Origin of the sequence: Burkholderia sp. Bp8992, from assembly GCF_003853705.1 — a bacterium.
Classification (GTDB): domain Bacteria; phylum Pseudomonadota; class Gammaproteobacteria; order Burkholderiales; family Burkholderiaceae; genus Burkholderia.
Window position 1 is genome coordinate 1 of sequence record NZ_QTQI01000002.1, and the last position, 55,859, is coordinate 55,859.

Here is a 55,859-nt window from a genome sequence, read left to right on the forward strand (position 1 = left end):
CGCGCGCGGCAGTCGACGCCGGCTACGTGCCGAACGACTACCAGGTCGGCCAGACCGGCAAGATCGTCGCACCGCAGTTGTACATCGCAGTCGGTATTTCGGGCGCGATCCAGCATCTGGCCGGCATGAAGGATTCGAAGATGATCGTCGCGATCAACAAGGATCCGGAGGCACCGATTTTCAGCGTGGCCGACTACGGCGTGGTCGGTGACCTGTTCGCGCTCGTGCCGGAAGTCGTCGCGGCGCTTTGACGATGCCGCTGTTCGAATTCAACGGGATGCGGCCGCGCGTCGACCCGTCCGCGTATGTCGACCCGACCGCGGTCGTGATCGGCGACGTGACGATCGGTGCGCGCTGCTACATCGGTCCGCATGCGAGCCTGCGCGGCGACTTCGGTGCGATCGTCGTGGAGGACGGCAGCAACGTGCAGGACGGCTGCGTGCTGCATGTCGGGATCGGCGAGACATGCCGGCTCGGCGTGAACAGCCACGTCGGCCACGGCGCGATCGTGCATGGCGCGACGCTCGAACCCGACACGATGATCGGGATGAACGCGGTCGTGATGGACGGCGCGACGATCGGGGCGACGACGATCGTCGCCGCGTGCGCGTTCGTGAAGGCCGGTTACGACGTGCCGGGCGGCGTGCTGCTCGCGGGGGTGCCGGGGCGCGTCGTGCGGCGGCTGAGCGACGCGGAGATCGAAGCGAAGGCGAGCGGCACGCGGATCTATCAACAACTGGCGGCGGACTGCCTGAGGACGATCAGGCCGATCGGCGGGTGAGCGGGGCGCACATCTTTCGCGCGTGCCGGTCAATCGGGACGATACCCGATCAATTGCGTGACACATCGCCCTTGGCTTAAGATCGGCAGGAGTTCACCACACGCGTCCAGCACCAATGAAAAAGAGCATGAGCCTGCGGGTCGCCGTCATCGCCTCGGCCGTTGCGGCATACAGCATCTACATGCACATCGACCAACTGATCAGCGGCTGCATGTGGGTCAGGGGCCGTCAGCGCTGCAGTTTCGAAAACAGCGCGAATTTCGAGGGCTGGATGAATCTCGACCTGCTGCTCACGTGTTGCTGGATCGCCACCGCGGTGGTCGGATGGATGACGTTCGCGCAGTCGGGGAAGAAGCCGGGCTAGAGGCGTGGCGCACGATTTCCCCTGAACGATCCCGAAGCAGCCGGCGTTCGCGTCAATCCTGTCAATCCGTGACAACGCGTATTCGCCGCTCGATGGCGATTCCGTTGCGGATTCAAGCGAGCCGGAAAACCACGCACAAACTTGCTGCCCGCAGGCGAGATCACGGTGGTTCCGACCGGAATGCGTTGTAGCGCGCGTACGGCGCGAGGGGAGGCTCCCATGCAATTTCCGACCGGATCGGTGGTCGCGCTCAGTTCGGCGGCCGCGACGATGTTTTCGCTGGGCATGCTGTTTCTCGGCTACTGGGGGCTGCACGAACCGCTGCCCTGGCGGTTCGGCGACTACGTCGTGATCGTGCCCGCGCTCGCGGGCTTCGCGTGCCTCGCCAGCGTGCCGTTTCTCGCGACGTCGCCGATGAAAACGCCCGACGACGAGTCGCGGATGTTCGTCGCGCGGCGCGTGTTTTTGTGCGGTGCGAGTGCGGTGTGGTGCGCGATCGTCGCGTCGTTGTTCGTTTGAGATCGGGGCGGCGAGACGGTGGCCGGAGCCGCGTTGCGGGCGCGTGCCGACACGCGTCGTGCGCAGCCGGTACGCAGGGTTTTCACACCGCCATTCCTGCTTTGATTTCCCCATTGCGTGCACTAGATTCGAAGCGTTTGCATGTCACCGAGCGCGAGGTGGAGCCATGACGCCGTGGGAGATTCAGGGTACCGAAATGATCAGCTGCAATTGCTCATACGGTTGCCCGTGCCAGTTCAATGCGTTGCCGACCAACGGCAATTGCGAAGCGATGGGGGCGATATCGATCGACAGCGGCCACTACGGCGACGTGGTGCTCGATGGTGTGAGGATCGCGGTCGTGTTCCAGTGGCCGGGTGCCGTTCACGAAGGCCGGGGCAAGTGCCAGCCGATCGTCGACGAACGTGCCAGCCCCGAGCAGCGCGATGCCGTGCTGAAGATCATGACCGGTCAGGATACCGATCCATTCGCGACGATGTTCTCGGTGTACGCGTCGACGCTCGAGCACGCGTTCGATCCGATCTTCACGACGATCGATTTCGACGTCGATGTCGATGCGCGGCGCGGCCGGATTCACGTCGACGGCGTGTTCGACGCAACCGGCGAACCGATCCGCAACCCGGTGACGGGCGCCGAGCATCGCGCGCGGATCGACCTGCCGCACGGTTTCGAATACGAGGTGGCGGAAATCGGCTCGGGCTCGGGGCGCTCGCAAGGCAACATCGTGTTGAATCTCGACGGCACCTATGCGCAGTTCGCGCGGCTGCACATGAACAACCACGGATTGATCCGGCATCGCGTCGCGGCATGACCCCGTTCGACACCTGGCTCGGCCGCGAGCGCGTCATCACGCTGCTCGCGATGGCCGCGCTCGCCGGCGTGTGCTGGTTCTACCTGTGGACCGGTGCGGGGACCGGCATGTCGGCACTGGACATGACGACGTTCGCGCTCTTTCCGCACCGTCTCGCGGACGACACGGGCAGCATGGATCCATCGCTGCCGACCGTGATCGCGATGTGGTGGGTCATGATGATCGCGATGATGACGCCCGGCGCGGCGCCGCTCGTGATGCTGTACCGGCGCGTGCTGCGGCATCGCGGCGGCCCTTCCGGCTCGGCGTTCACGTCGGTGTCGCTGCTGGCCGGCTACCTGACGGCCTGGCTCGCGTTCTCGATCGGCGCCGCGCTGCTGCAGGCGATGCTGCAGCCGGCCGGATTGATCTCCTCGATGATGCTGTGGTCGAAGAGCGCGGTCCTTTCCGCTGTCGTCCTGGCGCTCGCCGGGCTCTATCAATTCTCGCCGCTGAAGCGCGCGTGCCTGCGGCAATGCCGTGCGCCGGCGGCGTTCCTGGTTGCGCACTGGCGTCCGGGTATCGCTGGCAGTTTCCTGCTCGGCGCGCGTCACGGCGCGTACTGCGTGGGCTGCTGCTGGCTACTGATGGCGCTGCTGTTCGTCGGCGGCGTGATGAACGTCGTGTGGATTGCCGCGTTGTCGCTCCTCGTGTTCGCGGAAAAAGTCCTGCCCGGCGGCGAACGCATCAGCCGCGCGCTGGGCATCGTGCTGATCGCGTGGGCCGGTGCGACGTTGATCGTGTGACGGGCGCCGCCGCCCGGCAGCGGAAACTTGCGGGGCCCGTCGGGAGACTTTCGATGAAAACCTGGTTTCATGCCGTCGCCGCTTGGTGCGCGATGGCTGTCGTCGCGATGCCGGTGTTCGCGGGCGGCGACATGTCCGGCATGCAAATGGGCGACACGACGACGTCGGCGCCGGATGCGAAGTTGACCGATGCCGAGGTCAGGGCGGTCGATGCCGGGCGCGGGCGGGTGACGCTGAAGCACGGTGCGCTCGACAACGTCGGGATGCCGCCGATGACGATGGCGTTCAAGGTCGGCGACGTGGCGATGATCCCGTCGCTGCATGCGGGCGACAAGGTCCGGGTTCGGGTTGAACGCGTCAATGGCACGCTCACGATCGTGAAGCTCGTCAAGCGGCCGTGACGGGTGACGCTATTCGTCGTGATCGACGAACACCTTGTTGGCGCCCGCCTTGTACAGCCGCTTGCCGAGTTTCGGGTAGTCGCACACGTCGTGCTCCGGCCGATCGCCGGCGACGATATAGACGAGCGGCAGGTCGCCGGTATTGAGCATCGTATGCGCGGGGCCGCCGCGCGGGAATCCCATGAAGTCTCCCGGGCCGACCGGACAGGTCTGGCCGCCGATGGTTGCCTCGCCGAATCCGGACAGCACGTAGACGCATTCCTCGCCGTACAGGTGCCGGTGATATTCGGTCGATTCGTGACCCGGCATCAACGTCATCAGATGGAAGCCCAGTTGCGTCAGCCCGGTGGCGTCACCCAGTGACCGCTTCAGGCGGACGGCATTCGCGTTCAGCGGATGGACGGAATGCTCGGGTTCCATCGCCGCGATATCGGCGGCGCTCAGGATGGCTCGCGGGTTGTTCATCGTCTGTCTGGTCCGGGGATCGGGGCGCCGGCGGCACGGATTGCAGGCTTTCGGGCAGGTATCGACGATAGCATCGTTTGGGGGCGCTCGAAGGAGGCGGCGACGCAGCGCGCGGTCGTTTGACATGTAGTGCTACGTAACACCGGATTCGTGTTACGCATGTGTTATCGGAACGTAAGGTGCGCGTGCGCCGAAAGATCGGGCGACGGCGCCGTGCGTGGTGCGTGCCACGGGCGTCGGGACGGGGGATCCGCTGAGATTGCGGGACCACCAGCGGTTCTGATCGCGATGGCACGGTAGATGCTTGCCGGAAGCCCGGAGTTGAATAGCAGACGGGGACTTCCATGCACAAACATTTCATCAACGCGAATGTCGCGCTCGCCGCCGTTGCTGCGGCGTGTGCGCTGGCGGCATGCGGCGGCGGGGACATCACGGCGCCGACGCTGTCGGGCAACAACATCGGGGCGAGCACGAGCGGGGCCAGTGGCACGAGCGGCAGCAGCGGCACGAGCGGTAGCAGCGGCACAAGCAGCAGCGGCACGAGCAGCAGCGGTTCGAGCAGCGGCAACACCAGCGGCTTCGGGACCAGCGGCACGCCGGGCACGAACGGCATCATCAGCTCCGTCGGCGGCGTCGTCATGGCCGCGGGCACGACGATCGACGGCGTGACGCCTCCCGTCGGCAAGGACGTGACGGCCGGACTCGGCAACACGGTCAACGGCGCCGGCACGATCATTCGCGATACCGCCAATGCGGTGAGCAACGGGATCGGCCGGATCGGCATCGCATCGAATCCGGTCGGCACGACCGTTGCCGGCCTCGGCTCGCTCGTCGGCTCGGCGAGCAGCCCGGTCACGGGCCTGAGCCAGACCGCGACGGCGCTCGGCACCGGGCCGCTCGCACCGCTGGCGCCGATCACGGCGCCCATCGGCGGCCTGCTCGATACGGTGGCCGGCGGTCTCCAGGGCGCCGGCGCGACACTCGGTTCGACGCTGTCGTCGGGCCCGGTGCAACAGGCGACGCAGGCGATCAGCACCGCGATCACGCCGCTCGTCACCACCACCGGCCAGCTCACGCAGCAGGTCGGCACGGCAACGGGCCTCGGACAGCCGGTTGCCGGCCTGCTCGGACAGGTCGGCGCGGCGATCACCTCGGCGGGCGGCAAGGTGGCGTCGGCGTCGTCGCAGCCGATCGTCGGCGCCGTCGGCCAGGTCGTGTCAGCGGTCGGCAACACGGTGACCAATGCGGGCGGCCTCGTGAGTCCGAAAGGCGCGAACGGCGGCGCGCCGATTCCCGGTCTGGTGATCAGCGTCGCCGGCGGCATGCCGGCGATGGTGATAAACGGCCCCGGGGCCGGTACGGGCGGCGGTGCGGCGTCGGGCGGCACGGGCAATCCGCTCGCGCCCGTCACGTCGCTGGTGGGTGGCCTGCTCGGCGGTGTGACGGGCGGAGTCGCCGGCAAGTAGCCGGAGCGCGTCGGTCATCTTGGAAAAGGGGGATGGCCGGCCGCTGGCTTGAGATCGGCCGGTCGCCGCCGCTCACGACTTTCGCGGCGCGGCCGGGCCGACAGCGGCGATCAGCGCGTCAGCCGCGATTGCCGTCGAGCTTCGACGGCGGTCGCGCCAGCCCGCGCACCGGCACGGGCGTCGACATCACGATCGACGTGCGCGTTTCGCCGTACAGGTTGATACGCTCGATCAACTGTTCGAGATGGGTCATGCTGGTCGCGACGAACCGCATCACGTACGAATCCGCGCCCGTCACGTGTCGGCACTCGACGACTTCGGGAATCGCTTCCAGCAGCTTGAGGAATTTGGCCTTGGCCGGCTGCGGCACCGTGATGCCGATCAGCGCGCTCACCGGGTAGCCGGCCGCGGCCGGATTGATCCGGGCCGTATAGCCCTCGATGACGCCGGACGCCTCGAGGCGCTTCACGCGCTCCGTCACCGCCGGCACCGACAGGTGAACCTGGCGCGCGAGTTCCGTATAGCTGATGCGGGCGTTGGCCTGCAACAGCGCCAGTACCTTCCAGTCCAGATCATCCATCGCGGCGGTATTTTTTAAGGTGGAGTCTCCATTTTTCCTTAAAAACTGCATTCAGCGGTGACCGGATTTTCCCTACGATGCCTGTTCAATTCGTTGCATGTCGCAAGGAGCAGGCGATGCTGTTCATCAAGTCCGTCGTGATGGGGCTGTCGATCGCGGTGCCGGTCGGCCCGATCGGCATGCTGTGCATTCAGCGCAGCCTGAGCCGCGGTTTTCAGGCAGGGTTCGCGACGGGCATCGGTGCCGCGTGCGCCGATGCGATCTACGGCCTGCTCGGCGCGCTGGGTATCGCGGGCATCGTCACCGCATTCCCGATGCTGACCGTCGCCCTCAAGATCGCCGGCGGCGCGTTCCTCGTGTGGCTTGCGTGGTCCATCGCGCGCCAGCCGCCGGCCGTGTCGGCGCCGCAGCGCGACCTGCCGCGCACGACCATCCTGCGCGACTTCCTGACGACGTTCGGCCTGACGCTGTCGAACCCGATGACGATCCTGTCGTTCGTCGGGATTTTCGCGGCCCTCGGCCCGCTGTCGGGTTCACACGAAGGGGCGATGCGGCCGGCGGTCGAATGGATGGTCGCCGGCGTGTTCGTCGGTTCGGCAACCTGGTGGCTGTGCCTGAGCGGCGCGACGGCCGCGCTGCGCACGAGGATGTCGTTCGCGTTCATGCACCGGTTGTCGCGCGTGTCGGCCGCCGTCATCGCGGCATTCGGCGTGATCCAGCTGGCCGCGGGCGTGCGCGGCCTTGTCTAGTACCCCGACGCTGGCGCCAAGGCGCCGGCCCGTCAGAACGTATAACTGACCTTCCCGAACGCAGTCCGCCCGAGCGTGTTGTAGCCGTACGCGGTCATGTATTGCCGGTCGAACAGGTTCGACAGCGTGGCCGACACCGTCAGGTGCGAATTGATCCGGTACGACGCGCGCAGGTTCACGGTCAGGTACGACGGCAGGTACGTCGCGTTGACCGGATCGTCGAACGTCGTACCGCCGTAGTTCAGCGCCGCCCCCGTGCTGAGCGCGTGCAGGTGCAGTTCGTCCCACGTGTGGTCCACGTTCAGGCTGACCGTCTGGCGCGGCCGGCGGTTCAGCCAGCTGTCATGGGTCTCGTCCTGCGGATTCAGTATGCCGATCGCGACGCTCACCGGCGTGTAGCGGCCGATCGTCCCCTTGTACGACAGGTCGATTCCGCGGATATGCGCGCGGCCGATGTTCATCGGCGAATACGTCGCCGGGTTGTAGGCGATCAGGTTGCTGACGCGCGTGTCGTAGATCGCCGCGGAAAACGTGCCGTACGACGTGTTCGCGTCGAGCGCGGCCTCGACCGACGTGCTGCGTTCCGGGCTGAGGTTCGGATTGCCGTAGCCGGGGTAGTACAGGTCGTTGAAACTCGGCAGGCGGAAGGCATTGCCGTACGACACGCGAGCCGTGTAGACCGGCGTGATCGCCCACGACAGCGCGGCATTGCCGGTGTTCACGCCTTGTCCGGCGATGATCTCGCGACGCCCCGCGAGGAACAGCGTCACGCTGCCGAGCGTGGCCGACTGGTGCAGCGAGAACGCGGAGTCGTTGCGCGTCGGAATGCCGCCGGGTGCATCGACCGGCAGGAACGCCTGTTCGCGCGTGAAATCGTACGCGAGCTTGCTCTCGCCCGACAGCGGCAGGCCGAACAGGTGGAATCCGCGCGCCTGATGGGTCAGCGACGTCGACGTGCTGATGCGCTGCGAATCGATCTGGCCGGTCGGGATGGCCGGATCGCTCGCATAGAGGAACTGGCGATCGTTCGCATAACCGAACGACTGGTCGAACTGCGTATCGGGCGTGATGTCGAGATGGAACGCGAGCCCGGTCGTCAGCTGGTGATCGAGCTCGCGGTTCGCATAGCCGCTGTTGTCGAAGGACAGGTCGGAGCGGTGATAGAGCGCGAACGTCGAGATCGACCAGTTGTCGCGCGCGTAGCCGAGGCGCGCATCGAGATCCTGCGCGTGATACGGATTGCGGCCGTCCTCGTGATACGGCAGGACGGGCCGCGTCGAATCGATGCCGGCCGTGTTGTACGCGTGCAGGCCGAGCGAGTAGGTGAGCCCGCCGAGCGCGGCGAGCGGGCCGGTCGACGGCACCGTGCCCGACGTGCGCAGCTGCGTGTCGAAGGTCTTGTTCGACCCGCCGCCGAACGACACGATGGTCTGGTTCGGCTGGTTCGACGAGCGGCGCGTGAACAGCTGCACGACACCGCCCATCGCGTTGGCGCCGAACGACGCGGCGGCCGGCCCCGAAATCACCTCGACCCGTTCGAACGCATCCGTCGGCAGGTCGGCCCACGGCGCGATGCCGGTGGTCGGCGAGCCGATCCGGATGCCGTCGATGAACACGGCGACCTGGCTCGCCGACGAGCCCCGGATGCTGACCGATGCGGACGAGCCGGGGCCGCCGGTTTGCGACACGGTCACGCCGGGCAGCGTCGCGAGTGCCTGCGTGATGCTCGGGTCGCTCGGCGACAGCCGGTCGAGATCGGTTCGCGTGAGGACCTGGGTCGACGCATAGCGTCCGTCGAACGATTCGGGCAGGCGACGCGTGTCGGTCACGCTGATCGTCGGCAGGTCGGCGCTTTCCGCTGGCTGGGCGGATTGGGGGAGCGCGGTGTCGCCGGCGGCATGGGCGATCGGAGCAAGCAGCGCGGTGGCGGCGGACGTGGCGAGCAGGTAGCGAATGTTCATGAGACAGCGGGAGAAAGCGTGTTGCGCGTACGGCGATCGTGAGCGGACGGCGGGCAGGTTGCGCACAGCGACGGCGTGTCGGTGCGACGCTTCCGGCACGGAAGCGGATTCGGGAACGAAGGACATCTGACGGATCCTGAGGTCGGGACGTCCATGCAACGGGCGACCGCCAACGGCGGCGCCTGGCGCATCGGGACACCCCGCCCGGTGCGGCTGCTGGACCTCGGGTCGATGGCAGGTCTCCTGGCTCGCGGGTCGTCATCCGTGCAGGCCTTCCCGGTTTCCCAGTGGCATGCAGAGGCACGGATTCGCCGCTCACAGTTGCGGGGGCAGCCGCAGATTCGAGGCATTGCCCCTCCTGCGTTCCCTTTTGATCCCATCCCTGGGAACCATCAGCGCGCAAGGGTAATGGCGTGCGCTCGGGCGCGTCAATTGCCGCGCCGTGCGGGGATGCGAAAAAACGTCATTACCCGGCCATCGCTTTCCGAATCCTTTCCGTCATGCGTCGATGCCGTGTTTATCGTCTGATGAATGGGGCGCGCGCGAACGCGCGCCGGAACGCCGCCTCGCCGACGAAGCCGCGCGTCGCCAGTTTTCCGCTCGAACAGGCGGCCCGCGCACTCGATCTCGTTCAAACGGGCGAGGCGAAAACCAGGCTCGTGCCGCATGTTGCGGATATCGCGGGCCGAACAACACGCATCGAAACGACTGGAGACATCATGACCGACACCCCAGCCCCGATCCTGGCCGGCAAGTGCACGTTCGCGCTGTGCAGCCTGCCGGCGCGCGAGCGCACGGGCCTCGTCACGCACAGCCTGCATTTCCCGCTCGCGCAGCCACGCGCGGCGCGCTCGCTCGACGGCCGCACGCCGCTGCCGCCGCCGGTGATTCCCGCATACGCGCATTCTCTCCTCGACCCCACAGGACTCTGACTGACATGACGAATTCGATTCGCTTCGACGGCGGCACCGCCGTGATCACCGGCGCGGCCAGCGGCATCGGCAGCGGGCTGGCACGCCATGCGGCCGCGCTCGGCATGCGCGTCGTGCTGGCCGATCTCGATCCGGCGAAGCTCGATGCGTTCGCCGCGACGCTCGATACCGACGTGCTGTGCGTGCCGACCGACGTCAGCCGGCCGGAAGCCGTCGACGCGCTGGCCGAAGCCGCGTGGCGGCGTTTCGGCGGCGTCGACCTGCTGTTCAACAACGCGGGCGTGATGGCGACGGGCTTCAGCTGGGAAATCACGCCGGAACGCTTCGAGCGCAGCTTCGCGATCAACGTGCACGGCGTGCTGAACGGAGTCCGCAGCTTCGTGCCGCGGATGCTCGAGCGCAATATGCCGGCGCGGGTCGTGAACACCGCATCGGTCGGCGGCTTCCTGCCGAGCCCGCTGATGTCGCCGTATTCTGCGACGAAGTTCGCGGTGGTCGCACTGACCGAGTCGCTATATGGAGAACTGAAGATGCTCGGCGCGCCGGTCGGCGTATCGCTGCTCGCGCCGGGGCCCGTGCAGTCGGGCATCTTCAACGATCCGTTCGGCGCCGCGCACGACCGGCCCGAGGTGCGCGGTTTCGTCGACACGATGCGCGCGATGCTGAACGCACACGGGCTCACGCCCGACGCGTTTGCCGAACGGGTGTTCGACGGCATCCGCGCAGGGCGCTACTGGCTGATTCCGCAACCGGAGACGATCGACGGCGCGCTGCAGCGGCGTACCGGCGACATTCTTGCTGCGCGCGATCCGTCGCTGCCGTCGTTCTGAATGCCGGCGGGACCGGGCGCGGCAGCAGTGCCCGGCGCGCGCCGTTACATGTGCGTGCCGGCGTGCGAGCGGCCGCCCGGGTCGCCGCCGCGATCGGGCGGCGAATTGTTCTGATCGATCTTCGCGAGCACGAAGCCGGCGTGCGGCAGCGCGCCGGGCGAGCGGCGCATCGCCTGCGCGACGGCGTCGTGCGGCGATGCGGCGGGGAAACCGGAGGACGTCGCGCCCGGTTGAGCGAACGCCGAAAGGGAGGCGGCCGCCAGGGCGGCGGCGACGATCGCGTGCGTGTTCATGGTGGCTCCTTCACGACTGACTGCGGGACAACGTAATCAGTCTAGGGCGCGGAACTTAACGCGACGTGAAGGCGCAATGACGCACGGATTACAGGATATTCATGTACGCCGCGCGCGTCAGGCCGGCGTCGATACCAGCGCGCAGAAGTTCTCGAGATCGACGTTGCCGCCGCTGATCACGACGCCGACGCGCTTGCCCTGCAGCGCGTCCTTCATCCGCCGCACGGCGGCGAACGACAGGCAGCCGGTCGGCTCGACGACAATCTTCATACGCGTGGCGAAGAAGCGCATGCAGTCGACCAGTTCCGCGTCGGTCGCGGTCAGGATGTCGTCGACATCGCGGCGAATGATCGGGAACGTCAGGTTGCCGAGGTACTGCGTCTGCGCGCCGTCGGCGATCGTACGCGGCGTGTCGATCCGGACGATCGCGCCGGACCGGAACGATTGCTGGCCGTCGTTACCGGCTTCGGGCTCGACGCCGTACAGCTTCGCGTGCGGCGACAGCGCGCGCGTGGCGAGCGCGGTGCCCGACAGCAGGCCGCCGCCGCCGAGCGGCGCGAACACCGCGTCGAGCGGGCCGACTTCGTCGAACAGTTCCTTGGCCGCCGTGCCCTGGCCGGCGATCACGTCCGCGTGGTCGTAGGGCGGGATCAGCGTGAGCCCGTGCTGCTCCGCGAGATCGCGGCCGATCTGCTCGCGGTCCTCGGTGTAGCGGTCGTAGGTCACGACGTTGCCGCCGTAGCCGCGTGTCGCGGCCATCTTCGCGGCCGGTGCGTCCTGCGGCATCACGATCGTCGCCGGAATGCCGAGGATGCGTGCCGACAACGCGATCGCCTGTGCATGGTTGCCGGACGAGAACGCGACGACGCCGTGGCGGCGCTGTTCGGCGTTGAAACGCGACAGCGCGTTGAACGCGCCGCGGAACTTGAATGCGCCCATGCGCTGCAGGTTCTCGCACTTGAAGAACACCTGCGCGCCGAGTGCCTCGTCGACCGTTCTCGAAGTCAGCACCGGCGTGCGGTGCGCATGGCCTTCGAGCCGGGCCGCGGCGGCGGCGACGTCGTCATACGTGGGGAGAGTCGGAGCGTTCATGGTGGGTCGTGAGTCGGAAAGAGCAGTCAACTGGGAAGAAGCCGCGCGCGTATGACTTCTACTTCGCATCGTTGTAGACGGTCGCGCGCGAGACGCCAAGATGCTGCGACACGATTTCCATCGCGCGGCGCACCTCGAGGAAGCCGTCGGCCTTGAGTGTTTGCAGCAACTCGCGGCGCTGGTCGGTCTTCAGCTCGCGCGGCGTCGTCGCGAGGCGCGTCGCGAACGCGTCGATGCGCTGCCGGATCGCGTCGGCGCCGGCCGGGTCGAGCGTCTCGACGATGGCCTCGCCGTCGGTGCGGCAGAACTGGTTCAGCATGCCCTGGAAGCCGCGGAACAGCGTGACGTCGGCGTTCAGGCACAGCGCGGCGACGTAGCGCCCGGTCGAATCCTTGATGCCGATCGACGTGCTTTTCGCGGTGCGGCCGTCGGCGAAGCGGTTCGGGTAGTTCGCGAGCACCTGCGGGAAATCGTCGTCGGCGATGCGGGCGAGGCCGAGTTCGGTCGCCGGATCGCCGACCGCGCGCCCGGACAGGTTGTTGTGGATCGCGAGGATCGCGTGTTCCGGCGTGCGCAGGTCGTGCACGACGACTTCGGTGAATGGCGCGAACATCTCGCCGAGCCCTTCGGCGATGCGCTGCACCTGTTCGATCAGCGACGCCTGCTCAGACGGCGGCGGGGTGCGGTGCGTGGTCATGCGCTTTCCTGCGGGGACGGCGCGTCGGTCGTTTCCGGCCGCGTGATGTCGGCCAGCAACGGCTGCGCGATCCGCACGTAGTCGGCCGAGTCGAGCACGACCGAGCGGTCGAGGCGGCCCGCGTTGAATGCGATCTCGGCGTTGCGTTCGACCAGTGCGGGATCGACGACGAGCGTCACGTTCGCGTCGAACACGAACGGCGGCACGGCGCCCATCACGCAGCGCGTGACGGCGGCCGCGACGTCGGGCGATGCGAGCGTCGCCTTGCGGCGGCCCACGGCATCGGCAACCTTGCGGAAATCGATCTTCAGGTGGCCGGGGATCACGGCGAGCGCGGTGGTGTCGCCACCGTCCTTGAACGTGCAGAGCATCGCCTTCGCCCCTTGTTCGGGGCGTGTGCCGCGGATCGCGGCGATCACGTCGGATTTGCCTTCCGCCGGATGTTCGAGCACGCGGAATCGCGCACCGGACGTATTCAGCAGATGGCAAAGCGTGTCGAAAACGGGAGAGTCGTTCATGTCGCTCCGGCCAGGAGGGGGCGCACGCAGTGCACGGGAAGCGGGCGTGCTGATCGCTATCGATGAATTGTCCAAGTATAGACGTTTTGTCATGCGATGTGGCAAAAGCAGAGGCTGCCGCGCCTGGCGTTTCTCCAACTGCGAAAGGGCTTTTCACATTGCGAAACTCGCGGGAAATTCTTGCCGCGTCGTCTTTCCGCCGCTTGAAAAGTTGTTTTGCATCGCAAAATCGATTAGCTATCTCATTGAAAAACAAGAGGAATTTATATCTTATGTCTTATATAAGAGTTGATCGACAGCGGGCTCGACAGGATTAATATTGAGTCCATGCAGTTCGCTTCGTCACACGGGGCGGGCACGCTGAACCCTTTACTCAAATGCGCTTCGTTCCCAGGAGATCGACATGTCCCAGTACCAAGACGACATCAAGGCAGTGGCTGGCTTGAAGGAAAACCACGGCACCGCGTGGAATGCCATCAGCCCCGAGTACGCCGCTCGCATGCGTGCCCAGAACAAGTTCAAGACCGGCCTTGACATCGCGAAGTACACCGCGAAGATCATGCGCGCCGACATGGCCGCGTACGACGCCGATCCGGCCAAGTACACGCAGTCGCTGGGTTGCTGGCACGGTTTCATCGGCCAGCAGAAGATGATCTCCATCAAGAAGCACTTCAACAGCACCGAACGCCGCTACCTGTACCTGTCGGGCTGGATGGTCGCCGCGCTGCGCTCGGAGTTCGGCCCGCTGCCGGACCAGTCGATGCACGAAAAGACGTCGGTCAGCGCGCTGATCCGCGAGCTGTACACGTTCCTGCGCCAGGCCGACGCCCGTGAACTGGGCGGCCTGTTCCGCGAGCTGGACGCGGCGAAGGACGCGACGGCCAAGGCAGCGATCCAGGAAAAGATCGACAACCACGTGACGCACGTCGTGCCGATCATCGCCGACATCGACGCGGGCTTTGGCAACGCGGAAGCGACCTACCTGCTGGCCAAGCAGTTCATCGAAGCGGGCGCGTGCTGCATCCAGATCGAAAACCAGGTGTCGGACGAGAAGCAGTGCGGCCACCAGGACGGCAAGGTCACGGTGCCGCACGAGGACTTCCTCGCTAAGATCCGCGCGATCCGCTACGCGTTCCTGGAACTGGGCGTGGACGACGGCATCATCGTTGCCCGTACCGACTCGCTGGGCGCCGGCCTGACCAAGCAGATCGCCGTGACGGCCACGCCGGGCGACCTGGGCGACCAATACAATGCGTTCCTCGACTGCGAAGAGCTGTCGGCCGACCAGTTGGGCAACGGTGACGTCGTCATCAAGCGCGACGGCAAGCTGCTGCGTCCGAAGCGCCTGCCGAGCAACCTGTTCCAGTTCCGCGCCGGCACGGGCGAAGCGCGTTGCGTGCTCGATTGCATCACGTCGCTGCAGAACGGCGCCGACCTGCTGTGGATCGAAACCGAAAAACCGCATATCGCGCAGATCGGCGGCATGGTCAGCGAGATCCGCAAGGTGATCCCGAACGCGAAGCTGGTGTACAACAACAGCCCGTCGTTCAACTGGACGCTGAATTTCCGTCAGCAGGCATACGACGCGATGAAGGCGGAAGGCAAGGACGTGTCGGCCTACGACCGTGCGCAGCTGATGAGCGTCGAGTACGACGAGACCGAACTGGCCAAGCTCGCCGACGAGAAGATCCGTACGTTCCAGGCCGATGCATCGCGTGAAGCCGGCATCTTCCATCACCTGATCACGCTGCCGACGTACCACACGGCTGCGCTGTCGACCGACAACCTGGCCAAGGAATACTTCGGCGACCAGGGCATGCTGGGCTACGTGGCGGGCGTGCAGCGCAAGGAAATCCGCCAGGGCATCGCCTGCGTGAAGCACCAGAACATGTCGGGCTCGGACATCGGCGACGACCACAAGGAATACTTCAGCGGCGAAGCAGCGCTGAAGGCAGCGGGCAAGGACAACACGATGAACCAGTTCTGATCATCGTCCGACCCGAAGCGCAACGCCAGCCCCTCGGGGCTGGCGTTTTTTTATCCGCCCGATTCTGGCGCGTCATCCGCGCACGGCCTTCACGACGTACTGGCTCGTCGGCACCACGTCGATCTTGTCGAAATCGATGAAGCGTCCGCAGCTGTCCATCATTTCGGCCACGTTGCGCTGGAACTTTTCCTCGTCGCCGACCGCATCGAAGAACGCGTGCGGATCGGTCATGGCCGCGGCCGGGAAGCATTCCTCGACGATCGCGTCGTAGCCGGGCGCCGCATGCGTGAGCGCGCGCACGACGACGTTCTGCACGTACAGGAAATTGTCCTGCGTATCGATCGCGACGCGCGTGTGATGACCGTGCCACACGTCGAGCCACGCTTCGTGCGTGAGACGCGGCGGCCGCTTCAGGAACGCGAGCTGCGAGAAGCCGGCCGTGCGCTCGCCGGGCCGCGCGGGGAAGCGCGTGTTCGGAATCGGCTGCGACTCGGTGACGAGATACGCGGCCATGTGCGGGACTGCCGCGCGCACCGCGTCGTCGAACGGCTGGCGGAACATCGCGTTCGCGCTGTCCATCCACACCGCGACGATGCCGTCGATGCCCGGGTGCGTGCTGGTTTGCTTCAGGGCGGCGGCCGGCGCGACATCTTCATCGACGACGTTCACCTGCACGCCGTGCACACCGAGCGACAGCAGCGTGTCGGCGAGCTGCGCGCGCACCGTGCGGTTCCATTGGTCGGGCGCAGCCTGCGTATCGCGCCACAACACGTAAATGACTTTCTCCATTGCTCCGGCTCCAGAGGGAATGACGGGATCGGCGGCGCTGCCGCCGCGGTTCAGGAAGCGGTGTCGGCCGCTCCGGCCGCCTGATGCGCGCCGGGTGCGAACCGGTTCGCGGTCAGCGTGCACGACGGCGGGATGGGCGACGTGACGGTTTCGAACAGCCGTTCGTGACGCGTCGCGTGAATGCGCCACACGCCGTCGCGCTTCACGTACTGGTCGTCGTAGAACGCGGTACCGTGCAGCAGGTAGTTGTCCTCGAGATTGATCGCGTGATCCTCGAGAAACCACACGCCGCACGCATGATCGGCGGACACCAGCGTGAGTTCCGGGTGATGGCCGTGATGCATCGTCAGGAAGGTCGGCTTGCCGATCAGGTCGCGCAGGCTCGACACGAACGCGTCGCGGCCGTCGTACACATAGCGGCCGCCATACAGCCGCGCCTCGCAATCCTCGGTCAGGCACGCCGCGAGCAGCGCCCAGTCGTGCGTATCGACCGCGCGGAAATACCGATACTTCAACTGCCGGATCTGCTCGTACTCGTGGAGCGTGCGGGTCGTGTCGTCCATCGCCGTGTCTCGTGGTGGTGTCGTTCGATGGTAGGAACGAAGCCGCCTGCATCACATCGTCTGTTCGGACGAAACCCTCATGCGTGAACAGGCCGCTAATCCGAACGGGTGATGGCCGACGCATCGCGCGGCGGTAACGTGGCGTCGACGCGGCCTTCGAACCGCGCCGGCACCGAACAAGGAGACGGAATGACCCTCATCGAATCGCTGGAAACTCGCGTGCGCCGGCTCGAGGACGTCGATGCGATCCGCCGGCTGAAGGCGCGCTACTTCACGTGCTGCGATCGCAAGGATCCGCAAGGGATGCGCGACTGCTTCGTCGCCGGCCCCGTGCAGATCGACTACGGGCGGATCGGCACATTCTCCACGCGCGACGCGCTCGTCGACGTGTTCGAGCAGCTCGGCTGTCATCCGCACATCGTCGAGATGCATCACGGCGTGAATCCCGACATCGCCGTGCTGGACGACATGCATGCGCGCGGCACGTGGGGCCTGCACTACCAGATGATCGATACGAACGCGCGCACGCTCACGCAGCTCGGCGCGTATTACGACGACGCGTACCGGAAGATCGACGGCGAATGGAAGATCGCGGCCACGCGCTGCGTCGTCACGTCGACGCTGTCGGCCCGCTACGAAGGCGATGCACCCGGCGTGCTGTTCGCCGGCGCGCAGCCGCCGGCCGCCTGACGCACGCGATTGCCACGGTCGTGGCGAACATTCCACAGGAGACATCGAACATGACACGGAACCACGATGCGCCGGTCGCCGTCGTGACGGGCGCATCGCGCGGCGCGGGCAAGGGCATCGCGCGCGCGCTCGGTGCGGCCGGCATGACCGTCTACGTGACGGGCCGCTCGCAGCGCGAAGGCGATGCACCGCTGCCCGGCACGATCCACGAGACCGCACGCGAGATCGACGCGCTCGGCGGCCGCGGGATCGCGGTGGCCTGCGACCACGCGGACGATGCGCAGGTGAAGGCGCTGTTCGAGCGCGTCGAGCGCGACGGCGGGCGGCTCGACATCCTCGTCAACAACGCGACCTGCCTGCACGACCAGTTGATCCTGCCGGGCCCGTTCTGGGAGAAGTCGCTCGACCTCGTGAACATCCTCGACGTCGGGCTGCGCTCGGCGTATGTCGCGAGCTGGCATGCGGCGCCGCTGATGGCGAAGCGCCGCAGCGGGCTGATCGCGTTCACGTCGTCGTTCGGCGCGAGCTGCTACATGCATGGCGCGGCGTACGGCGCGCAGAAATCCGGCGTCGACAAGTTCGCGAAGGACATGGCCGTCGACCTGAAGCCGTTCGACGTCGCGGCCGTGTCGATCTGGATGGGCCCGCTGCGCACCGAGCGCACGACGCGCGTGTGGGAAGCACATCCGGATCTCTACAAGGAATTCTCGCTCGTCGCCGAAAGCCCGGAATTCACGGGCCGCGTGATTCATGCGATCCACGGCGATCCGCAACGCATGGCGCTGTCGGGGCAGGTGCTCGTCGGTGCGGAAGCCGCGCTGCAGTACGGGATTGCCGATCTCGACGGCAAGCAGCCGCCGTCGTATCGCGAGCTGCTCGGCGGGCCCGTGCAGGCCCATCCGGCGATCGTCGCTTAGGGAGCGCGCATGGACCTCCTGAAGGGCAAGGTCGCGCTCGTGACGGGCGCGGGGCAGGGCGTCGGCCAGGGCGTCGCACATGCGCTGGCGGCCGAAGGCGCGCACGTCGCGGTGGTCGGCCGTACACGCGACAAGCTGCTCGTCACGTGCGAGGCCGTTCGCGCACGCGGCGGCGTGGCCGAGCCGTTCGTGTGCGACGTGATGGACACCGTGCAGATTGCGCAGTGCGTCGATGCCGTCGTCGAGCGGTTCGGCGGCGTGCAGATCCTGATCAACAACGCGCAGGTCGTGCCGCTCGGCCGCCTGCTCGACGTGACCGACGCGGATTTTATGGCGGGGCTCGAATCGGGGCCGATCGCGACGCTGCGGATGATGCGCGCATGTCATCCGCATCTGAAGGGTGACGGCGTGATCGTCAACTTCGCGTCGTCGGCCGCGGTGCGCTGGGATGCGTCCGGGTACGGCGCGTATGCGGCGACGAAGGAAGCGATTCGCGCGCTGACGCGTGCGGCCGCATGCGAATGGGGCGTGGACGGCATCCGCGTGAACGCGGTCGCGCCGCACGCGTTGTCGCCGGGCCTGAAGGGCTGGGTCGGCGCGAATCCGCAGGAAGCCGCTGCGTTCTTTCGCACGATTCCGCTCGGCCGCGTTGGCGACTGCGAGCAGGACATCGGGCGCGCGATCGTGTTTCTCGCGAGCCGCGACGCTGCGTACCTGACGGGCGCGACGCTGCCGCTCGACGGCGGGCAGGCGTACTGGGGCTGACGGCATACGGCCGGTGCCAATCAATCATGAATTCGGCAATTGCGCGCCTGCATGCGCACGGTTGCCGGCAAACCGGAATCGAAGCGAGGACGACATGGGTCGACTGGCAGGAAAGGTAGCGATCGTCACGGGCGGCGCGCGCGGCATGGGCGCGGCGACGTGCAGGCTGTTCGTCGAGGAGGGCGCGCGCGTCGTGATCGGCGACGTGCTCGATGCGGAAGGCGCAGCGCTCGCGCGCGAACTGGGCGATGCGGCGCGCTTCATGCGGCTCGACGTGGCCGACGAAGCCAGCTGGGTATGCGTGACGGAAGCGACCGTCGAGCAGTTCGGCCGCATCGACGTGCTCGTCAACAACGCGGCCGTGCTGACGTTCGGCGGCATCACCGAGCTGTCGAAGCGCGATTTCGAACGCGCGGTGTCGATCAACCTGGTCGGCACGTTCGTCGGCATCCGTACGATCGCGCCGCACATGATCGCGCAAAAGAGCGGGGCGATCGTCAACATCTCGTCGGTGGACGGGCTGCGCGGCGTGAACGCGCTGGCCGCATACGTGTCGAGCAAGTGGGGTGTGCGCGGGCTGACCAAGGTCGCGGCGCTCGAACTCGGCCACCAGGGCGTGCGCGTGAATTCGATCCATCCGGGCGGCGTGAATACCGCGATGTCGAACCCGACCGGCGCGCCGCTCGAGGAAATCAACCGGCACTATGCGAACGTGCCGCAGCAGCGCGTCGGCTTGCCTGAAGAAATCGCGCGCGCGACGCTGTTCCTCGCGAGCGACGAAGCGTCGTATTGCAACGGTGCCGAACTGGCCGTCGACGGCGGGATGGCGGCGGGCGCGTATTACCCCGGATTGCCCGGCGCGCCGTTTTGAGCAGGGGCGCGTACCGGGCATTCGATCACGATGTTTGTGTGCGCAACCTATTTCGGGGTTTGCCTGAATAGCGAAAACGCGAATTCGCCCGGTGCGCATTCGCGTTCGCTTCGCGCGGGCGCGGCACACTGAAATTGCCGCTCCCGCGAAACCCAAAGCGGACGGACGTCCCGGCCGTTTCGTCCCCAAAGCGCACGCGACGACGGCTGCAAAAAAGACCTGCCTGCAACGCGCGTGCCGGTTCGCCGTCACAGTTGTTTCTTGTTGCAACGCAATGCTTGTCCAATAACGGCGATGGTATGCTGGCCGGAATGGAGTTGTATGGCAGGTTGCTTGCATGGCGAAACTCGCGTTCGCACCCTCTAACGAGACTTCACCTTCTCTCGCACGCATCGCGGCATCGACGCGCGTTCCGCTCGCGCGTCTCGTCCTGCGCGCTGCCTCCTCCTGCGCTCCAATCGCATCCCCCATCTCGCGGGCTTGCCCCGCATCCCCATCCCCGTCCAATAATCTGGAGACATCCCCATGTCGCAAAACACCATGGCCGAAGCAACACACGGCCCGCTGATCGCTCCGCCGGCTTTCGTCAAACATCGCAAGCTGATCGACTGGGTGTCGCGCATCGCGGCACTCACGGAGCCCGAGCGCGTCGTATGGTGTGACGGTTCGCAGGAAGAAAACGACGCGCTGTGCCAGGCGATGGTCGACCAGGGCACGCTCAAGCGCCTGAACCCGGCGAAGCGCCCGAACTCGTATCTCGCGCAATCCGATCCGTCGGACGTCGCGCGCGTCGAGGATCGCACGTTCATCTGCGCGGCTTCGCGCGACGACGTCGGCCCGACCAACAACTGGATCGAGCCGGCCGAAATGCGCGAGACGCTCAACGGGCTGTTCCGCGGCTCGATGCGCGGCCGCACGCTGTACGTCGTGCCGTTCTCGATGGGCCCGCTCGGCTCGCCGATCGCACACGTGGGCGTCGAACTGTCCGACAGCCCGTACGTCGCGGTGAACATGCGGATCATGACGCGCATGGGCCGCGACGTGTACGACGTACTCGGCGAGGACGGCGAATTCGTGCCGTGCGTGCACAGCGTCGGCCATCCGCTCGAAGCGGGCCAGCAGGATGTGCCGTGGCCGTGCAACCCGGTCAAGTACATCGTGCATTTTCCCGAGACGCGCGAGATCTGGAGCTTCGGCTCGGGCTACGGCGGCAACGCGCTGCTCGGCAAGAAGTGCTTCGCACTGCGCATCGCGTCGACGATGGGCCGCGACCAGGGCTGGCTCGCCGAACACATGCTGATCCTCGGCGTGACGTCGCCGGCCGGCAAGAAGTATCACGTCGCGGCCGCCTTCCCGTCCGCGTGCGGCAAGACCAACTTCGCGATGCTGATCCCGCCGCAGGGCTTCAAAGGCTGGAAGGTCACGACGATCGGCGACGACATCGCATGGCTGAAGCCGGGCCGCGACGGCCGCCTGTATGCGATCAACCCGGAAGCCGGCTTCTTCGGCGTCGCGCCGGGCACCGGTGTGAAGACGAACCCGAACGCGATCGCCACGCTGAAGGAAAACGTGATCTTCACGAACGTCGCGCTGACGGAGGACGGCGACGTGTGGTGGGAAGGGCTGACCGACACGCCGCCCGCGAAGCTGACGGACTGGCAGGGCAACCCGTGGACGCCGGAAACGGCCAAGGAAGCCGGCCGCAAGGCCGCGCATCCGAATTCGCGCTTCACGGCACCGGCCGCGCAATGCCCGTCGATCGACGACGACTGGGAGAACCCGGCCGGCGTGCCGATCGACGCGTTCATCTTCGGTGGCCGCCGCTCGACGACGGTACCGCTCGTGACCGAGGCGCGCGACTGGGTCGAAGGCGTGTACATGGCCGCGACGATGGGCTCGGAAACGACGGCCGCCGCAGTCGGCCAGCAGGGCATCGTGCGCCGCGATCCGTTCGCGATGCTGCCGTTCTGCGGCTACAACGTCAGCGATTATTTCGCGCACTGGCTCAAACTCGGCAAGCAGCTCGAAGCCACGGGCGCGACGTTGCCGAAGATCTACTGCGTGAACTGGTTCCGCAAGGACGCGAACGGCAAGTTCGTGTGGCCGGGCTTCGGCGAGAACATGCGCGTGCTGAAGTGGATGCTCGATCGTCTCGAAGGTACGGGCGGCGGCGGCGAGCATGCGTTCGGCGTGTCGCCGGCATACGAAGACCTGCACTGGGACGGCCTAGATTTCACACGCGACCAGTTCGATGCGGTGACGTCGATGAACGCCGACGAATGGCGCGAGGAGCTGAAGCTGCATGCGGAACTGTTCGATACGCTGAAGCTGCGGCTGCCTGCCGAGCTGACCGAAACCATGACGAAGATCGCGCAGCGCATCGGCGCCTGACGATCCGTATCGACGCATCGCCCTTGACGTCCCGTCGCCGGCAGCGCTTGCCGGCGGCGGGACGTTTTCGCATCCGCGTCGCCTATTGCGCGCGGCAATGCGCGACGACTTCGTCGACCGCGCGCTGCACGTCGCCGCGCATGTACACGTCGCACGCGACGCCCTAGGTCTCGGCATCGGCTTCGCCACCGACGAGCGTGACGGACTGGTCGTGCACGTGATGCCGGGTCGCGTCGCGAGTGCGTGCGACGTCGATGCGCAGGTTCGCATCGGACCGATCGATACTCATCGTCCATACGGAGCAGGGCGAAGGTCGGGGAAAACACCGGGTCCGGCAGGCGGGCGCAACGCGACGTGGCGGCGCTGCTGCGACGCAGCGTCCGATGCGCGGCATGCGTCTGACGATTCGCACGGCAGGTCGGTAAAGGCGTTCGATGCGGCGCGTTTGCTGGCCGCACGCGGATTCGCCGCCGACGATGTTGCGACGCCGCATGGCGTGCGACTTCCTTTCAGCGTTTGTCCCTAGTCGAAACGGACGATGGCCGCCGGCCGGGCGCTGGCTACCGTGCAGTCATCCGGTGCCGCAAGCGATGCGCGCCGGACACGAACCGCACCAGCGGCCAACCGGAGGGGACGACGATCATGAGACTGACGACTCGCAAGCTGTGCGTACTGGCGATGGGCACGTTCGCTGCGATGGCGATGGCGCGATACGCTGCCGACGCGGTCCCGTCGCCGCCGTACGCGGCCGGCATCCTGCAATGCCGCTCGGTCGATCCGAACGGCTTGCCGACCGCGTGCGTGCCGATCGATCCGTCGCACTTCGGTTTCGCCGCGTTGCGCGGCATGTGACGCCAGCGGCGGTGCGCCGCGCTGCGACGCGCATGGGCCGCAGTCGACGAGTTCCGGGTGTCGCACGTTGCGTGCGGCGCCCGATCGAGTCGCCGGTTCGGCTTCACATCGTTTGATTTCCCTCGGGCAGCACACCGTACGTGCCAGGCGTTCGCACTGCCGCGTGCCCGGCAAGCCGCTGCCACGACCACCGCTTTCCGCAGATTCCCTTCACGCTGACCCATCCTCATGTCATCCGACCATTCCCTGACTCGCCCCCTGAACCTTCGCGACGTACATCGCTGGGACGCCGAACACGATGTCGTGATCGTCGGCTTCGGCGCGGCCGGCGCGTGCGCCGCGATAGAAGCCGCGAGCGCCGGCGCCGACACGCTGATCGTCGAGCGCGCATCGAGCTACGGCGGCACGAGCGCGCTGTCGGGCGGCGAGATCTACCTCGGCGGCGGCGGCACGCCTGCGCAGCGGCAGGCCGGCTTCACCGACGACACCGAGGATCTGTACCGCTACCTGATGCTCGCGGGCGGCCGCGACGCCGACGAGGCGAAGGTGCGCCTCTACGCGAACGAGAGCCTCGCGCACCACGACTGGCTCGTCGCGCAGGGGTTGACCTACAAGAACACGTTCATCGCCGAGCGGATCGTCGAGCCGGAAACCGACGACTGCCTGATCTGGTCCGGCAGCGAGGAGGCCTGGCCGTTCAGCGAGGCCGCGAAGCCGTGTCCGCGCGGCCATACGCCGCAATGGCCGGGTTGGGGCGGCGGCCAGCTGCTGATGCGCGTGCTGGCCGAACGCGTGGCGGCGCTCAGCGTCGCGACGCGCTACGACACGCGCGCGCTCGCGCTGATCGTCGACGACGGCGGCACGGTGTGCGGCGCCGTGCTGCGTGCGTACGGCGAGACGGTGTTCGCGCGGGCGCGCGGCGCAGTGATCCTGTGCGCGGGCGGCTTCGCGATGAACCGCGACATGGTGCGCCGGCATGCCCCGCAATTCCTGCGCTCGGACGAGCCGATCGGCAGCCCCGGCGACGACGGCTCGGGCATCCTGCTCGGCCAGAGCGTGGGCGGCGCGGCGATCCATATGGACCAGGGTTTCGTCAGCCTGCCGTTCTACGCGCCCGAATCGCTGATCAAGGGGATCTTCGTGAATGCGCGCGGCCAGCGTTTCATCAACGAGGACGGCTATCACGGCCGCACGGGCCATCATGCGTTTCACCAGGCCGGCGATCGCATCTACCTGCTGGTCGACCAGGCGACCTACCAGGAGCCGCCCGCGATCGCGCGGATCGGGATCGCGGCGGCCGGCGAGACGTGGGAAGAAATCGAGCGCGACCTGCAGATGCCGGCCGGCACGCTGACGGCGACCGTCGACGTGTACAACCGCCATGCGGCCGAAGGCGCCGATCCGCTGTTCCACAAGGCGAAGAAGTGGCTGCAGCCGCTGATCGAGCCGCCGTTCGTCGCGCTCGATTGCCGGATCGACTACGCGTTCTACCCGCACTTCACGCTCGGCGGGCTCGACACGCTGCCGACCGGGCAGGTGCTCGACGCGGCGCGCGCGCCGGTGCCGGGCCTCTACGCGGCCGGCCGCACGACCTGCGGGCTGCCGCGCTGGGGCGCCGGATACAGCTCGGGGCTGTCGCTGGCCGACTCGACGTTCTTCGGCCGGCAGGCCGGCCGCCATGCGGCGCAGGCGCGGCGCGACGCGTTGCGCAGCGCCGCGTAGCGCGCCGGTCAGGCGGCTGACTGGCGGTCAGCCGAGATCGAGCGCGTTCGTCAGGTCGCCCGGCGGCGTCGCGCCGCGTGCGGCGAACGCCTTGTCGCGCGCGACCACGCCGTCGAGCGGCGCGAGCCCGTGCACGCGGCTGATGAAGCGCAGGATCGAGTTCGTGTCGTACAGCGTGTGATCGACGAAGCCCTGCTTCGCGAACGGCGAGATCACGAGCGCCGGAATCCGCGAGCCGGGGCCCCAGCGGTCGCCGACCGGCGGCGCGACGTGATCCCACCAGCCGCCGTTCTCGTCGTGCGTCATCACGATCACGGTGTTTTCCCATTGCGGGCCGCGCCGGATATGGTCGATCACGGTCGCGATGTGACGGTCGCCCGATTCGATGTCCGCATAGCCCGCATGCATGTTCAGGTTGCCCTGCGGCTTGTAGAACGTGACGGCTGGCAGGCGGCCCGCGTCGATGTCGGCGATGAAGCGGTTGGTCGACGGCTCGTCGCCGAGCCCCGCGTCGCGCAGGTGCCGGCGGCGGGCTTCCGTGCCCGGCGCGTAGTTCACGAAGTAGTTGAACGGCTGGTGGTGGTACTGGAAATCCGGCACGGTGCCCGTGTCGCGGTGCTCGAGCGCGTACTGCCACGCGCCGCTGTACCACGCCCAGTCGACGTTCTTTTCCGACAGGCGATCGCCGATCGTCGCATAGCCCTGCGGCGGCATCACGCGATGGTCGGCCGGATCCGCATACGCGGCGTTGCCCGGATCGGGCGGCGGCACGTAGCTCGGCTGGTACGGCGGCGCCATCGTATTCACGCCATAGCCGTCCGGCGTCAGCGGGCCGTCGACCGCGAACTTCGGCGGGCCGTCGAGCGCGGACGCGGGCGAATCGTCGGCGAGCTTCAGGCGCGTGCCGGCCGGATCGTCGCCTTCGACCTTCGACAGCAGTTTCGCCGCATGCGGATGCTTGTGCGCGTCCGGGTACAGCGGCGGCTGCGCGGAGATCAGGAACATGTGGTTCATCCACGAACCGCCGAAAGCCGCCATGAAGAAGTTGTCGCACAGCGTGTATTGCCGTGCGAGATTCCACAGCCGCAGCGAATCGGCCGAGTTGCGGTAATGGCCCATCACGAGGCCGCCCGAATCGGCCCACGCGGCGAACTGGTTGTTGCGGCCGGCGGCGATCTGCATCTGGTTCTGGTAGAAGCGGTGCCAGAGGTCGCGCGTGATCACGCCGTTCGGCAGCGGGTTGCCTTGCGCATCGGCGATCCGGAACGGCGCATTCGGCAGCTTGTCGATGTCGCGCTCGGCGATCGCGTAGCGCTTGCCGTCCACTTCCTGCGCCTGCGGCACGAGCCCGCCCCAGATCTTCGGCAGCACGGGCAGCGGGGTCTTGCCGTCGCGGTCGAGCTGCTGCGCGTGTTCGGGCCGCACGTCGCCGAGCGGATGCTGCACGCCGGGGAAATCGCCGTACAGGTTCGCGAAGCTGCGGTTTTCCGCGTAGATCACGACGATGTGGCGCACGCGCTGGCGCAACGCTTCGTCGATGCGCAGGTCGGCGGCCGAGCGCGGTGCGCTGCCGGCGGTGGTTTCACAGCCGCTGAGCGCGACACCGGCACCGAGTGCGGCGAGGCCGCCGAGCATGCGGCGGCGGTCGGGATCGGCGGGAAGGTCGTCGGGGCGATCGGGGGTATCGGTCACGTCGTGGGCTCCTCGAATGTCGGGTGGGCGGTGTCGTTCGATGCGCGGCGGCGCCGCTCAGGCTGCCGCGATGCGTGACGGCATGCAATGCCGGGCGCGGCGCGGCAAGCGCGGGCAGCCGTATTGTCATAAAAATGTCACGAACGCGACTATAACGCGCCGCGTGCCGGGAACGAAAGCCGTTCGTCGGATGTATCGACGCGTGCGGCGGGCGATGCGGGACGTGCGCGCGCGAACTAGACTGGATGCAGGGGCGGCGCGTCGCGGCGTGCCGCCCGGGCGAGGATCGCCCGGCGGCGCCGGCCGATGGCGTCGCCGCGGCGTCGTCGATGCGACGAAACGAGGCGACACAGCGAGGCGACGATGGCGCGGATGGATGCCGTTTTCGCAGGGCCGCCGATGCCGCGTGCCGGTTGCGCGCGCGTGCCCGTGTGAGCGCACGCCGCGCAGCACACGAGGCCGGCCCGATGTCATGGACAGGAAATTCGACTACCCGGGATTGCTGATCGCGGCGGGCTTCTTCGTGCTGTTCGCCGCGCAGTTGCTGATGCTGCATCCGACGTCGGCATCGATCGCGTACAGCGATTTCCACAAGCTCGTCGCCGCACGGCTCGTCGACGATCTCGAGGTCGGCCCCGCGTCGATCTCGGGCACGCTGAAGATGCCGCAGGCCGGCACGATGCTGCCGGCATCCGAAGCGGCTGCCGTGCAGCAGGTCGGCGCACCGTGGCGCTTCACGACCAACCGCGTGACCGACGAGCACCTGACCGACACGCTGACCGCCGCCGGCATCCGCTATCACGGCACGCCCGACACGGGCTGGATCGCCGGGCTCGCGTCGTGGCTGCTGCCGCTCGTGCTGTTCGTGTTCGTGTGGAACATGATGCTGCGCAAGCGCGGCGGGCTGCAGGACTTCACCGGGATGGGCAAGAGCCGTGCACGCGTGTACGTGCAGCAGGAAACCGGCATCACGTTCGACGACATCGCGGGCATCGACGAAGCAAAGGCCGAGCTGCAGCAACTGGTCGCATTCCTGCGCAATCCCGACCGCTACCAGCGGCTCGGCGGCAAGATCCCGAAGGGCGTGCTCGTGGTGGGCGCGCCGGGCACGGGCAAGACGCTGCTCGCGCGCGCGGTGGCCGGCGAGGCGGCCGTGCCGTTCTTCTCGATCAGCGGCTCGGCGTTCGTCGAGATGTTCGTCGGCGTGGGCGCGGCGCGCGTGCGCGACCTGTTCGAGCAGGCACAGCAGAAGGCGCCGTGCATCGTGTTCGTCGACGAGCTCGATGCGCTCGGCAAGGTGCGCGGCGTCGGCCCGATGTCGGGCAACGACGAACGCGAACAGACGCTCAACCAGCTGCTCGTCGAGATGGACGGTTTCCAGGCCGGCTCGGGCGTGATCATCATGGCCGCGACGAACCGTCCCGAGATCCTCGATCCCGCGCTGCTGCGCCCGGGCCGCTTCGATCGCCACATCGCGATCGACCGGCCCGACGTGAACGGCCGCCGGCAGATTCTCGGCGTGCACGTGAAGCGCGTGAAGCTCGCGGCCGACGTCGACCTCGGCGAGCTCGCATCGCGCACGCCGGGCTTCGTCGGCGCCGATCTCGCGAACGTCGTCAACGAGGCCGCGCTGCATGCGGCCGAGCTCGGCAAGCCCGCGATCGGCATGGCCGACTTCGACGAGGCGATCGACCGCGCGCTGACGGGCCTCGAACGCAAGAGCCGCGTGATGAACGCGCAGGAGAAGCTGACCATCGCGTATCACGAGGCCGGCCATGCGCTCGTCGCGGAAAGCCGCTCGCATTGCGACCCGGTGAAGAAGGTGTCGATCATTCCGCGCGGTGTCGCCGCGCTCGGCTATACGCAGCAGGTGCCGACCGAGGATCGCTACGTGCTGCGCCGGAGCGAACTGCTCGACCGGATCGATGCGCTGCTCGGCGGGCGCGTCGCGGAAGAGCTCGTGTTCGGCGACGTCTCGACCGGTGCGCAGAACGATCTCGAACGCGCGACCGCGATGGCGCGCCACATGGTCATGCAGTACGGGATGAGCGAGAAGATCGGGCTCGCGACGTTCGACGACGGCGATGCGCGCCAGGGCATGCCCGGTGCGTGGCATCCGGGCGACGGCCGCTGCAGCGAGCACACGGCGCGGATGATCGACGACGAAGTGCACACGCTGCTGGCCGATGCGCATGCGCGAGTCGCGGCGACGCTCGGCGAGCGCCGCGAAGCGCTCGAACGCATCGCGCGACGGCTGCTGCAATGCGAGGTGCTCGAACGCGACGCGCTGCAGGCGTTGATCGACGGGGGCATCGAGCCGCCGTCCGCCACGTCGGCGGCGCCCGGCGACGAAGCCGGCGCGCGGGGCGGGGCGATCGAGACGGAACAGGCCTCCGCGGTCGAACGCGACTTCGTCTCATACGGGCGGCCGCACGAGCCCGATCGCTGAACGCGTCGCGCCGACTTGCCGGCGGCGTGCGTCAGCGCGTCACGATTCGGCCGCGGCCGCGACTTCGGCCGCTTCGGCGAGTGCGTCGAGAAAGCGCGTGCGCCACCAGTGCACGTCGGTCTTGCGCACGATCGCCATCAGCGCCGAATGACGCTGGCGGCGCTCTTCGAGCGGCATCGTGAGCGCGCGCTGGATCGCCTGCGCGGTGCCTTGCGTGTCGTACGGATTGACGAGCAGCGCCGACTTCAGTTGCTCGGCCGCGCCCGCGAAACGCGACAGCACGAGTACGCCGGGATCGGCCGCGTCCTGCGCGGCGAGGAATTCCTTCGCGACGAGATTCATCCCGTCGCGCAGCGGCGTGACGAGCGCGACGCGGCTCGCGCGATACAGGCCCGGCAGGCGCTTGCGTGCAACGGTGCGGTGAATGTAGCGCATCGGCATCCATTCGAGTTCGCCGTAGTCGCCGTTGATCGCGCCGCACAGGCTGTCCATCTCGCGCCGCAGGTCGTCGTATGCGCCGAGATCCTCGCGGCTCGGCGCCGCGATCTGGATCAGCGTCGCGCGGTTGCGGTTCTCCGGATACTGTTCGAGCAGCTGGCGGAACGCATGCACGCGCTGCGGCAGGCCTTTCGTGTAATCGAGCCGGTCGACGCCGACGAGCAGTTGACGGCGCGAATATTCATCGCGCATCCGTTCGAACATGTCGAGGCCGTCGCGATCGCGTGCGAGCGACTCGAATTCGTCGACGTTGATGCCGATCGGGAACGCACCGGCCGACAGCGTGCGGCCGAACGCTTGCAGGCGGCCGTCCGGCAGCCGCGCGGCGCCGGCTTCCGCTTCGACGTAATGCTCGAAGTGAAGCAGGTCCGATTCGGTCTGGAAGCCGACGAGGTCGTACGCGAACAGCGAGCGCATCAGCCATTCGTGCTCCGGGATCGCGGCCATGATCGGCGGCGGCGGCATCGGGATGTGCAGGAAGAAGCCGATCGGATTCGTGCAGCCCATCGCGCGCAATTCGGCCGCGAGCGGAATCAGCTGGTAGTCGTGAACCCAGATGGTGTCGTCGGGCCGCAGCAGCGTGCGCAACTTGCGCGCGAACAACTGGTTCACGCGCCGGTAGCCGTCGGCGAAGCGCCGGTCGAACTGCGCGAGATCGAGCCGGTAGTGAAACACCGGCCACAGCACGTTGTTCGAATAGCCGAGGTAGTACGCGTCGTAATCCTGCGGATCGAGATCGATCGTCGCGAGCTGGATGCCGCCGACGTTCTGGACCTGCACGTCGTCGCCATGCGCGGGCTGATCGTCGCCGCCGCGTAGCCTGCCGCTCCAGCCGAACCATACGCCGCCGGTTTCCTGCAGGCTGTCCTTCACGGCGACCGCGAGGCCGCCGGCCGCGGCTTTACGGGGATCTGCGATGCGATTGGATACGACGACGAGTCGGCTCACCAGCTCTCCTGACGATTGTTGGGGGAAGATTTGTGCGGCCAAGGCGCGAGAAGCAGACGCCGCCATCGGCGCGTAGTGCGCGATGCGATGGGGCCGCAATGCGAACGGACGGGAGTCAGGGCACGCGATTCGCCGTCCGAACGGGGAGTGCTTTTTTAAGCATACTCGTCATTCGCTCGTTTTAAAAGTCTGTATCGGCGAGCGGGGCGGGCGCGAATGCAGCGCGATTTCCATGACGGCGGTATGGCAACACACGATACCCGGGCGGGATCGAAATTTGCGCGATGCGGCAAACGCAGTGTGCGCAACGGCGTGCGGAGGACCTGCACGGTCGCGTGTCGTGGATCGGCAATGCGCGACGCCGTGCATGAATACGGCCGCACCGGACGACGATGCGCTGCTGCATCGCACGGTGTGCGCATGCGGCACGCAGACGGGCAGGCGGAACAGCGTGCGCTTCCCCGTCTTGCGGCCGTATCGGTATCGGTTACACGACGGCCGGCTGCCAGTGATGCGTGCCGGCCTCATGCGCACCCGGCGACGTCGCGTGCGTGCCGGACGGCATCCGGAATGCAGCGACCGTTTCGGACAGCTCGCGGCCTTGCGCCTCGAGCGACTTCGATGCGGCCGCGGCCTGCTCGACGAGCGCGGCGTTCTGCTGCGTCGTCTCGTCCATCTGCGTGATCGTCAGGTTCACCTGGTCGATCCCGCGGCTCTGTTCGGCCGATGCAGCCGCGATCTCGCCCATGATGTCCGTCACGCGCGCGACGGCCTGCGTGACGTCGGCCATCGTCTTGCCGGCTTCGCCCGCGAGCGCCGAGCCGTCCTGGATCGTCTGCACCGACGCGGAGATCAGCTCCTTGATTTCCTTCGCTGCCGTCGACGAGCGCTGCGCGAGACTGCGCACCTCGCTCGCGACGACCGCGAAGCCGCGGCCCTGTTCGCCCGCGCGTGCGGCCTCGACGGCCGCGTTCAGCGCAAGGATGTTGGTCTGGAATGCGATGCCTTCGATGATGCCCGTGATGTCGGCGATCTTCGACGAGCTCTGGCCGATTTCCGTCATCGTGTCGACCACGCGGCCGACCACCGAGCTGCCGCGCTGCGCGACGTCCGACGCGTTCGCGGCGAGCGTGCTCGCCTGCTGCGCGTTCTCCGCGTTCAGCCGCACCGTCGACGTGAATTCCTCCATCGTCGCGGCGGTTTCCTGCAGCGACGTGGCCTGTTCCTCGGTGCGCTGGCTCAGGTCGAGGTTGCCCGACGCGATCTCGCTCACCGCGTGCGCGATGCTGTTCGACGAATCGCGCACGCGCCCGACGATGCCGATCAACCGCTCGTTCATTGTCCGCAGTGCGTCGAGCAGGTCGCGCGTTTCGTCGTTGCCGCTCACGTCGATGCGGCTGCCGAGATCGCCGTCCGCCACCGTGCGTGCGACGTCCACGGCCGAGCCGATCGGCACCGTGATCTTGCGCGTCAGCCACAGGCCGCCGGCGGCGGCGACAACGACCGCGATCAGGCAGATGCTGGCCAGCAGGTTGCGCTCCATCGCGTAGCGGTCTGCGAATTGCTGCGCGATCGCGAGTTCGCGTTCATGCGTATAGGCGGCATACGCGTCGGTCGCACGCACCAGCTGGGCGAGCAGCGGGCGGCAATTGTCGTCGATGTCGGCGATCGCTTCGTCCTTCTTGCCGGCCTGTGCGAGCCCGACGATGCGCAGCGCGACGGGCCCGTAGCTGCCTTCGATGCGCACGATGTCGCCCACCAGCTCGCGTGCGCGATCGGACGTATCGGTCGCGTTCGCCATCATGTCCTTCAGCTTCGCGAGATGCTCCTGCACGTCCTTGTGCGCCTGGTTCACGTCGGCGAGTTCGGCCTCGACGTCGGCCGGCTTGGTCGCGAGTACGAGGTTGCGCGCGGCGATCGCGCGTCGGTCGACGGCGGTGCGGATTTGCGCGGACAGGTTCGCCCGCGCGTTGATGCCGTTCATGTAGCGTGAAAACTCGGCATTCGTATCGGACAGTGCCTTGAGGGCCACGCCCGACACGATCACGACGACCGCGGCGAGCAGGCCGAAGCCGCCAAGGAGTTTTGTCTTGATGCTCATTCTGGCGATTTTCACGATGTGCCTCTGTGCGTGTGGTTGGCAAATGGATTTTATTGTTCGACCAGATACGGGCTCGTGCCCGCATTAACGGGTATGCGAGATGTTTCTTTACCCTTCGAAAACCCTGATATTAGTTTTTCTAGCGTTGAGAGCGTTATCCGGCGGGCGTTCTTGATAAAGATCAAAAAATCGCCTGTCGCCCGTGATTCAAGGGTTTATATGTGGAATTTGAAACCGGTTTTATTGATAAAAACAAAAACCATCTTTTTTATAATAATTGTCTGATGATTTCGTTTCGATTTATGGATGAATACTGGAATTTCGTTTTCGGTGAATCACGGGAGGTGCCGATACGAATGTCCGGCGTACGCCGCTTGACTGGCGCGATGGGCAGATAAACGGAAACGGGCACGCCATGTCGGCGCGCCCGGACCGGCCCGCGGCGGGCGCCGCGAGCCGTACAAGGGTCAGAACGTAGTGCGCAACCCGGCCATCACGCTGCGGCCGCCTTCGGGCGCGAAGCCGCGCACGACCGACGTCGAATAGCGGATCTCCTGGTTCGTCAGGTTGTCGCCGCGCAGGTAGGCGAGCCAGTGCGTCGGGCCGACACGGAACTTGTAGGTCAGCACCACGCCGAGCGACGTGTAGCCGTCGGTCGAGAAGTCGTTGTCGGGCACGCGATGCTGCGACCACGCGTGCGTGACCTGTGCGCGTGCGCCGAACGGCCCGTAGCCATAGTCGGCCGCGAGCGTCGCGCGCAGCGGCGCGATGCGCGGCAGCGGCTGGCCCGTGTCGACGTTGCGCGCATGCGTGTAGTCGGCCGTCAGTTCGAGGTCGACCGTGTGGCCCTGGCGCGAGAACGCGCGCCATTTGCCGTCCAGCTCGACGCCGTAGAACTCGGCGCGCACGCCGCGATAGATCGCCTCGTTCAGCGAGCCGTCGGTGCCGGGCGCGACAGGTTCGCCGTCGCCGTCCACGATGCGGCCCGTGTTGTACTCGGTCAGGTAGTTCGAGAAGCGGTTGTAGAACACGCCGACGCTGCCGCGATTCGGGCCGCTCGCATAGCGCAGCGACAGGTCGGTCGACACGGCTTTCTCCTTCGATGCGTTCGGGTTGCCGATCAGGAACTGGCCGGTCGCATCGTGCGGGCCGTTCGAATACAGCTCGTAGAAGGTCGGCGCGCGTTCGGTGTATGCGACGTTCGCCGCGACCGACCATACCGGTGTCAGCGAAAACAGCGCGCCGGCCGACAGGCTGCCCGCGTTGAAGTCGCGCGGCTGCGCGCCCGCGAATTTCTCGACGCCGGCCGGATCGGGGTCGACCTTCACGTGCTCGAAGCGGCCGCCGAGGCTCAGCTTCAGCGCGGGGACGACCTGCCATTCCTCGAGGCCGAACAGCGCGACGCTGTTCGTGCGCGTGGACGGCACGAGCAATTCGTCGCCGAGCGCGGAGAACGTGTTCTGGCCGAACTGCACGCCGATCGCGCCTTCGAACGGGCCGATCTTGCGATGCCGCGCCTCGATGCGCGCTTCGTAGCCGCGATTGCGGAAGGTGGTCGCCGTCTCGCCGTTGTTGACTTCCTTGTGGCGATAGTCGGTGTACGCGAAATCGAATTTCAGCTTCGTGAACGGCCCGCTCAGGTTGCGCACCTCGGACGCGAACGCAAGGCGTTCCTGCCGCATCCGCAGCCGCACGTCGCTTTCCGCGACCGAGCCGTAGTTCGATTCATAGCCGCTGTACGACAGGCCCGCGAAGCCGTCGGCCCACGTGTACGACGCGCCGACCGCGCCGCCGTGCACGCGGCCGTCGCTGTTCGGCACGTTGCCTTCCGGCTGCGGCGTGTCGGGGCCGTCGACCGCACGTTGCTGGCTGCTGCGCGCGTAGCCGGGAATCCGCAGCTTGCTCGTTTCGCGGTCGAACGCGTCGACGTGGAACGCGAAGCGGCCGTTGCCGCCTTCGACCTGCGCGGCACCGGCGCGCACGGAATTCGCGCCGCCGTAGCGCGCGTCGAGCGCGCCCGTCACGCCTTCGATCGCTTCGCGCGGAATCCGGTTGTCGATCGTGTTGACCACGCCGCCCACTGCGTTGCCGCCGTACAGCAGCGCGGCCGGGCCGCGCACGATCTCGACGCGCTCGATCGACAGCGGATCCTGCGGCACCGCATGGTCATACGACAGCGACGACGCGTCGTAGGCCGCGACGCCGTTCTGCAGCAGCCGGATCCGGTCGCCATCCATCCCGCGGATGATCGGGCGGCCGACCATCGGCCCGTAGGTCGTGGTCGACACGCCGGGCAGCCCGTTGAGCGTTTCGCCGAGCGAATCGGCCTGGCGGCGCGTCAGCGCATCGCCGGAGAGCTGCACGGTCGGCGCGATCAGTTCGGTGTCGCCGAGCGGGTTCGCGGTCACGAAGATCGGTGCGAGCGAGGTGGCGGCCGGCGCCGGGTTCGACGACGCGGGTGGTTCGGTCTGCGCATGGGCGACGGCGGCGAGCAGCATCAGCGAAAGGGGCGAGAGCGGGCGAAGCGGTAAACGAGGGAGGTCGCGCATGGTCGGTGAATCGGTTGGAATCGGGATCGGATAACGAGCGATGCGGATCACGGCTGGATACGATATATTGTTGCGTCGCTGACGCGCAGTGACCCGCTGGAACATCGCTCGGCGAGACTCGGCCACCCACGGTGGAACGGCGTCAGGCGAACGAGCACCCGAAATGATATGTTATATCATTTCAAATTCCAAGCCGGCAGGCAGGTTCCCGTGGGGTTTCTGTCAGATCGGTGAAAAGGGCGGCTGGAGCGGAGGGGGATTGCGGGAAATGACCGGGGGCGCGTCGGGCGCATGACGCGAGCGGCGACGTCGAAGAGCCGACACGACGAGACTGTGATAGATTTCCGGCGCGGCCGATGTGCCGCGAACGTTCTCAGGGCGGGGTGAAATTCCCCACCGGCGGTAATCGCGCGATTGCGCGTAGCCCGCGAGCGCTTGCCGGCACGCATGTGCATGGCAAGGTCAGCAGACCCGGTTCGATTCCGGGGCCGACGGTCAAAGTCCGGATGAGAGAGAGCGGGGTTCGTTGCGTACGCAAGGTACGCGGCTTGTCCCTGTGCGCCCATTCAACTCACACAGGACCTATCGATGACCCAACTTGCTTCCCCCTCCCAAACTGCCGCGCCGCGTATCGCCTTTGTCCAGTCGTGCTGGCACAAGGAGATCGTCGACCAGTGCCGAAACGCGTTCGTCGACGGGCTCGCCAACGCGAACCTGAGCCGGGCGGATTGCGATTTCTTCGAAGTGGCAGGCGCCTTCGAGATCCCGCTGCATGCCAAGCTGCTCGCGAACACCGGCAAGTACGCGGCCATCGCGTGCGCCGGCCTGGTGGTCGACGGCGGCATCTATCGCCATGACTTCGTCGCGCAGGCGGTGATTTCCGGTCTCATGCAGGTGCAGCTCGAAACCGGCGTGGTGGTGCTGTCGGCGGTGCTGACGCCGCATCATTTCCACGGCGCCGAGCATGTCGCCTACTTCCACGAGCACTTCCTCGTGAAGGGCGCGGAACTCGCGCATGCATGCGTCGATACGATCGGCAAGGTCGCCGCGCTGAAGGCGGAATCCGTGGCCGCCGCGATTCCGCAGGCTGCCTGACGCATTGCGGTGCGAATGCCGCCGCGCGACGCAGGGTGTCGCGCGGCGGCATGGCTACGGGCGTCGCGTCACGGTGCGAAGAACACGTCCGTGCGGTTCGTCAGGTTGCCCGCGCTGGTCTGCACGAAGAACGGGTGGAACGACGATGACGGGAGCACGTCGAGCCCCTGGTAGTCGCCGATGAAGAACCCTTCGGCGTTGGGCGCGAGCTTCATGTCGAACGGGCCGCCGACGCGCCGCTCGTCGGCGAACGTCGTGCCGCCGTCGAGCGAGATCTTGCGCCAGAAGCCGGTCGGCAGCGTCGTCGTGTTGCCGGCCAGCAGGTCACGGAAGTCGTAGTAGGTGACCATCACGGCGCCCGAGTTGTCGACGCGCACCGACGGATTGAACGCGGGGCGCCCGGTCGGCGTGTTCAATTGCAGCGGCGTGCTCCATGTCGCGCCGCCGTCCCTCGAGGTCGATACCGCAATCTCGTCGTACTTGCCGCCGTTGAAGCGGCTGTCCTGCCACACCACGTAGAGCTGCCCCGATGCGGGATCGATCGCGGGTTCCGGAATGATGTCGCCGGTGCGTACCGGTTCGCCGGTGTTCGGATCGGTGACGCCGACCGTCTGCAGCCCCGCGATCACCTGCGGTTTCGTCCACGTCGCGCCGTCGTCGGTCGACTTGATGAACGCGAGCTTGCCGGCCGCCTTGCTGAACGGCGGCTGGATCAGGTCGAAGAAATCGTAGAGCGTGCCGGTCTTCGGATCGACGACGATCTGGTTGCCGATCGTCTGCTGGCGCGACGGCACGTCGACGATAACCTTCGCAGCGCTCCACGTCTTGCCGCCGTCGGTCGTCTTCGAGAACAGCGTCGGCCCGCGGTACGCCTTCGTGTGCAGGTTCGCGTACGGGTTGCCGTTCGGCAGTTCGAGACGATCCCATACCGCATAGGCAGTACCGGCCTTCACGGGGTTCGCCGTCACCGATTCCTTGTCGTTGAAGAACTGCGTCGTCGGTTCGTCGTTCGCGATCAGCACGGCCGGGCTGCTCCACGTCTGTCCGCCGTCGGTCGAGACCGACGCGGCCACCGCGTTGCCGTTGTTCGACTGGTTGAACGAGATTGACACCGAATACGCGGTGCCGTCCGGCCCGAACGACACCCACGGATCGGACGCGCGCTCGTATTTCAGCCCGCCCGGCGCGCATGCGCTGAACGGCTGCGGCGTGCGCGCCCAGGTCGCGCCGCCGTCGAACGTGTAGCCGGCGACGAGCCCGTGCGCGCCGCCGTTCGACCAGCGGTCCTGCTGCCACACGCCGATCATGTTCGTCGGGTTCGCCGGGTTGACCGCGAGCCACGGTTCCACTTCGGCATTCACGTAGTTGGTGCCGGGGCCGCCGATGGTGCACGCGGCGAACGGGCTCGGGCCGGACACGACGACAGGCTCGGCGTGCGCCGCGGCAGCGGCGGCCATCGCCATCGCGGCGGACAAACGGGTGACAAGCGAAGGGGACACGATCGTGCGTCGCATGGACTGCTCCTCGTTGACGTGCGGCTGCGAAGGCACGGCACGAGGCGGCCACGCGAGCCGGGGCGCGACGAATCGTGCCGCGCGCGTTGCTGCGTGTCGTTCAGGATGCCGTTTCAGCGATCGCAATCCGCGTGCGCTGGAACCCGCCAGCACGTCGGTTAAGACTCCTCTTCATTCTCATTGCTTGTCGGGTGTGTCTGCGATGTCGACCCGACGGGAAGGCCAGTCCGGGCATGCGACGAATGTGTCGAAGTGGATTGCAATGTAGGTGATTCGAATGCCGCGCGACAGGCAGTTTTTTGTAACAGTCGGTAGCCGGAAAGCGTTGCCGGCGGCGTGTGTCGGCAACGCAAATTTTGCCGTCGCGACGACATGAAAATCGAATCGAAAACACGAATCGCAATCGCTTTCGATTGATGCCGGCGCGAGTTGGTTGCGGCGGCCAACGTGCCGTTCAGCGTTCCGCCGGGAACCGGTCCTGCAACGCGTGCAGCCAGCGCGCGACGACATCGAGTTCGTCGTCGGAAAACCCGTCGCACAGCTTGCCGTTCAGTTCGCGCAGCAGCACACGCGCGCGCTTGAGCGCCGCGTGGCCTTCGTCGGTGAGGTACAGCCGCGTTGCGCGGCCGTCGTCGGAATCGGCGTGACGCGTGATGAGGCCGGCTTTCGCCATCCGGTCGGCGAGGCCTGTCATCGCGGACGGCGCGAGCTGCAGCGCGGCGCCGACTTCGCCGATCAGCGCGCCATCCTGCTTCGCGAGACAGAACAGCGCGCCGGCCTGCGCGGCGCTCGCGCGCGTCTCGGTTTCGGCCTTGCGGTCGATCCAGCGCTGCACGCGCCGCTGGCCGATGTTCAACATGAAAAACAGTCGTCGGTCTTCGCTCAAGCTGGGTTCCCGGCTGCAATGGAAAGGGAGGGGCGGCCCGCGGTGCGTGGCGTGTCGAGTGCCTGCGCGAGCCAGTCGGCGACATCGGGCCACAGCACGGTGCCGGGCCGGCTGCGAAAGAAGCCCATGTGCCCGACCGGGCCGCTGCCCGCCGCGCGTGGATCGATCTGGCGGCGTTCGACCTTCGCGCGGGTCAGATAGCTTACCAGCAGGCCGATCGCAGCCGGGTTCGCCCACGGATCGTCGTCGAAGCCGAGTACGAGGATCGGCAGCCGTTGCTTCGAGAAGCGCTCGGCTGCACCGAGCGTCGGATCGTCGAAGAAATAGTGCGGCAGCGTCGTCCAGCGGCTCCATTCGCGGAACACGCCGGCCGGCAGATCCTCGCCGAGCCCGAGCCGCTTGCCGGGGACATAACCCAGCAGCGCCGACATCAGCGGACCGAGCACGCGCAGGATCAGCCGCACCTTCAGGCGTTCGGCCGCCTGCGCGATCAGCCGCGTACTGCCTGCATGTGCGGCGACGAGCACGGCCGCGCGCAGGTGCGTGGTGGCGCCCGACATCCCGATTGCATGCCCGCCGACACTGTGGCCGACCGCCAGCAGCGGCAGCCCTTCATGCGCCTGGCGCGCCCATGCGGTCGCGGCGCCCACGTCGAGCTCCATCCAGTCGCGCATGCGGGCCTTCAGCGCCCCCAGGCGGGCGGGCCGCGATGCGCCGATGCCGCGGTAGTTGTAGGTCAGCGCCGCGAAGCCGCGTTCGGTCAGGAAGCGCGCGAAGCCCGCATACAGCCGTTCGGGCACGGCCGTCGCGGGATGGATCAGCACCAGTGCGCGTGGCGCGGCGTCCGGCGACCACAGCGTGCCGTGCAGCGCGTAACCGTCGGCGGCGGAAAACTCGATGGGTTCGGCGGTCATGGACATCCTCGTTCCGGGTAGTTGTTTCGCATGCGAAATATAGTCCGGGATTTATTTCGTGCGCGAAATATCTGTCGAGGATTCCTTCGAACGGCAGGCGGCCGAGACTGGTCCGCGCACAGCGCGTCCGAGTTCACTTCATAAAATATTTGCATCTTTGCAAAGCAGAATATTGCGTTTGTCTCATGAAGCCGATCGACGTATCTTCACCGGTTCAATCCGTTCCGCCGGCCGTCGCGCATGGCGGAGCACGCGGCGGCGCCATCGCGCTGCCGCCCGCCAACCTTCCGGGAGATCATGTTGTCGAGCCGAATCGTCACGGCGCTCTTGCTGGCGCTTGCCGCGCAGCCGGGCATTGCCAAGGACACCGTCACGCTGCGCGTCGGTGAGCAGAACTACTTCAACATCCAGGCCTCGATGGAGGCGTCCGGCGTATTGAAGGACCTGCCTTACACGATCGAGTGGAAGCACTTCCAGGCCGCCGCACCGGTTGCCGAAAGCCTGAACGGCAACGCGATCGACGTCGGTTTCCTCGGCGATTCCGCATTGCTGACGCTGGCTGCGCGCGGCGCGCCGGTGAAGGTCGTCGCGGTATCGCGGCAAAGCCTCGACGGCGTCGCGATCCTCGTGCCGAAGAATTCGCCGGTGCGCACCGTGGCCGACTTGCAGGGCAAGACCATCGCGGTATGGCGCGGCGCGTGGAGCCAGCAACTCGTGCTGCGCGCGCTCGAACACGCAGGCCTGCGCGCCGATTCGGTCAAGTACGCGTACCTGATGCCGATCGATGCGACCAACGCGTTCGCGAACGGCTCGGTCGACGCCGTGTCGTTGTGGGAGCCGTTCGTCAGCACGCTTGCGCTGCGGCAGGGCGCACGGCCCGTGACGACCGCACAGGGGCTGATGCCCGCGCTGAGTTTCGTTGCCGCGAACGAGCAGGCCGCGTCGGACAAGCGCGCCGAGATCACCGACTTCCTGCGGCGCGTGGTGGCCGCGCGCCAGTGGGTCGACAATCACCCGCGCGAGTATGCGGACCTGTGGGCGAAACGCGCGAAGCTCGAGCCCGACGTCGCGTATCGCTGGCTCAACAACGCGAAGCAGCGCGTCGGCCCGGTCGACGATACGGCCGCGAAGGACGCGCAGAACACCGCCGACTTCCTGCACAAGGCCGGCGTGATTCCAAACGCGTACGACACGGCGAAGCTGCTCGACCGCTCGTATGCGGGCGCGTTCGCCGTGCCGGCGCAGAAGACGGCAGCGGCGCAGTGACCGCGCGGCCATTCCGACGATTTCCCCGACTTCCGATCGACGTACCCGAGGACATTCCGACATGCCAGTCGACATCATCGGCATGATCACCGCGACGCCCGGCGCGGAGGTCGACGTACCGGGCGGCGCGGCCGTCCAGCCCGACTACGTGCGCCGCTTCGCGCAGGCGCACGAGGCCGCCGGCTTCGACCAGGTCCTGGTCGGCCATTTCAGCAACGCGGCGGACGGCTTCATCGTCGCGTCGTTCGCGGCTGCCGCGACCGAGCGCATCCGCATCCTGCTCGCGCACCGGCCGGGCGTGATCGTGCCGTCGGCCGCCGCACGGCAGATCGCGACGCTCGACGTGTTCAGCGGCGGCCGGCTCGCGCTGAACGTCGTGTCGGGCGGCGACGATACGGACCTGCAGCGCGACGGCGATTTCGTGCCGCACGATGCGCGCTACCGCCGCACCGGCGAATATCTCGACGTGCTGAAGCGGATCTGGCTGGCCGATGCGCCGGTCGATCACGACGGCGCGTTCTACCGGCTGCGCGGGGCGTCGGCGCTCGTGAAAAGCGCGCAGCAGCCGCACGTGCCGATCTATTTCGGCGGATCGTCGCCGGCCGCGCTGGCCGTCGCGGGCGAGCATGCGGACGTCTACATGACATGGGGTGAGCCGCTCGACGCGGTGCGCGAGCAGATTGCACGCGTGCGGGCCGCCGCCGCGCCGTTCGGCCGCGTGCCGCGGATCAGCGTGTCGTTCCGGCCGATCGTCGCCGATACGGAAGCCGCCGCATGGGAAAAGGCCGAGGCGATCCGCGAGCGCGTGCGCGCGGCGCGCGTCGCGAACGGGCAGCCGATCGCCGGGCACGCGCCGCAGAATGCGGGCTCGCAACGGCTGATGGCGGCCGCCGCGCAGGGCGACGTGCTCGACGAGCGGTTGTGGATGGGGGTCGCGAACCTGACCGGCGCGCGCTGGAATTCGACCGCGCTGGTCGGCACGCCGGAACAGGTCGCACGGGCGCTGGGCGCGTATTACCGGCTCGGCGTGTCGACGTTCCTGATTCGCGGCTTCGATCCGCTCGACGATGCGCTGGCCTACGGGCGCGACCTGATTCCGGCGATTCATGCGCAGGTTGCGGCACTCGACCGGCATCAGGCGGCGGTGCCGGCGTAGACGAACGAGCCGCACGCCGAATCGCCCCGGCATGTCCCTCGCGGCATGCCGGGGCGCTTGCCTTCATTCGTCAGAACGACGGCAGCCCCGGCGGATTGGTCTCCGCGCGTGCAATCGCTTCGCTCTGCAAACCCCAGCGCGCCAGCGCCTGCCCGTAGCGGCCGCTGCCGATCAGCGCATTCGTCGCGAGCGTCAGCGCCGGTGCCAGCCCGCTGCCGCGACGCGTCGCGATCGCGACGTCTGCATTGGCCGGCCAGCCCGCATTGACGACGCCGACGCGTCGGATCTTGCCGGTGCGCGCGGCCTCGTATGCGAGCGACGCGTTCGGGTTCAGCTCCGCATCGGCGCGGCCCGACAGCAGCGCGACGCGTGCCGTCGCGTCGTCGTCGAAATAGAGCAGCTCGGCCGGCTTCAGCCCCTGCGCGACGTTGCGCTTGCTCCATTCGAGCAGGATGCGCTCCTGGCTCGTGCCGGCGCCCGTGATGATCCGCAGGCCGGCGATGTCCTTCGGCTCGGCGATGCTCGCGATCGGGCTGGCGGTGCGCACATAGAAGCCATGCAGCCCGAGCCGGTAGGTCGTGAAGTCGTACTTCTCCTTGCGCTTTTCGGTGACGCCGACGTTCGAGATCACCGCGTCGTACTTGCCGGACGTCAGCCCGAGCGGCCAGTCGGCCCACGCGATCGGCACCAGCACGAGCGTGCGGCCGAGCGCGTCGGCGACGAGCTGCGCATAGTCGGGATCGGCGCCGACCACCGTGCGTGCGTCGGTCGCGTAAGTCGACACGGGCGGCGCATGCGGCGAAATCGCGACCGTGAACGCGCCGTCGCGCACCCAGCGGTAGGCGGCTGCGGCACGGATCGCCGCGTCGTCGCGTGCCGCGCGCAGGCGGCCGGCCTGGCGCGGGTCGAGATCGGCGGTTGCCGCCGCGGCGTGTGCGGCCTGCCACGGCAGGACGGCTGCCGCAGCCAGCGCGGCCGAGATGAACTGGCGACGGTCGGTCATCGTGCGGTCCCTCGCAGGTCGGAAGCGGCGCGCATCACAGCACCCGCGACAGGAAGGCGCGCGTGCGCGGATGCGACGGCGCGTCGAGCACGACGGCCGGCGGCCCGGCCTCGACGATGCGCCCTTGCTCCATGAACAGCACGGTGTCCGCGACTTCGCGCGCGAAGCCGATCTCGTGCGTGACGATCACGAGCGTCGTGCCCGAGCGCGCGAGTTCCTTGATCACGTCGAGCACTTCGTTGACGAGTTCGGGATCGAGCGCGGACGTCGGTTCGTCGAACAGCAGCACCTTCGGCCGCAGCGCGAGCGCCCGTGCGATCGCGACGCGCTGCTGCTGGCCGCCCGACAGCTGGCGCGGGTACGCATCGGCCTTGTCCGCGAGGCCGACACGCGCGAGCAGCGTGCGCGCGGTGCGCTCGGCCGCGTCGCGCGTCACGCCGCCGACGGCGACCGGCGCTTCGATCAGGTTCTCGAGCACCGTCAGGTGCGGGAACAGGTTGAAGTTCTGGAACACCATGCCGACGGCCGTGCGCCGCTTCAGCACGTCACGCTCCTTCAGCTCGTGGAGCACGTCGCCGTCGCGGCGATAGCCGATCAGTTCGCCGTCGATGTCGATGTAGCCGTCGTCGACGCGTTCGAGATGGTTGATCGTGCGCAGCAGCGTCGACTTGCCGGAGCCGGACGGCCCGACGATCACGGTCACGCTGCCGCGCGGCGCGACGAACGACACGTTGTCGAGCACGCGCTGCATGCCGAACTGCTTCGACACGCCGTGCACGGCCACTTCGCCGCCGGTGCGCGGCGCGGCGGAGGTAGCGGCATCGGCGAGGGCATCGCTGTCGGCTCGCGCGATCGACGCCGCGCGGCGCGACGCGGCACGCCGCCACAGCGCGCCGATGCGCACGAGCGCGAACGTGAGCACGGACGGCGGCGGGTTGCGCAGCGCGCCGCGTGCATAGTGCCGCTCGACCTGGACCTGGATCGCCGACAGCACGGTCAGGATGATCAGGTACCAGACCGTCGCGACCATCAGCAGCGGAATCACTTCGAGGTTGCGCCGATAGATCACCTGCACCGTGTAGAACAGCTCGGGCATCGCGAGCACGTACACCATCGACGTGCCTTTCGCGAGCGTGATCAGGTCGTTGAACGCGGTCGGCAGGATCGCGCGCATCGCCTGCGGCAGCACGATCCGCGTGGTCTGGCGGCCGCGCGGCAGCCCGAGCGCGGCGGCGGCTTCGAGCTGCCCCTGGTCGACCGCGAGAATGCCGCCGCGGATCACTTCCGCGGAAAACGCCGCGTGGTTCAGCGTGAGGCCGAGCACGGCCGCGAGGAACGGGCTGATCAGGTCGGTGGTCGGCGCCTCGAACCACACGATGTCGGTGAACGGCACGCCGAGCCGCACGTGTTCGTACAGGTAGCCGAGGTTGTTCAGGATCAGCAGCAGCACGATCAGCGGAATCGAGCGGAACAGCCACACGAAGGTCCATGCGCTCGCGGACAGCAGGCGCGAGCGCGACAGCCGGGCCAGCGCGACGAACGCGCCGAGCGCGAAGCCGAACACCGCGCCGAGCAGCGTCAGCACCAGCGTGCGCGCGAGCCCCGACAGCACCGGCGGCGACAGGAACCATTCGGCGAATACCGGCCAGCCCCATTGCGGGTTGCCGAGGATCGAATGCAGCGTGATCGCGATCAGCACGAGCGCGAGCACGGTGCCGGCCGTGCGCGACCGGTGGCGCGCGGGCACGATCCGCAAGCGCGTGCCGGCGTCGCGCGCGACGGGGGAAGAGAGCGGCGGCAGCGCGCCGCCGAGATGGGTCGTGTCGCTCATGGCGTTGGAAATCCTCGAATCGGTCGGGCGGGCGCGCCGCGCAAGGGCGGCGCGGTGATGTCAGGCATGTGCTTCGGCCGCCGTTTCGTGCGCGGCGCCGGGCGCCGCGTGGCGGCTCGCCTTGCGCGGCAGGCCGAGGTGGTCGCGCAGCGTCGCGCCGGGCAGGTCGCGGCTGTAGCGGCCGCGCGCCTCGAGCACCGGAATCACGAGTTCGACGAAATCGTCGACGCCTTGCGCCTGCACCGGGAAGCCGAGGATGAAGCCGTCGCCGGCGCCCGCGTCGTGCCAGCGGATCAGCTCGTCGGCGACGTGCTCGGCCGTGCCGATGAAGTTAGGGCGCGGCGTGGCGACCGCGAGCACCGTTTCGCGCAGCGACAGGCCTTTGCGTTTCGCGTCGGCCTTGATCCGGTCGGTGGTCGAGCGGAAGCTGTTGCGGCCGAGCTCGCCGAGCTCCGGGAACGGCGCGTCGAGCGCGTACTGGGTGAAATCGTGATGATCGAAATAGCGGCCGAGGTACGCGAGCGCCTCGTCGATCGTCAGCAGGTCGCGGATCGCCTGGTATTTGTCTTCCGCCTCGGCGGCCGTGCGGCCGACGATCGGCCCGACGCCGGGGAAGATCTTCACGTCGCCGGCTTGCCGGCCGTGCTCGATCGCGCTCTGCTTCACGCGCTGCGTGAATGCGGCCGTTTCCTCGATCGACGGCGAATGCGTGAACACGGCATCCGCATACTTGCCCGCGAGCCCGATCCCGGTGTCGGACGAGCCGGCCTGGAAGATCACCGGCTGGCCCTGCGGCGAGCGCTGGATGTTCAGCGGCCCCGCGACCTGGAAGAAACGGCCGCGGTGATCGAGCGTGTGAAGCTTGTCGCGATCGAAGAAGCGGCCGGTCGCGCGGTCGCGCACGAAGGCGTCGTCGTCCCAGCTGTCCCACAGGCCCTGGACGACCTCGAGGTATTCGTCGGCGATCTCGTAGCGCAGTTCGTGATCGGGGTGCGCCTTGCCGAAATTCTTCGCGGTGCCTTCGAGCGGTGTCGTCACGACGTTCCAGCCCGCGCGGCCGCCGCTGATCGCGTCGAGCGACGCGAGCTGGCGCGCGACCGTGAACGGCTCGCTGTACGACGTCGAGATCGTACCGGCGAGCCCGATCTTCTTCGTCGCGACCGCGAGCGCCGACAGCACGGTCAGCGGCTCGAAGCGGTTCAGGAAGTGAGGGATCGACTTCTCGTTGATGTAGAGGCCGTCCGCGACGAACGCGAACGCGATGCCGGCGGCTTCCGCCTTGCGCGCGACGCCGATCATGAAGTCGAGGTTGATGCTCGCGTCGGGCGGGTTGCTCGGATGCCGCCATGCGTTCATGTGGCTGCCTGCGCCTTGCAGCATCAGGCCGAAAGGGATCGATCGTCGGGTCGTCATGATGGGAATGTCACGCGTTCTGGTCAGGGGAGAGGGAGCGGTCGGCCGCGAGGGCCGCCTGCAACGGGGTGGCCGATAGCGCGCCGCCGAGCCATTCGGCCGACGCGAGCCGCGCCGCGTAGTCGGTCACCGGCGAATCGATCACGAACGCGGCGACGTCGAGCCGCCGGCTCAATGCGTCGAGCGCGCGGTGGATGCGCTCGGGTGTATCGGCGAGTACCGTCGGGCGCAACTCGTCGATCCGGTAGTCGGACGCACCGCTTTGCCGCGCGAATTCGGCGGCTGCCTGCGCGCTGGCGAGATTGAAGCTTTGGCCGCCCGCGAACTGCAGCTTGAAGATCTTCAGCGGCCCGATCCGTTGCTCGGCTTCGTCGCGCGTCGGCGCGGCGACCGCATACAGCGCGACGAGCGGCTTCGCGCCGCCGGCGCTGCGGTACGCATCGAGCGAGCGTTCGAGATTCGCATCGTCGCCGTTGAAATGGCCCGCGTAGCAGAAGCGCCAGCCGTTGCGTGCGGCGAGCGCGCCGCTGTCCGGCGAGCCGCCGAGCAGGATGCGTTCGGGCGGCTGCGGCGGCACCGGCATCGCGACCGCGCCGGCCAGCGGATGATCTTCGGCGACGCCCCAGCCGAGAAACGCGTCGAGTTCCGCGAGCTGGCCCGCGAAGTCGGGCTTGCGCGCCTTGTCGTGAAACCACTGCAGCGCGCGCGTGGTCAGCGGCAGCCCGCCGGGCGCCTTGCCGATGCCGAGATCGACGCGGCCCGGCGCGAGCGCCGACAGCAGCTTGAACGTCTCGGCGACCTTGAACGGGCTGTAGTGCTGCAGCATCACGCCGCCCGAGCCGATGCGGATGCGCGACGTATGCGCGAGCAGGTGTGCGACGACGACTTCCGGCGCCGAGCTCGCGAAGCCCGGCGTGCCGTGATGCTCGGCGACCCAGAAGCGTTCGTAGCCGAGCTGTTCGGCGCGCTGCGCGAGCGTCGTCGTGAAGCGCAGCGCGTCGGCGGCGGTGGCGCCGTCGGCGATCGGGCTCTTGTCCAGCAGCGAAAGCGAATAAGACATGTTGGGCGGCGTTCCTGCGTAAGCGTGGATGGACGACGGGCGCGCGCGGTGCTCAGCTCTTCGGCAGTCCCGGCGGATTCGTGCGCGACTGGTCGATCGCTTCGGACGCGAGGTTCCAGCGGTCGAGCACCTGCTGGTAGCGGCCGGTCTTGATCAGCCCGTTCAGCGCGACGGTCAGCGGCTCGGCGAGGCCGCTGCCGCGACGCGTCGCGATCGCGATGTCGGCCGTGCGCGGCCAGCCGCCGCTGATCGCACCGACGAGCCGCGTCTTGCCTTGCTGCGCGCTCTGGTATGCCAGCACCGAGTTCACGCTGAACACCGCATCGGCGCGGCCCGACTGCACGGCGACGATGCGCATCGCCTGGTCGTCGTAGTACTGGAACTGCACGGGTTTCAGCCCGTGCGCGACGTTCTCGCGGTCCCATGCGAGCAGGATCTTTTCCTGGTTGGTGCCGGCGTCGGTCACGATGCGCAGCCCCGCGACGTCCTTGGGTTCGCGGATCGCCTGGATCTTGCTGTCGTTGCGCACGTAGAAGCCGACCTGGTCCTTGCGGTAGGTCGAGAAATCGAGCTTCTGCTTGCGTTCCTCGGTGACGGTGACGTTCGAGATCACCGCGTCGACTTTCCCCGATTCGAGTGCGAGCGGCCAGTCGGCCCACGCAAGCGCGACGATCTTCAGCTTGCGGCCGAGGCTGTCGGACACGAGCTGGCCGATGTCGGCGTCGAAGCCGATCACCGTGCGCGCGTCGGTCGCATACGAGCTGATCGGCGGCAGGCTCGGCGCGATGCCGATCGTCAGCGTGCCGGGCTCGGCGAACTTGAACGACGCGGGCACCGCACGCTCGACCGCCGCGTCGGCCGTGCCGCGCGGACGGCCGCGCTGCTCGGGGCTCAGGTCGAACGTCGCGGCCGCTGCCGCGGCGGCGAAGGCGGTCAGGCCGATCAGCGCGGCAGCCAGCGTGCGCACGGTACGGGAGGAAGGCGGTACGGCTCGTTGCATGAAAACGTCCTGTCGGGGAAAGCGGAAGGTGAGACGCGAGGTGTCGGGCGCCGCGCCGTCAGCGCGGCAGCACCGGTTCGGGCAAGGGTGCCCACAGGTCGGCCAGCGTCGACGTGCGCGACGGATCGACGAGATCCTTGCCGAAGCGCAGGTGGAAATATGCTTCGGGGTCGACCGACGAATCGAACAGCCGCGTATAGCCGGTGCGGTCGTAGAGCGCCCACGCTTCGGGCTGGCGAAAGCCGGTGGTCAGGTAGAGGCGGCGGTAGCCCTGTTGCGCGGCGCGCAGTTCGAGTGCTTCGACGATCTGCCGCGCGAGGCCCTGGCGGCGCAGGTCGGTGCGTGTCCAGATGCGCTTGAGTTCGGCGGTCTGTGCGTCGTAGCGCTTGAACGCGCCACCGCCGATCGTTTCGCCGTCGCGCAGCAGCAGCACGAACGCGCCTTCGGGCGGCGCGAACAGTTCGGCCGGGTAGCGCGCGAGTTCGTCGCGGGCGGACGCGCGGCTGTCGGGGCGGTATGCGTCGTAACGGGTCGAATATTCGTCGATCAGCGCGTCGATCAGCGGTTGCGCGCGGACGTCGAGCGGCGTCGTGTCGATGATGCGGTCGTTCGTGGCCATGGGCATCGCGAAGGGCGCGCGATGCGGACGTTCCTGGCGGGGTGCGGGCACGCGGCCCGTCCGGTCTGTTCCGTTATCGCGACGCAGTTGTCGTGATGGCGGCGGTCGCTGCGCATCCTGCGATGCCGGTGGCGCGCCGCCGCCGTTTCGAACACGTTAGCGGTGCGACCGGCAAAGGCGAACGAAGCAATTTCGATAAGGATTTCGCGGAAGGTGGAAGAAGGCTTGCAGGGGGAGCGGGGTACCGGAGCGGCAAGCGGCCGCGGCGGGGTGCCGTGTCCGTCTGGAGCGTGGGCGACGGATACGAACGCCGCGGATCGGCAGGGGGGCGAGCGCCGGGCGGCGACGGTCCCCATCGAGTTGCCGCATCGGCGCGAAGCCCCGCCGTCCCGGGGCGGCGATCCGCGACGCCGCCGGCGTTCAGGCTGCTGCCGCCTGCTGAATCGCGTCCTGCTGTTCGCCGCCCAGGATATCGACGAGCCCGGTCAGCATCTGCGCCAATTCGCCCGTCATCAGCGTGAAGTCCGAATCGAAGCGTTCATCGTCGTTCTGCGCGGTGGGATCCGCCGCCTCCTTGATCACGTCGAGCGGCGTGACACGCTTGATCGTCAGCGACGGGGTCAGCACGAACGAGATACGGTCATTCCAGGTCATCGCGAGGCGCATGCATTGCTTGCCGGCTTCGATGTGCCGGCGCATGTCGTTCGCTTCCAGCGCGTGGCCGACGTAGCGTACGGTCGCGCCGCCTTCGCCGCTCGAGCGCAGCTCGGCGTCCTGGTCCACGGTGAATCCGCCCGGCGCCTCGCCGGACAGCAGCCAGTCCGTCATCGCGGCGACCGGCGAACGCGCCACTTGAACGCCGGCGAGCGGCAACTGATCGATCGATTTGACGAGCAGGCTGCGAACGTCGTCGGCAAGCGCCTGGGCCGCAGCATCGATGACGAGCCAGCCGTTCGCCGTATCGATCCACACGCGGGTATCGCGGCGAATGCTGAACGCGCGCGGCAGCAGTTCGTCGGTCACCTGCTCCTTGAGTTCGCGCAGCTGTTTTCGGCCGACCTTGAAGCCCTGCTGCTCCTCGACTTCGAGCGCACGTGCCTTGGTCACCTGATTGACCACCGACGCCGGGAGCAGCTTCTTTTCGGCGCGAAACAGCAGCAGCATCTGCCGGTTGTTCGAATACACGAGCGCGCCGTTGTCACGCGGCGATGCCCAGCCGTGGCGTTGCATCTCGACGCTGCTGCCCGGCTGGAACGCGTGGGGCGCCAGCCATTTTTCCATCTGGTCGGGGGTCACGGCCCAAGGTGCGGGAAGACGATGAAGCTGAAGGTTCTTGAACCACATAGGCGTACGGGCAAAGCGCGTCATTCTATATGACGGGGGCGGCTCCCGGCCATGAAGCGTCACTCACAGGGACGGTCATCCGGACGTTCGGGCGCCAGCTGCGCCTGCAATCCGCCGCGCGCATGCTGAAAACGCGCGCCGCATCCCCGAACAATCCCGCGCTCAATCGGGTGGGCGTTTTCGCCAGCAGGGCGATGGCGTGACGTCGCAAGGCCTCAGCTGTTGTTGCCTTGCTCGTCTTCCCTGTTCTTCGCCGCCGCGCGCGAAAACCGCATTTGATATTCGCTTGGGGACAAGCCGGTCTTGCGCTTGAACAATTGCCGGAACGTGCTGACATCGCCGTAACCGACGCGTTGACTCAGCGCCTCCAGCCCGATTGGCCGGGTTTCCAGCACGCGTTTCGCGACTTCGATACGCAGATTCTGCAGATACGTGAGCGGCGCGAGCCCGACGGCTTCCTTGAAGCGGCGATTGAGCGTGCGTTCGCTCACGGCAAGCGATGCTGCCAGCTCGCTCAGCCGGAATCCCTGCTGCAATGTCGCCTCCATCTGCCGCTGGGCACGGGCGACGAGCGTATCGGTATGTCCGTGTTCCTCGAACAGCGTTGCAAAGGAAGCCTGCGAAGTCCGGTTCATGTCGATCAACAGGGCCTTCGCGGTCATCGTCGCGAGCGCCTCGCCGGCGAGTGTTGCAACGAGCTGCACGGCGAGATTCAGATACGACGTCACGGAACCGCCCGAGATGATGCCGTCTTGCTCGATCATCAGTTCCTGCGCGCGAACTTCGACTCGCGGATAGCGGCGCGCGAAATCCGAGGCCCGCGCCCAGTGCGTGGTGGCGGCGCGGCCATCCAGCAGGCCGGCCTCGGCGAGCAGGTAATTGGCGGTGCAATAGGCTGCCAGCACGGCGCCGGCCTTGCGTTGGCGCCTCAGCGCGGAAGTCAACGCGTTCAACCGCTCACGGCGCCCGATGAATTCGTCGATGTTCGAGAAGAAGGGTGCGGTCAGCAGGACGGCGTCCGCCCGCTTGCGCGGGTCGATCTTTCCGTCGACCGGAATGGTCTGGCCCGACGCGGCAGTGACGGGTTGACCGTCGAGCGATTCCACACGCCACGCGAGCAGGGGGGCGGCGGCGGTGCCGGCCGGCGTGGCCTTGCGCATATGGAATTGATTGGCTGCGCTGAAGACATCGACCGGACCCGCGACGCCGGACGCGAGGATGCCGTCATAGACCCAGATGCGGATGATGGCCATTTGCGTGTCTGAAATTCCCTCAATAATGGCGATCCTGCCACTTATGGTCGCGCGAGTAAACCGCGATCATGGCCACATCCAACGAACCGAAAGCAGGAGCAGCACCATGCCGATGATCGATGCACTGTGGCCCGAAAACGCGTTGACGCCCGAGGCCGAGGTACGCCTCGTCAAGGAACTGACCGACATCCTCATCGAGGCGGAAGGCTACGATCCCGCCAGTCCTGTCGCACAGCGCGTCACCGTATTCCACCTTCATCGACCTGCCGCGATTTACGTCGGCGGTGAACGCACGGACACGACACGTTACCGGATCATTCCGTCCGTACCCGAAGGGCAATACACCGACGAATCGCGTCGCTGGCTCGTCAGGCGGGCCACGGAGGCGGTGGCACGCGCGGAGAACCGGTCGTTCGACGACGTCGCGCCGCGCGTCTGGGTCTTCCCGACCGAGATCCCGGATGGCACGTGGGGCACGCGCGGCGCGATCTGGACGCTGCCCGCCATTCACGCGCTGCTGGCGGGCGAGTCCGAACGCGCCGCGGGCGTCGAACGTCTCGCACGACGCCGCCGCGAAAAAGCGTGCATCACGCTCGAAGCGGCTCGTGATGCCGCTACCGCCGGCATCAACCGCAAACCGTGACAGGAGCATCTGCATGAAATTCAACGACACAGCCCCCGTGATGCCGGCCGCCGGCGTTCCGCCGCTCTGGCTGACGAGCCTCGCTGAAAACGCCACGCTCGAAGCCACCGTCCTGAAACGACCGATCGAAGGACGAGCAGACATTCTCTCCGTGATCCAGCACGCGGTCTCGCTCTACGAATTCCAGCATCACACCTACAAGGGCACGATCGGCGACGGTTTGTATCTGGAGTCCTATCGTTCCCGGATCCAGGGCATGCCGATCGAGACGGTGGTCATTGCGCATCTGAACGACAAGGGCGAGACGGATTCCGTGGTCATCAACCATCGCCCGCTCGAAGCGGCGATGCGGTTTTCCAGGCTGATGGCGGAACGCGTCGACGAGCGTTTCCGAGGTTGCTATCTGACGGGACCGGAAGCACGGCCGCACGATGAAGCGGCTTCTTCCTGATCGGACGACAGCTTCTGTACGCGTCGATTCTGCTGAGTAAGTCTTTCCAAACGAGAGCCAATCATGTTCAAAGTTTCAACGAAGGCGCCACTTTCCTCCGCAGTCGCGGTGGACATTTCCCCTTGCACGATTGTGCCGGCGTCATCCTCACCGGTGCCGAAGGTTGAAGTCGGCGAGGTGCAGGTCAATGCCGACATCAAGCTGCGTCATATGGTGTATCGGCCCGCGTATTCAAAGGGTACCGTGCTGTTCCTGCACGGCTTTCCGGAGACGATGTATGCGTGGAAGCCGATCGCCGAATCGCTGTCCAGCGACCATGAAGTGCATGCGTTCGACTGGCCGGGCTATGGACAATCGTCGCGTCCGTCCGCGGACCGTTTCTCCTATGCGCCGATGGATTACGCCCGTGTGCTGGAAGACTATATCCGCACGTCCGGCATCGACCGCTCGAAGCTGCTGATCTATGCGACCGATATCGGGGCCTTGCCCGCGCTGCTGGCCGCATTGGCGCAACCGGATATTGCCAGGGGAATCGTCGTTGGCGACTTTGCCCCGTTCAACCGCCCGCAATACATGTACGAGAGCCTGCAGGCTCTGAAGTCCAAACCTTCGTCTGACGTCGTGCATGCGGCGATGAACAAGAACCGTGACGAAATTCTCGCCAACACATTCTTTCGCGGCATGGCGGCGGAAGAGCGTTACGCATTGCCCGACGATTTCAGGGAGGATATGGCGAAAGGCTGGGACGGCGATATCACGGCGGCAGATGCCTTCTATCACTACTACTCCTGCTTCACTCGCGACCAGGACTACTTGGAAGCCAATATCGCAAAGCTGAACATCCCCGTCAGGGTGGTATGGGGCGAACAGGACATCTATATCAAGAAGGAAATGGGTGTCGAGTATGCGAGCCGTAGCGGCGTGACGCTCTCGATTCTCCCGGCACTCGGCCATTTTCCGCATCTGCAGGCGCCTGGGCAGACGGTGAGCGAGGTTCGGGCCGCGTTCGACGCGCTCGCAATCGAATGAGCGACTAGAGGGAGGGCACTGCCGAGGCGACCGATCCGCCTCCGGAATCCGCTGCGAGAAAGAGGCAGTCGACGATTGCATCAAGATTGATGACAATGGAAACCATTCCAACAAGAGGGCAAAAACAATGATGATTTCCGGCGACGGCCTGACCAGCCCGGCGCGGCTCCTGCGAGTCGCGTCATGGGTGATTGCGATCATCTTCGCTGTCTTTCTGAACATGCTCGGCAGTCTCGTGATCCGCGACATGGCGTTTGCGCCGAGCGGTGGTCCGCCGGTCGTGGAGCAATTCGCCGACGCTCCGGTAAAAGCGCGGCTGGACGCGGCGCGGCGCCAGTTGCAGGCACAGCGCGACGCGCTGACCGAGAAAGTCGACACGATGGAAGTGGCGCGCAGCCGTGCCGCGAAGGAGTATGCGGACGAGAAGGAGAGTTTCCGCAACTGGCTGGCCACTCGCGCGGTGACAGGGGACGGTGCGAGCGACCCGGACATTGTGGCGAGAACGCGCAAGCTGGACAAGCTGCAGGCTGTGGTGGTCGGCTGGCAGCATCAGATCGATGCGATCGCCGACCAGCAACGGGCACTGGCGTCGCAGCAGACGCAAGTCGACGCGCAAATCGCCGAAGCGGACGCAGCCGCCGAACGGCGCTTCGACGCGGCAACCCGGCACTACGAGATGCAAGTGTTCGGGCTGCGGCTTGCGCTGACGTTGCCGATACTGCTGGTGGCGACCTGGCTGTTCATCCGCTACCGCAAGGCGCGCTACTGGCCGTTCGTGTACGGTTTCGGCCTGTTTGCATTGAGCGCGTTCTTCATCGAACTGGTCCCGTACTTGCCGAATTTCGGCGGCTATGTGCGGGTCCTGGTCGGCATCGTGCTCACGGTATTCGCCGGCCTTTACATGATGAGGGCATTTCAGCGCTACGCCGAACGCAAACGGCTCGAATTGCAGCAGGATCAGGGCGAACGCGCGCGCACGATCGGCTACGAGAAAGCCGTACGGTCACTCGAGAAAAAGCGCTGCCCGTCATGCGACAAACAATGGAATCTCGGCGGCGACGACTCCACGTTCTGCGTGCATTGCGGATTGAGGCTGTTCAATGCATGCGAATGCGGCGGCCGGAATTTCTTCTTCTTCCCGCATTGCCATCAATGCGGCGTTGCGCAGGGCCATGAGTCGCCGGTGCCATCCGACTGACGGCCAGTGTGTCCGCACCGGCGGCGCCAGTCGGGTGGTCCGTCACGCGACGACACGCGGCGGCGTCGACAACTCCGCCAGCTGAAACATGCAATCCCCACGCTGCACCTGCGCGGGCACGCGCTTGCACACCACCTCGCCGTCGCCCTTGAACCGGTGCAGCACCGGTTCGCGCAGCGGCGTATCGGGGAAATGCACCCACGCGGCCGGCTGCCCGGCCTTCACCTGGTCGCCAAGTTCGACGAGCGGCTCATACAGCCCGCGCTCGTACGCATAGACGAAATGGCGATCGCCGTCGACGCGCATGAAGCGTGTGACGGTGGGCGGCGCGTCGGGCACGAGCGTGCCGTGCAGCAGGCCGATATACCCGAGGTAATGCAGCAGCCCGTGGCGGCCGAGCCGGATCAGCGACGGATCGGCCATCCCGGCGCCGCCGAGTTCGGTCACGATCGAGATCGCGCCTTGCCGGCGCGCGGCCGACGCCGAATGCACGGGATTCGGCGCATGCAGCAGCGCATTCTGCAACCCGAACGCGACCAGCAGCCCGTTGAGCTTCGCGGCTTCGTCGGCGTCGAGCGGATCGATCGCGAGCATGTTGCCGCCTTGATACAGCAGCGAGCTGCCGCCCGAGTGCAGGTCGACCAGATACTGCGCGCGCGACAGCAGCGCGTGCTCGATGAAATGGGCGATCATCTGCGTCGGCGTGCCGGTCGGGTCGCCGGGGAAGCTGCGGTTCAGGTTGCCGCCGTCGAGCGGCGACACGCGCAGGCCCGCATCCGCTGCCGGAAAATTCGCCATCGGCAGCAGGATCAGTTGCCCGCTGACCATCTCGGGCTCGATCTCGCGCATCAGTTGCGACACGATGATCTGGCCTTCGTACTCGTCGCCGTGGTTGCCGGCCATCACGAGCGCGACCGGGCCGTTGCCGTTGCGGATCGACACGATCGGGATCGGCAGCCAGCCGTACGCCGACCGGTGCACGGAGTGCGGCAGCCGCAGATAGCCTGCGTGCTTGCCTTGCGCGTCGAGATCGATTTCGCAGTGAATGGGGTTGCGGTGTGAAGAAGAGGCGGTCATGGCAGCGTCGTTCGATGAACGGAATCTGCCATCTTATCGGGAAACGACCGCGGCGCGCTGCGCCGGGCGCGTGCCACGC

Annotated in this window: 53 protein-coding genes and 2 riboswitches; of the genes, 28 read left to right on the plus strand and 25 right to left on the minus strand. The window is 67.1% G+C overall.

Annotated elements, in window-relative coordinates; all coding sequences use genetic code 11:
- The 7 genes from DIE03_RS02870 to DIE03_RS02900 form a co-directional block, all read left to right on the plus strand.
- Window positions 1-251: electron transfer flavoprotein subunit alpha/FixB family protein (locus tag DIE03_RS02870; RefSeq protein WP_221623670.1), on the plus strand; the 251-nt coding region annotated here is incomplete at its 5' end.
- A gap of 2 nt (window positions 252-253) precedes the next feature.
- Window positions 254-781 carry a transferase hexapeptide repeat family protein gene (locus DIE03_RS02875; protein WP_124447301.1) on the plus strand — a complete coding sequence of 176 codons (528 nt, stop codon included), beginning with the start codon at window positions 254-256 and terminating at the stop codon, window positions 779-781.
- Window positions 782-896: 115 nt separating this feature from the next.
- A complete protein-coding gene (locus DIE03_RS02880) occupies window positions 897-1,145 on the plus strand; it encodes a hypothetical protein (RefSeq protein WP_124447303.1) in 249 nt (82 codons plus the stop codon).
- Window positions 1,146-1,364: 219 nt separating this feature from the next.
- Window positions 1,365-1,664, plus strand: coding sequence for a hypothetical protein (locus DIE03_RS02885; RefSeq protein ID WP_124447305.1), 300 nt, complete (start codon window positions 1,365-1,367; stop codon window positions 1,662-1,664).
- A gap of 166 nt (window positions 1,665-1,830) precedes the next feature.
- Window positions 1,831-2,475, plus strand: a complete 645-nt coding sequence (locus DIE03_RS02890; RefSeq protein ID WP_124447307.1) for a DUF1326 domain-containing protein — start codon at window positions 1,831-1,833, stop codon at window positions 2,473-2,475.
- A complete protein-coding gene (locus DIE03_RS02895) occupies window positions 2,472-3,260 on the plus strand; it encodes a DUF2182 domain-containing protein (protein ID WP_124447309.1) in 789 nt (262 codons plus the stop codon). Before DIE03_RS02890 ends, DIE03_RS02895 begins: the two co-directional genes overlap by 4 nt.
- A 53-nt stretch (window positions 3,261-3,313) precedes the next feature.
- On the plus strand, window positions 3,314-3,661 hold the full coding sequence (locus DIE03_RS02900) for a copper-binding protein (RefSeq protein WP_124447311.1): 348 nt from the start codon (window positions 3,314-3,316) through the stop codon (window positions 3,659-3,661).
- Window positions 3,662-3,670: 9 nt separating this feature from the next.
- Here DIE03_RS02900 and DIE03_RS02905 read toward each other — a convergent pair whose 3' ends face one another.
- Window positions 3,671-4,126, minus strand: a complete 456-nt coding sequence (locus DIE03_RS02905; RefSeq protein ID WP_124447313.1) for a cupin domain-containing protein — start codon at window positions 4,124-4,126, stop codon at window positions 3,671-3,673.
- Between the two features lie 344 nt (window positions 4,127-4,470).
- On the opposite strand from DIE03_RS02905, the gene DIE03_RS02910 reads away from it, so the two are divergent.
- A complete protein-coding gene (locus DIE03_RS02910; protein WP_124447315.1) occupies window positions 4,471-5,592 on the plus strand; it encodes a collagen-like triple helix repeat-containing protein in 1,122 nt (373 codons plus the stop codon).
- Window positions 5,593-5,710: 118 nt separating this feature from the next.
- On the opposite strand, the gene DIE03_RS02915 is transcribed toward DIE03_RS02910, so the two are convergent.
- Window positions 5,711-6,172 (minus strand): Lrp/AsnC family transcriptional regulator, encoded by a 462-nt coding sequence (locus DIE03_RS02915; protein ID WP_124447317.1) that lies wholly within the window; start codon window positions 6,170-6,172, stop codon window positions 5,711-5,713.
- A gap of 116 nt (window positions 6,173-6,288) precedes the next feature.
- Here DIE03_RS02915 and DIE03_RS02920 point away from each other — a divergent pair, with 116 nt between their 5' ends.
- On the plus strand, window positions 6,289-6,921 hold the full coding sequence (locus DIE03_RS02920) for a LysE family translocator (protein WP_124448115.1): 633 nt from the start codon (window positions 6,289-6,291) through the stop codon (window positions 6,919-6,921).
- Window positions 6,922-6,953: 32 nt separating this feature from the next.
- On the opposite strand, the gene DIE03_RS02925 is transcribed toward DIE03_RS02920, so the two are convergent.
- Entirely contained in the window at window positions 6,954-8,882 is a 1,929-nt protein-coding gene (locus DIE03_RS02925) for a TonB-dependent receptor domain-containing protein (protein WP_124447319.1), read from the minus strand.
- Window positions 8,883-9,097: 215 nt separating this feature from the next.
- Window positions 9,098-9,291, minus strand: a riboswitch (cobalamin riboswitch).
- 310 nt (window positions 9,292-9,601) lie between these two features.
- Between DIE03_RS02925 and DIE03_RS02935 the strand changes: the two genes are divergently transcribed.
- Together DIE03_RS02935 and DIE03_RS02940 are read left to right on the plus strand one after the other, a co-directional pair.
- Entirely contained in the window at window positions 9,602-9,814 is a 213-nt protein-coding gene (locus DIE03_RS02935) for a hypothetical protein (RefSeq protein WP_409364408.1), read from the plus strand.
- A gap of 5 nt (window positions 9,815-9,819) precedes the next feature.
- Complete coding sequence (locus DIE03_RS02940) at window positions 9,820-10,644, plus strand: SDR family NAD(P)-dependent oxidoreductase (RefSeq protein WP_124447321.1); 825 nt, start codon at window positions 9,820-9,822, stop codon at window positions 10,642-10,644.
- A 44-nt stretch (window positions 10,645-10,688) separates the two neighbouring features.
- Here DIE03_RS02940 and DIE03_RS02945 read toward each other — a convergent pair whose 3' ends face one another.
- The 4 genes from DIE03_RS02945 to DIE03_RS02960 form a co-directional block, all read right to left on the minus strand.
- Entirely contained in the window at window positions 10,689-10,937 is a 249-nt protein-coding gene (locus tag DIE03_RS02945; RefSeq protein ID WP_124447323.1) for a hypothetical protein, read from the minus strand.
- Window positions 10,938-11,054: 117 nt separating this feature from the next.
- Window positions 11,055-12,029 carry a threo-3-hydroxy-L-aspartate ammonia-lyase gene (locus tag DIE03_RS02950; protein WP_124447325.1) on the minus strand — a complete coding sequence of 325 codons (975 nt, stop codon included), beginning with the start codon at window positions 12,027-12,029 and terminating at the stop codon, window positions 11,055-11,057.
- 58 nt (window positions 12,030-12,087) lie between these two features.
- The gene (locus DIE03_RS02955; protein WP_124447327.1) at window positions 12,088-12,726 is read right to left on the minus strand and encodes a transcriptional regulator; all 639 of its coding nucleotides are present in this window, start codon (window positions 12,724-12,726) and stop codon (window positions 12,088-12,090) included.
- Entirely contained in the window at window positions 12,723-13,244 is a 522-nt protein-coding gene (locus tag DIE03_RS02960; RefSeq protein WP_124447329.1) for a YbaK/prolyl-tRNA synthetase associated domain-containing protein, read from the minus strand. Before DIE03_RS02960 ends, DIE03_RS02955 begins: the two co-directional genes overlap by 4 nt.
- A 403-nt stretch (window positions 13,245-13,647) precedes the next feature.
- Here DIE03_RS02960 and DIE03_RS02965 point away from each other — a divergent pair, with 403 nt between their 5' ends.
- Window positions 13,648-15,231 (plus strand): isocitrate lyase, encoded by a 1,584-nt coding sequence (locus tag DIE03_RS02965; protein ID WP_124447331.1) that lies wholly within the window; start codon window positions 13,648-13,650, stop codon window positions 15,229-15,231.
- A gap of 72 nt (window positions 15,232-15,303) precedes the next feature.
- Here DIE03_RS02965 and DIE03_RS02970 read toward each other — a convergent pair whose 3' ends face one another.
- Window positions 15,304-16,020: an EthD domain-containing protein gene (locus DIE03_RS02970; RefSeq protein WP_124447334.1), complete on the minus strand. Its 717-nt coding sequence runs from the start codon at window positions 16,018-16,020 to the stop codon at window positions 15,304-15,306.
- Between the two features lie 50 nt (window positions 16,021-16,070).
- Window positions 16,071-16,583 (minus strand): nuclear transport factor 2 family protein, encoded by a 513-nt coding sequence (locus DIE03_RS02975; protein WP_124447336.1) that lies wholly within the window; start codon window positions 16,581-16,583, stop codon window positions 16,071-16,073.
- A gap of 189 nt (window positions 16,584-16,772) precedes the next feature.
- Between DIE03_RS02975 and DIE03_RS02980 the strand changes: the two genes are divergently transcribed.
- The 8 genes from DIE03_RS02980 to DIE03_RS03020 all read left to right on the plus strand — a co-directional run bounded on the left by DIE03_RS02980 (window position 16,773) and on the right by DIE03_RS03020 (window position 24,791).
- Window positions 16,773-17,273, plus strand: coding sequence for a nuclear transport factor 2 family protein (locus tag DIE03_RS02980; protein WP_124447338.1), 501 nt, complete (start codon window positions 16,773-16,775; stop codon window positions 17,271-17,273).
- A 50-nt stretch (window positions 17,274-17,323) separates the two neighbouring features.
- Window positions 17,324-18,190, plus strand: a complete 867-nt coding sequence (locus tag DIE03_RS02985; protein WP_124447340.1) for an SDR family NAD(P)-dependent oxidoreductase — start codon at window positions 17,324-17,326, stop codon at window positions 18,188-18,190.
- Window positions 18,191-18,199: 9 nt separating this feature from the next.
- Window positions 18,200-18,955, plus strand: a complete 756-nt coding sequence (locus DIE03_RS02990) for an SDR family NAD(P)-dependent oxidoreductase (RefSeq protein ID WP_124447342.1) — start codon at window positions 18,200-18,202, stop codon at window positions 18,953-18,955.
- 94 nt (window positions 18,956-19,049) lie between these two features.
- On the plus strand, window positions 19,050-19,826 hold the full coding sequence (locus DIE03_RS02995) for a glucose 1-dehydrogenase (protein WP_124447343.1): 777 nt from the start codon (window positions 19,050-19,052) through the stop codon (window positions 19,824-19,826).
- 525 nt (window positions 19,827-20,351) lie between these two features.
- Entirely contained in the window at window positions 20,352-22,217 is a 1,866-nt protein-coding gene (locus DIE03_RS03005; protein WP_124447345.1) for a phosphoenolpyruvate carboxykinase (GTP), read from the plus strand.
- A gap of 97 nt (window positions 22,218-22,314) precedes the next feature.
- Window positions 22,315-22,743 (plus strand): hypothetical protein, encoded by a 429-nt coding sequence (locus DIE03_RS03010; RefSeq protein ID WP_124447347.1) that lies wholly within the window; start codon window positions 22,315-22,317, stop codon window positions 22,741-22,743.
- A 116-nt stretch (window positions 22,744-22,859) separates the two neighbouring features.
- Window positions 22,860-23,069 carry a hypothetical protein gene (locus DIE03_RS03015; RefSeq protein WP_124447349.1) on the plus strand — a complete coding sequence of 70 codons (210 nt, stop codon included), beginning with the start codon at window positions 22,860-22,862 and terminating at the stop codon, window positions 23,067-23,069.
- 228 nt (window positions 23,070-23,297) lie between these two features.
- Window positions 23,298-24,791, plus strand: coding sequence for an FAD-dependent oxidoreductase (locus DIE03_RS03020; RefSeq protein WP_124447351.1), 1,494 nt, complete (start codon window positions 23,298-23,300; stop codon window positions 24,789-24,791).
- A gap of 27 nt (window positions 24,792-24,818) precedes the next feature.
- On the opposite strand, the gene DIE03_RS03025 is transcribed toward DIE03_RS03020, so the two are convergent.
- Complete coding sequence (locus DIE03_RS03025; protein WP_124447353.1) at window positions 24,819-26,483, minus strand: acid phosphatase; 1,665 nt, start codon at window positions 26,481-26,483, stop codon at window positions 24,819-24,821.
- A gap of 472 nt (window positions 26,484-26,955) precedes the next feature.
- On the opposite strand from DIE03_RS03025, the gene ftsH reads away from it, so the two are divergent.
- Window positions 26,956-28,932, plus strand: a complete 1,977-nt coding sequence (gene ftsH / locus DIE03_RS03035) for an ATP-dependent zinc metalloprotease FtsH (RefSeq protein WP_124447355.1) — start codon at window positions 26,956-26,958, stop codon at window positions 28,930-28,932.
- A gap of 39 nt (window positions 28,933-28,971) precedes the next feature.
- On the opposite strand, the gene otsA is transcribed toward ftsH, so the two are convergent.
- The 3 genes from otsA to DIE03_RS03050 all read right to left on the minus strand — a co-directional run bounded on the left by otsA (window position 28,972) and on the right by DIE03_RS03050 (window position 35,028).
- Complete coding sequence (gene otsA / locus DIE03_RS03040; RefSeq protein ID WP_124447357.1) at window positions 28,972-30,378, minus strand: alpha,alpha-trehalose-phosphate synthase (UDP-forming); 1,407 nt, start codon at window positions 30,376-30,378, stop codon at window positions 28,972-28,974.
- A 487-nt stretch (window positions 30,379-30,865) separates the two neighbouring features.
- Window positions 30,866-32,479 carry a methyl-accepting chemotaxis protein gene (locus DIE03_RS03045; protein ID WP_124447359.1) on the minus strand — a complete coding sequence of 538 codons (1,614 nt, stop codon included), beginning with the start codon at window positions 32,477-32,479 and terminating at the stop codon, window positions 30,866-30,868.
- Between the two features lie 467 nt (window positions 32,480-32,946).
- Window positions 32,947-35,028: a TonB-dependent receptor gene (locus DIE03_RS03050; RefSeq protein WP_260434786.1), complete on the minus strand. Its 2,082-nt coding sequence runs from the start codon at window positions 35,026-35,028 to the stop codon at window positions 32,947-32,949.
- Between the two features lie 365 nt (window positions 35,029-35,393).
- Window positions 35,394-35,550: riboswitch (FMN riboswitch) on the plus strand.
- A gap of 66 nt (window positions 35,551-35,616) precedes the next feature.
- On the opposite strand from DIE03_RS03050, the gene DIE03_RS03055 reads away from it, so the two are divergent.
- Window positions 35,617-36,123 carry a 6,7-dimethyl-8-ribityllumazine synthase gene (locus DIE03_RS03055; protein ID WP_124447361.1) on the plus strand — a complete coding sequence of 169 codons (507 nt, stop codon included), beginning with the start codon at window positions 35,617-35,619 and terminating at the stop codon, window positions 36,121-36,123.
- Window positions 36,124-36,191: 68 nt separating this feature from the next.
- On the opposite strand, the gene DIE03_RS03060 is transcribed toward DIE03_RS03055, so the two are convergent.
- From DIE03_RS03060 to DIE03_RS03075, 3 genes are all read right to left on the minus strand, one after another.
- Window positions 36,192-37,637: a sialidase family protein gene (locus DIE03_RS03060; RefSeq protein ID WP_124447363.1), complete on the minus strand. Its 1,446-nt coding sequence runs from the start codon at window positions 37,635-37,637 to the stop codon at window positions 36,192-36,194.
- 454 nt (window positions 37,638-38,091) lie between these two features.
- Window positions 38,092-38,523 (minus strand): MarR family winged helix-turn-helix transcriptional regulator, encoded by a 432-nt coding sequence (locus DIE03_RS03070; RefSeq protein ID WP_124447367.1) that lies wholly within the window; start codon window positions 38,521-38,523, stop codon window positions 38,092-38,094.
- Complete coding sequence (locus tag DIE03_RS03075; protein ID WP_124447369.1) at window positions 38,520-39,437, minus strand: serine aminopeptidase domain-containing protein; 918 nt, start codon at window positions 39,435-39,437, stop codon at window positions 38,520-38,522. Before DIE03_RS03075 ends, DIE03_RS03070 begins: the two co-directional genes overlap by 4 nt.
- A gap of 297 nt (window positions 39,438-39,734) precedes the next feature.
- Between DIE03_RS03075 and DIE03_RS03080 the strand changes: the two genes are divergently transcribed.
- On the plus strand, window positions 39,735-40,703 hold the full coding sequence (locus DIE03_RS03080) for an ABC transporter substrate-binding protein (protein ID WP_124447371.1): 969 nt from the start codon (window positions 39,735-39,737) through the stop codon (window positions 40,701-40,703).
- Window positions 40,704-40,764: 61 nt separating this feature from the next.
- Window positions 40,765-41,859: an LLM class flavin-dependent oxidoreductase gene (locus DIE03_RS03085; protein ID WP_124447373.1), complete on the plus strand. Its 1,095-nt coding sequence runs from the start codon at window positions 40,765-40,767 to the stop codon at window positions 41,857-41,859.
- Between the two features lie 70 nt (window positions 41,860-41,929).
- Here DIE03_RS03085 and DIE03_RS03090 read toward each other — a convergent pair whose 3' ends face one another.
- The 8 genes from DIE03_RS03090 to DIE03_RS03125 all read right to left on the minus strand — a co-directional run bounded on the left by DIE03_RS03090 (window position 41,930) and on the right by DIE03_RS03125 (window position 51,382).
- The gene (locus DIE03_RS03090; RefSeq protein WP_124447375.1) at window positions 41,930-42,862 is read right to left on the minus strand and encodes an ABC transporter substrate-binding protein; all 933 of its coding nucleotides are present in this window, start codon (window positions 42,860-42,862) and stop codon (window positions 41,930-41,932) included.
- A gap of 34 nt (window positions 42,863-42,896) precedes the next feature.
- A complete protein-coding gene (locus tag DIE03_RS03095; protein ID WP_124447377.1) occupies window positions 42,897-44,693 on the minus strand; it encodes an amino acid ABC transporter permease/ATP-binding protein in 1,797 nt (598 codons plus the stop codon).
- Between the two features lie 60 nt (window positions 44,694-44,753).
- On the minus strand, window positions 44,754-46,106 hold the full coding sequence (locus tag DIE03_RS03100; RefSeq protein WP_124447379.1) for an LLM class flavin-dependent oxidoreductase: 1,353 nt from the start codon (window positions 46,104-46,106) through the stop codon (window positions 44,754-44,756).
- Between the two features lie 10 nt (window positions 46,107-46,116).
- Window positions 46,117-47,166, minus strand: coding sequence for an LLM class flavin-dependent oxidoreductase (locus DIE03_RS03105; protein ID WP_124447381.1), 1,050 nt, complete (start codon window positions 47,164-47,166; stop codon window positions 46,117-46,119).
- Window positions 47,167-47,218: 52 nt separating this feature from the next.
- Complete coding sequence (locus DIE03_RS03110; RefSeq protein ID WP_124447383.1) at window positions 47,219-48,166, minus strand: ABC transporter substrate-binding protein; 948 nt, start codon at window positions 48,164-48,166, stop codon at window positions 47,219-47,221.
- Window positions 48,167-48,224: 58 nt separating this feature from the next.
- Window positions 48,225-48,785 (minus strand): GNAT family N-acetyltransferase, encoded by a 561-nt coding sequence (locus DIE03_RS03115; protein WP_124447385.1) that lies wholly within the window; start codon window positions 48,783-48,785, stop codon window positions 48,225-48,227.
- 420 nt (window positions 48,786-49,205) lie between these two features.
- The gene (locus DIE03_RS03120; protein ID WP_124448119.1) at window positions 49,206-50,129 is read right to left on the minus strand and encodes a recombination-associated protein RdgC; all 924 of its coding nucleotides are present in this window, start codon (window positions 50,127-50,129) and stop codon (window positions 49,206-49,208) included.
- A 215-nt stretch (window positions 50,130-50,344) separates the two neighbouring features.
- Window positions 50,345-51,382, minus strand: coding sequence for a GlxA family transcriptional regulator (locus DIE03_RS03125; protein ID WP_124447387.1), 1,038 nt, complete (start codon window positions 51,380-51,382; stop codon window positions 50,345-50,347).
- A gap of 106 nt (window positions 51,383-51,488) precedes the next feature.
- On the opposite strand from DIE03_RS03125, the gene DIE03_RS03130 reads away from it, so the two are divergent.
- From DIE03_RS03130 to DIE03_RS03145, 4 genes are all read left to right on the plus strand, one after another.
- Window positions 51,489-52,025 (plus strand): Tautomerase enzyme, encoded by a 537-nt coding sequence (locus tag DIE03_RS03130; protein WP_124447389.1) that lies wholly within the window; start codon window positions 51,489-51,491, stop codon window positions 52,023-52,025.
- Between the two features lie 13 nt (window positions 52,026-52,038).
- Window positions 52,039-52,476, plus strand: a complete 438-nt coding sequence (locus tag DIE03_RS03135; protein ID WP_124447391.1) for a hypothetical protein — start codon at window positions 52,039-52,041, stop codon at window positions 52,474-52,476.
- Between the two features lie 63 nt (window positions 52,477-52,539).
- Window positions 52,540-53,505: an alpha/beta fold hydrolase gene (locus tag DIE03_RS03140; RefSeq protein ID WP_124447393.1), complete on the plus strand. Its 966-nt coding sequence runs from the start codon at window positions 52,540-52,542 to the stop codon at window positions 53,503-53,505.
- 130 nt (window positions 53,506-53,635) lie between these two features.
- Window positions 53,636-54,703, plus strand: coding sequence for a hypothetical protein (locus tag DIE03_RS03145; RefSeq protein WP_409364410.1), 1,068 nt, complete (start codon window positions 53,636-53,638; stop codon window positions 54,701-54,703).
- A gap of 42 nt (window positions 54,704-54,745) precedes the next feature.
- On the opposite strand, the gene DIE03_RS03150 is transcribed toward DIE03_RS03145, so the two are convergent.
- Window positions 54,746-55,780 (minus strand): succinylglutamate desuccinylase/aspartoacylase family protein, encoded by a 1,035-nt coding sequence (locus DIE03_RS03150; protein ID WP_124447397.1) that lies wholly within the window; start codon window positions 55,778-55,780, stop codon window positions 54,746-54,748.
- Between the last annotated feature and the right edge of the window lie 79 nt (window positions 55,781-55,859).

Bases quoted from the DNA above. Each gene is read 5' to 3' on its own strand.
- DIE03_RS02875 (WP_124447301.1), top strand. From the start codon at position 254: ATGCCGCTGTTCGAATTCAACGGGATGCGGCCGCGCGTCGACCCGTCC.
- DIE03_RS02880 (WP_124447303.1), top strand. From the start codon at position 897: ATGAAAAAGAGCATGAGCCTGCGGGTCGCCGTCATCGCCTCGGCCGTT.
- DIE03_RS02885 (WP_124447305.1), top strand. From the start codon at position 1,365: ATGCAATTTCCGACCGGATCGGTGGTCGCGCTCAGTTCGGCGGCCGCG.
- DIE03_RS02890 (WP_124447307.1), top strand. From the start codon at position 1,831: ATGACGCCGTGGGAGATTCAGGGTACCGAAATGATCAGCTGCAATTGC.
- DIE03_RS02895 (WP_124447309.1), top strand. From the start codon at position 2,472: ATGACCCCGTTCGACACCTGGCTCGGCCGCGAGCGCGTCATCACGCTG.
- DIE03_RS02900 (WP_124447311.1), top strand. From the start codon at position 3,314: ATGAAAACCTGGTTTCATGCCGTCGCCGCTTGGTGCGCGATGGCTGTC.
- DIE03_RS02905 (WP_124447313.1), bottom strand. From the start codon at position 4,126: ATGAACAACCCGCGAGCCATCCTGAGCGCCGCCGATATCGCGGCGATG.
- DIE03_RS02910 (WP_124447315.1), top strand. From the start codon at position 4,471: ATGCACAAACATTTCATCAACGCGAATGTCGCGCTCGCCGCCGTTGCT.
- DIE03_RS02915 (WP_124447317.1), bottom strand. From the start codon at position 6,172: ATGGATGATCTGGACTGGAAGGTACTGGCGCTGTTGCAGGCCAACGCC.
- DIE03_RS02920 (WP_124448115.1), top strand. From the start codon at position 6,289: ATGCTGTTCATCAAGTCCGTCGTGATGGGGCTGTCGATCGCGGTGCCG.
- DIE03_RS02925 (WP_124447319.1), bottom strand. From the start codon at position 8,882: ATGAACATTCGCTACCTGCTCGCCACGTCCGCCGCCACCGCGCTGCTT.
- DIE03_RS02935 (WP_409364408.1), top strand. From the start codon at position 9,602: ATGACCGACACCCCAGCCCCGATCCTGGCCGGCAAGTGCACGTTCGCG.
- DIE03_RS02940 (WP_124447321.1), top strand. From the start codon at position 9,820: ATGACGAATTCGATTCGCTTCGACGGCGGCACCGCCGTGATCACCGGC.
- DIE03_RS02945 (WP_124447323.1), bottom strand. From the start codon at position 10,937: ATGAACACGCACGCGATCGTCGCCGCCGCCCTGGCGGCCGCCTCCCTT.
- DIE03_RS02950 (WP_124447325.1), bottom strand. From the start codon at position 12,029: ATGAACGCTCCGACTCTCCCCACGTATGACGACGTCGCCGCCGCCGCG.
- DIE03_RS02955 (WP_124447327.1), bottom strand. From the start codon at position 12,726: ATGACCACGCACCGCACCCCGCCGCCGTCTGAGCAGGCGTCGCTGATC.
- DIE03_RS02960 (WP_124447329.1), bottom strand. From the start codon at position 13,244: ATGAACGACTCTCCCGTTTTCGACACGCTTTGCCATCTGCTGAATACG.
- DIE03_RS02965 (WP_124447331.1), top strand. From the start codon at position 13,648: ATGTCCCAGTACCAAGACGACATCAAGGCAGTGGCTGGCTTGAAGGAA.
- DIE03_RS02970 (WP_124447334.1), bottom strand. From the start codon at position 16,020: ATGGAGAAAGTCATTTACGTGTTGTGGCGCGATACGCAGGCTGCGCCC.
- DIE03_RS02975 (WP_124447336.1), bottom strand. From the start codon at position 16,583: ATGGACGACACGACCCGCACGCTCCACGAGTACGAGCAGATCCGGCAG.
- DIE03_RS02980 (WP_124447338.1), top strand. From the start codon at position 16,773: ATGACCCTCATCGAATCGCTGGAAACTCGCGTGCGCCGGCTCGAGGAC.
- DIE03_RS02985 (WP_124447340.1), top strand. From the start codon at position 17,324: ATGACACGGAACCACGATGCGCCGGTCGCCGTCGTGACGGGCGCATCG.
- DIE03_RS02990 (WP_124447342.1), top strand. From the start codon at position 18,200: ATGGACCTCCTGAAGGGCAAGGTCGCGCTCGTGACGGGCGCGGGGCAG.
- DIE03_RS02995 (WP_124447343.1), top strand. From the start codon at position 19,050: ATGGGTCGACTGGCAGGAAAGGTAGCGATCGTCACGGGCGGCGCGCGC.
- DIE03_RS03005 (WP_124447345.1), top strand. From the start codon at position 20,352: ATGTCGCAAAACACCATGGCCGAAGCAACACACGGCCCGCTGATCGCT.
- DIE03_RS03010 (WP_124447347.1), top strand. From the start codon at position 22,315: ATGCGCGACGACTTCGTCGACCGCGCGCTGCACGTCGCCGCGCATGTA.
- DIE03_RS03015 (WP_124447349.1), top strand. From the start codon at position 22,860: ATGAGACTGACGACTCGCAAGCTGTGCGTACTGGCGATGGGCACGTTC.
- DIE03_RS03020 (WP_124447351.1), top strand. From the start codon at position 23,298: ATGTCATCCGACCATTCCCTGACTCGCCCCCTGAACCTTCGCGACGTA.
- ftsH (WP_124447355.1), top strand. From the start codon at position 26,956: ATGGACAGGAAATTCGACTACCCGGGATTGCTGATCGCGGCGGGCTTC.
- DIE03_RS03045 (WP_124447359.1), bottom strand. From the start codon at position 32,479: ATGAGCATCAAGACAAAACTCCTTGGCGGCTTCGGCCTGCTCGCCGCG.
- DIE03_RS03050 (WP_260434786.1), bottom strand. From the start codon at position 35,028: ATGCGCGACCTCCCTCGTTTACCGCTTCGCCCGCTCTCGCCCCTTTCG.
- DIE03_RS03055 (WP_124447361.1), top strand. From the start codon at position 35,617: ATGACCCAACTTGCTTCCCCCTCCCAAACTGCCGCGCCGCGTATCGCC.
- DIE03_RS03060 (WP_124447363.1), bottom strand. From the start codon at position 37,637: ATGCGACGCACGATCGTGTCCCCTTCGCTTGTCACCCGTTTGTCCGCC.
- DIE03_RS03075 (WP_124447369.1), bottom strand. From the start codon at position 39,437: ATGACCGCCGAACCCATCGAGTTTTCCGCCGCCGACGGTTACGCGCTG.
- DIE03_RS03080 (WP_124447371.1), top strand. From the start codon at position 39,735: ATGTTGTCGAGCCGAATCGTCACGGCGCTCTTGCTGGCGCTTGCCGCG.
- DIE03_RS03085 (WP_124447373.1), top strand. From the start codon at position 40,765: ATGCCAGTCGACATCATCGGCATGATCACCGCGACGCCCGGCGCGGAG.
- DIE03_RS03090 (WP_124447375.1), bottom strand. From the start codon at position 42,862: ATGACCGACCGTCGCCAGTTCATCTCGGCCGCGCTGGCTGCGGCAGCC.
- DIE03_RS03095 (WP_124447377.1), bottom strand. From the start codon at position 44,693: ATGAGCGACACGACCCATCTCGGCGGCGCGCTGCCGCCGCTCTCTTCC.
- DIE03_RS03100 (WP_124447379.1), bottom strand. From the start codon at position 46,106: ATGACGACCCGACGATCGATCCCTTTCGGCCTGATGCTGCAAGGCGCA.
- DIE03_RS03105 (WP_124447381.1), bottom strand. From the start codon at position 47,166: ATGTCTTATTCGCTTTCGCTGCTGGACAAGAGCCCGATCGCCGACGGC.
- DIE03_RS03110 (WP_124447383.1), bottom strand. From the start codon at position 48,166: ATGCAACGAGCCGTACCGCCTTCCTCCCGTACCGTGCGCACGCTGGCT.
- DIE03_RS03115 (WP_124447385.1), bottom strand. From the start codon at position 48,785: ATGGCCACGAACGACCGCATCATCGACACGACGCCGCTCGACGTCCGC.
- DIE03_RS03120 (WP_124448119.1), bottom strand. From the start codon at position 50,129: ATGTGGTTCAAGAACCTTCAGCTTCATCGTCTTCCCGCACCTTGGGCC.
- DIE03_RS03125 (WP_124447387.1), bottom strand. From the start codon at position 51,382: ATGGCCATCATCCGCATCTGGGTCTATGACGGCATCCTCGCGTCCGGC.
- DIE03_RS03130 (WP_124447389.1), top strand. From the start codon at position 51,489: ATGCCGATGATCGATGCACTGTGGCCCGAAAACGCGTTGACGCCCGAG.
- DIE03_RS03135 (WP_124447391.1), top strand. From the start codon at position 52,039: ATGAAATTCAACGACACAGCCCCCGTGATGCCGGCCGCCGGCGTTCCG.
- DIE03_RS03140 (WP_124447393.1), top strand. From the start codon at position 52,540: ATGTTCAAAGTTTCAACGAAGGCGCCACTTTCCTCCGCAGTCGCGGTG.
- DIE03_RS03145 (WP_409364410.1), top strand. From the start codon at position 53,636: ATGATTTCCGGCGACGGCCTGACCAGCCCGGCGCGGCTCCTGCGAGTC.
- DIE03_RS03150 (WP_124447397.1), bottom strand. From the start codon at position 55,780: ATGACCGCCTCTTCTTCACACCGCAACCCCATTCACTGCGAAATCGAT.